Origin of the sequence: Bradyrhizobium cajani (assembly GCF_009759665.1) — a bacterium.
Classification (GTDB): Bacteria; Pseudomonadota; Alphaproteobacteria; order Rhizobiales; family Xanthobacteraceae; genus Bradyrhizobium; species Bradyrhizobium cajani.
In genome coordinates, this window is sequence record NZ_WQNE01000020.1 from 1 (window position 1) to 54401 (window position 54401).

Below are 54401 nucleotides of genomic sequence, written 5' to 3' on the forward strand. Positions count from 1 at the left end.
CTCTGCCGTTCAGGACCGAACGTCACATCCCAAACTCGATCGCAACGATGCGACGATACCTGAGCGTTGCGCTCATCAATCGCCTGCGACGATGTCCGTGCTGTACTGCTCTTATCCAAAGCCGCACCGTGCGAATGATTTTATGACACAGTAAGATTAGGCTAGCCGCTGCGAAGCGCGGCTTCGATGGTCTTGCCGAGCGCGTCGAGCTGGAACGGCTTCTGGATCGCCGGCCGATCGCGGTACTGCTCGGGTAGGCCGGAGGAGCCGTAGCCGGTGGCGAAGATGAACGGGCAGCCCTTCGCCTTGATGACATCGGCGACAGGCGAGATGACCTTGCCGTTGACGTTGACGTCGAGAATGGCGATGTCGAACTCGGTTGCCTGGGCGAGCCGCATGGCCTCGGTGATGTCGCCTGCCTCGGCTGCAACCTTGTAGCCGAGCTCTTCGAGCATGTCCGCGACCATCATCCTGATCATCACCTCGTCCTCGACGAGGAATACAGAGCGGCCGGAAAGCCCCGTCGCGGTCATAGTTGAGTCCTTGCCCATTCCCAAAAACGTTCGCAGATAACATGAATCGACGCAATGCGCGTTTCGGCGAACGGATGCCTGAAAATGGCCGTCGCGGCTCGCCTGTTGCAAGCCAATTTGTAGCCAACTACTCCATCCGAAGGGTATCATGGGTTCCTGAGCAGGAACAAGATTCCGCGATCGAGCTTAGCGACTTGAGCTCGACCCGACGAGACGACACAGGCAGCAATGACCTCCCACCAGCACCCGACCGAAAAGATGATGTTTCAGCTTACGCTGAGGCGGCGGGGCATCAGCGACCAGGCGGTGCTGCGGGCCATGGAAGAGGTGCCGCGCGAGCTGTTTGTCGACGAGGCCGATCGTGAAGGCGCCTATCGGGACAGCGCGCTGCCGATCGCCTGCGGGCAGACCATCAGCCAGCCCTTCGTCGTCGCGTACATGACGGAGCAGCTCCAGCTCCGGAAGCAGCACCGCGTGCTCGAGATCGGCGCCGGCTCCGGCTATCAGGCCGCCGTGCTGTCGCGGCTCGCCGGCCAGGTGCTGACGGTCGAGCGCTATCGCATGCTTGCGGACTCGGCGCGCGCCAGGCTCGAAAAGCTCGGCTGTCACAATGTCGAGGTGATGCTCGGCGACGGTCTCAACTTGCCTCCCAATATCGGCCCGTTCGATCGCATCATCGTCACCGCCGCGATGGAGCAGCTTCCGGAGAACCTGGTCGAACGGCTGGAGATCGGCGGCATCCTGATCGCGCCGGTCGGGCCGCACCAGGGCGTGCAGACCCTGATCCGGCTTACCCGGACCGAAGGTGGGATCGAGCGCAAGGAACTCGTCGAGGTCCGCTTCGTGCCGGCGCTGCCCGGCGTGGCGCGGGAGCTGTAGATTTCCGGATTGGCTGTGCTGCCAACATCTTATTGGGAGGGTTAAGCCGTTATTTACTCGGCGCGTGTTTACTTAAAAGACCAGTTCTGTTGCGTACGAGTGAGTAACCATGTCTGTCGTCGCCGAGTTGCTTTACTCGCGCCGCGTGCCGCAGGTCGCGGTGCTGGCGCTGATCTCCTTCAGCTTTGCGGGGTGCAGCGCCGACATGTCGTCGCGGCTGTCCCAGTCAAACTTCTCCAACCCCTTCGCCTCGGACTCCACCGGTTCGGTCCAGCAGGCACCGCCGCCGCAGCGTGAGCTGCCGCAATATGCGCGGCCGCAGACGCAGCCCGGCTACTATCAGTCCCAGCCCTTGCCTCCGCCGGCGGTGTCCGCACCGCAATCCGTTGCCTCGGGCGGCGGGGTGTCCGGTGGCGGGCGCGGCGTCGGCTCCTACGCACCCCCGGCGCAGCCGCATCTCGAGACCACGGCGACCGTGCCGCCGCGCTCGGTTGCTGCGGCCCAGCCGGCCGGCGGCACCAAGATCATCGTCGGCACCAGCGATACGCTCGACGTGCTCGCCAAGCGCTATCATGTCACGCCGCAGGCGATCCTCGCTGCCAACGGCTACAAAGGGCCGCGCACGCTGTCGCCCGGCCAGCAGTTGATCATCCCGCATCCGGCGACGGCCGCAGCGCCCGCGCCGGCGATGGCTCCCGTGGCGGCGGCGCCGGCAGCGAAGCCGGTTGCGGCTGTCGCTGCGCCGCCGAGCACGCACTTCGTCAACCGCGGCGACACGCTCGCCAGCATCGCGCGCAAGAACCATATCTCGGCGGCCGAGCTCGCCCGCGCCAACGGCCTCGATCCGTCGGCCAAGCTCAAGCTCGGCACCAAGCTGACCGTGCCCGGTGCCAAGACCGCAGCGGTCGCGGCACCGGTTGCTGCGGCTCCAGTCGCGGCCGCTCCGGTTGCCGGGACGCTGCAACCCGTTGCGGCCGCTCCGGCCCCGGCCACCAAGATGGCGGCCGCCGTGCCGGTGCAGAGCGCCCGGCTGGCCCAGGCAACGGCCAATGTCGAAGAAAAGCCCGCCGAGACGCCGGCGAAGGCCGCGGAGGCCACTGGCGCGCTGCCGACCTTCCGGTGGCCAGTGCGCGGCAAGGTGGTCACCAGCTACGGCGCCAAGACCAACGGCAAGTCCAATGACGGCATCAATCTCGCGGTGCCCGAGGGGACGCCGGTCAAGGCGGCGGAAGACGGCGTCGTCGCCTATTCCGGCAACGAGCTGAAAGGTTACGGCAATCTGGTCCTGGTTCGGCACTCCAACGGCTACGTCACCGCATATGCCCATGCGAGTGAGCTGTTGGTGAAGCGCGGCGATACCATCAAGCGCGGTCAGGTCATTGCCAAGTCGGGTCAATCCGGGGAGGTGGCGTCGCCGCAGCTCCACTTCGAGATCCGCAAGGGATCGAGCCCGGTTGACCCGCTTCAATTCCTGAACGGGGCGTGAGGCCGACGCAGCCTCCGCGCTGAAGCTGTCGTCGCCCGGCTTGACCGGGCGACCCGGTATTTCGAGACAATTGTTTTTCCGACGAAAGGCCGCAGCGTACTGGATTCCCCGCCTGCGCGGGGAATGACGGTTGTGAGTGTGGCGGCAGCTTCCGCTAGTTCACCGTCAGCTTCACCCCCAGCCGGCCCGCGAGCTCCTGCACGAACTGCCAGGCGACGCGGCCGGAGCGTGAACCGCGCGTGGTCGACCATTCCAGCGCCTCGCGCTCCAGCGCCTCGTCGTCGACCTTGATGCCGAAATGGCTGCAATAGCCGCGCACCATGGCGAGGTATTCGTCCTGGCTGCAACGGTGGAAGCCGAGCCAGAGACCGAAGCGATCCGACAGCGAGACCTTCTCCTCGACCGCTTCGCCGGGATTGATCGCGGTCGAGCGCTCGTTCTCGATCATCTCGCGCGCCAGCAGATGGCGGCGATTGGAGGTCGCGTAGAGGATGACGTTCTCGGGCCGGCCCTCGATGCCGCCTTCCAGCACCGCCTTGAGCGATTTGTACGAGGCATCGTTGCCGTCGAAGGAGAGGTCGTCGCAGAACACGATGAAGCGGAAGGATGAGGCGCGCAGCTGCTCCATCAGCTCGGGCAGGCTCTCGATGTCCTCGCGGTGGATCTCGATCAGCTTCAGCCTGTCGGCGGCCTTGCGGTCCGCATTGATGCTGGCGTGTGCGGCCTTCACCAGCGAGGACTTGCCCATGCCGCGCGCGCCCCAGAGCAGGGCGTTGTTGGCGGGCAGGCCGCCTGCGAAGCGCTCGGTGTTCTCCATCAGGATGTCGCGCATCCGGTCGACGCCTTTCAGCAGGAACAGCTCGACGCGGCTGACCCGCTGCACCGCCGAGAGGCGGCCGTCCGGATGCCAGACATAGGCATCCGCCCGTTCGAACGACTCGGGTTCGGCTGCCGGCCCGCCCTGGGCGGAGAGGTGCGCCGCAATAGTCTCCAGCGCGCGGACGATGCGCTCCTGGGAAAGGTCTGGGGATGCCTGAGAGACGTCCTTGGGGGCCGCCGTGGGGCGTTTTGCCGCGACGCGGGCGGGCTTGCGGGCAGGGGTACGGGGGCCTTTGCCGGCCGGGCTTTTGCTTGGTTTTTTGGGCATGTCCGAAGTTCCTGAGAACGCAGCCTTATCGGGCCTGACGGCGCGCCGCAAGGTGGCCAAAAGAGCGGTCTGGCAGCGTTGCAATTGGGACGGTGGCCGCTATAGTCCGCGCGAATTTGACCGAACCGGTCGCCTTTGAGGGGCTGACCGGCTTCCCCCGTTTCTCACGAGGATCGTCCGAATGCTGATTACCCCTGCGTATGCCCAGGCTGCGGGCGCTGGCGACACCAACAGCATGTTGATGTCGCTGCTGCCGTTCGCCCTGATCTTCGTGATTATGTACTTCCTGATTCTGCGTCCGCAGCAGAAGAAGGTCCGCGACCACGCCGATCTCGTGAAGAACATCCGCCGCGGCGACACCGTCGTGACCTCGGGCGGCCTCGTCGGCAAGGTCACCAAGGTCGTCGATGACGACCAGATCGAGTTCGAGATTTCCGACGGCGTGCGCGTGCGGCAGATGCGCCAGATGATCTCCGGCGTGCGCGCCAAGGGTGAGCCGGCCAAGGAAAGCAAGGAAGCCGCCAAGGACGACACCGCGGCGAAGTGAGCGCTTCCGCGAGTCTCTCAAGTCTCCTGATCTGACAGGTCCAGTCGATGTTGTATTTCACGCGGTGGAGGGCGCTCGGGATCATCCTGACGGCGCTGATCGTGTGCCTCTGCGCGGTCCCGAACTTCTTCCCCGAGGCGCAGGTCAAGACCTGGCCCGCCTGGGCGCAGCGCCGGCTCGTGCTCGGCCTCGACCTCCAGGGCGGCTCCTATCTGCTGCTCGAGGTCGATGCGAACTATGTGAAGAAGGAACGGCTGGACCAGATCCGCGACGACGTTCGGCGGACGCTGCGCGATGCCAAGATCGGCTTCACCGGCGGCGTCACCGTCCGCAACGACGCGGCCGAGGTTCGCATCACCAAGGAATCCGACGTGCAGCCTGCGCTCGCCAAGCTGCGCGAGCTGTCCCAGCCGCTGGGCGGTCTGATGGGATCCAGCGGTCAGCGCGACCTCGAGGTGGCCGATGCCGGCGGCGGGGTGATCCGCCTGAGCATCCCGCAGGCCGCGATGCTCGATCGCATGCGCAAGACCATCGAGCAGTCGATCCAGATCGTCGAACGCCGCGTCAACGAGCTCGGCACCGTCGAGCCCGTCATCCAGCGCCAGGGCAACGACCGAATCCTGGTGCAGGTCCCCGGACTTCAGGACCCGACCCGGCTGAAGGAATTGCTGGGCAAGACCGCGAAGATGGAATTCCGCATGGTCGACACGTCCGTGCCGCCGGATCAGGCGCAGCAGGGGCGGTTGCCGCCGGAATCCGAGCTGCTGATGAGCGCGTCGCCGCCACCGGTCCCCTATGTGGTCAAGAAGCAGGTGCTGGTCGCCGGCGGTGACCTGACCGACGCCCAGGCGAGCTTCGACCAGCGTACGGGCGAGCCGGTCGTCAGCTTCAAGTTCAATACGTCGGGTGCGCGCAAGTTCTCGCAGGCCACCACCGAGAATGTCGGGCTGCCCTTCGCGATCGTGCTCGACAACAAGGTGATCTCGGCGCCGGTGATCCGCGAGCCCATCACCGGCGGGCAGGGCCAGATCTCCGGCAATTTCACCGTGCAATCGGCCAACGACCTCGCGATCCTGCTGCGGGCCGGCGCGTTGCCGGCGCCGCTCACGGTGGTCGAGGAGCGCACCGTCGGTCCGGGCCTCGGCCAGGATTCGATCGAGAAGGGTGAGCTTGCGGCCTATGTCGGCTCGATCCTGGTCGTCGTGTTCATGCTGCTGACGTATCGCCTGTTCGGCGTGTTCGCCAACATCGCGGTGACGATCAACGTCGCGATGATCTTCGGCCTGCTGTCGCTGCTCAACGCCACGCTGACGCTGCCCGGCATCGCCGGCATCGTGCTCACCGTCGGTATCGCGGTCGACTCCAACGTGCTGATCTACGAGCGCATCCGCGAGGAGCTGCGCGGCGGGCGCAATGCGATTTCGGCGATCGATGCCGGCTTCAAGCGGGCGCTGGCGACCATTCTCGACTCCAACATCACCACCTTCATTGCCGCCGCGGTGCTGTTCTACATCGGCACCGGCCCGGTGCGCGGCTTCGCCGTGACGCTCGGCATCGGCATCATCACCACGGTGTTCACCGCCTTCACCCTGACGCGGCTGATCGTCGCCTGGTGGGTGCGGTGGAAGCGGCCGCAGAGCGTGCCGATCTAGGAGCCTGATCGTGACTCACACCGTTCTCATCGGGCTTGGCATCCTCATTGCCATTCTCACCGTGGTCGCTGCGCTCGGCCTGTTGCCGTCGCTGCGCATCGTCCCGGACAACACCCATTTCGACTTCACGCGCTTCCGCCGCATCAGCTTCCCGATCTCGGCGGCGCTGTCGATCGTCGCGATCACGCTGTTCTTCACCCACGGCCTGAACCTCGGTATCGACTTCAAGGGCGGCACGCTGCTGGAGGTGAAGGCGAAGTCCGGCACCGCCGACATCGCGGCGATGCGCACCACGCTCGACGCTTTGGGTCTCGGCGAAGTCCAGTTGCAGCAGTTCGGCGGCCCCGAGAACGTCCTGATCCGTGTTGCGGAACAGCCCGGTGGCGACGCCGCACAGCAGGCAGCCCTGCAGAAGCTTCGTGGCGCGCTCGGCGATAGCGTCGATATTCAGCGCACCGAGGTGCTCGGTCCGCGCGTTGCCGGTGAGCTCTTGGCCTACGGCATGGTCGGCCTGATGCTCGCGATCGTCTCGATCCTGATCTATCTCTGGTTCCGCTTCGAATGGCAGTTCGCGCTGGGCGCCATGATCGCCAACGTGCACGACATCGTGCTGACCATCGGCTTCATGTCGATCAGCCAGGTCGATTTCGACCTGACCAGCATCGCCGCGCTGCTGACCATTCTGGGCTATTCGCTCAACGACACCGTCGTCATCTACGACCGTATTCGCGAAATGCTGCGGCGCTACAAGAAGATGCCGATGCCGCAGCTGCTCAACGAGTCCATCAACTCGACGCTGTCGCGCTCGATCATCACCCACTTCACGGTGACACTGGCCTTGCTCGCGCTGCTGTTGTTCGGCGGTCACGCCATCCACAGCTTCACCGCGGTGATGATGTTTGGCGTGGTGCTGGTCGGCACCTACACCTCGATCTTCATCGCGGCGCCGATCCTGATCTATCTCGGCGTCGGCGAGCATCGCGAGGATGCGCCCGATACGGCTACGCCGGCGAAGAAAAACAAGGCATGATCCGAACCGCATACCCTCGCACGAGTTTGCGGGGGTAGTAGGCCAATTCGGGCGAAGCGCATGACCGGCGATCCCAACGCACCGCATTTCCCGCGCTCGGCGCCGATCGATGCCTATGGCAAGGGCGGCTTCGCCTTTGCCGGCATGTCACATCGGGGATCGCTCCTGTGCCTGCCCGATGCGATCTGGGCCTGGGACGTGACCGACCCCACCAGGATCGACCGCTATTCGCTGGATCGGGTGTTCACGGCCGCCAACAGCATCGACACGCTTCTGATCGGCACCGGAACCGGGTCGTGGCTGCCGCCGCCGGAGCTGCGCCAGGCGCTGAAGGCGGTGAGGGTGGTGCTGGACACGATGCAGACCGGCCCCGCCGTGCGCACCTATAACATCATGATCGGCGAGCGGCGGCGCGTCGCCGCCGCGCTGATCGCCGTACCATGAGCAGCGCTGCGCCGCCGCCCGACTCGGCTGCCTTCTGCGCCGAGCTCGTGCGCAACCATGACTTTCCGCGCTACGTCGCCACGCTGTTCGTGCCCGCCGCCGAGCGCCGCGCGCTGCTGGCGCTCTATGCCTTCAATGTCGAGATCGTCCGCGTCCGCGACCAGGTGAGCCAGCCCTTGCCCGGCGAGATCCGCTTTCAATGGTGGACGGACATGCTGGCGGGTCATGTCCATGGCAGCGCCGAGGGCAACCCCGTAGCGGCCGAGCTGCTCCGCGCGATCCGCGACTTCGACCTGCCGGTCGAACCGCTGTCGCTGCTCGCCGACGAGCACCAGTTCGATCTCTACAACGATCCGATGCCGACCATGGCGGCGCTGGAAGGCTATCTGGCCGCGACCTCATCGGCGATGTTCATGCTCGCAGCCCGGATCATGGCGCCGCCGTCAGACGCAATCGAGCATCTGGCACGGCATGCGGGGCTGGCCCAGGGCATCGTGCAGGTGATCGCGAACCTCCCGCGCGACTCGGCGCATCGGCAGCTATTCCTCCCCCAGCAGCTCCTGGCCAGCCATGGCTGCCGCATGGAGGATGTGTTCGCCGGCAAGCAGACGCCCAATCTGCACGTGGTGCTGGAACAGCTTGCGGGCGAGGCCCGGCAACATTTGACGACGGCCTCGTCGCTGCTGGCGCAGGTGCCCGCGTCGGTGCGGTTCGCATTTCTGCCGCTGAGCCAGGTGCGGGCAGACCTCACGCGCCTGTCGCGTCCAGGACGCAATCCGTTTGCGCCGCATCCGTCGTCGCGACTGCGCACGCTATGGACGATGTGGCGGGCCTCGCGTTCCCGTGAATTTACCAAATAGAAGTTGGCTTATCGCCTCAGCCTGCCAAATGCTCTATGCTGTCCTATGGCTGACCTGTCCCAAAGCATGTCCTGCGATCTCAGCGGCCTTCCGGTCGCACCCGGCGACATTCATGCTGCCGCCGAGACCATCCGGGGTGCGGTTGTCGAGACGCCCTGCAGCTATAGCCGCACGCTGAGCAATATCTGCGGCTGCGACATCTGGCTGAAATTCGAGAACCTCCAGTTCACCTCCTCGTTCAAGGAGCGCGGCGCGCTCAATCGCCTCACGGCATTGACGCCGGAGGAGCGGGCGCGCGGCGTCATCGCGATGTCGGCGGGCAACCACGCACAGGGCGTCGCCTATCACGCCAGCAGACTCAACATTCCCGCCACCATCGTCATGCCGGTCGGCACGCCGATGGTGAAGGTCGAGAACACGAAACACCATGGCGCGGAAGTGGTGGTCACGGGCGCGACGTTGGAGGAGGCGGCCGCTTTCGCGCGGAGCCACGGTGAGGCTCGCGGCATGATCTTCGTCCACCCTTACGACGATCCATTGGTGATCGCGGGGCAGGGCACCGTCGGGCTGGAGATGCTGAAGGCGGTACCGGAACTCGACACACTGGTTGTCCCGATCGGCGGTGGCGGGCTGATCAGCGGCACCGCAATTGCGGCGAAATCGATCAAGCCTTCGCTGCGGGTATTGGGCGTCGAGGCCTGGCTCTATCCCTCGATGTACAACGCCATCCACGACGGCAACCTGCCGGCGCGCGGCGATACGCTGGCCGAGGGCATCGCGGTGAAATTGCCGGGCAAGCTCACCACCGAGATCGTTCGCCGCCTCGTCGACGACATCGCACTGGTGAACGAAGCCGAGCTCGAGCGCGCGGTTGCCGCCCTGATCTCGATCGAGAAGACGGTCGTCGAGGGTGCAGGTGCCGCCGGCCTCGCCGCGCTGATGTCCGATCCGTCCCGCTTTGCCGGCCAGAAGGTCGGCCTGGTGCTGAGCGGCGGTAACATCGATACCAGGCTGATCGCCTCGGTCCTGACGCGCGAGCTTGCGCGCGAAGGACGGTTGACCCAGCTCTCGCTCGATATCCCTGACAGGCCCGGGCAATTGGCTGCGGTGGCTGCGCTGCTCGCCGAGGCCGGCGCGAACATCATCGAGGTCTCGCACCAGCGGACCTTCTCCGACCTGCCGGCCAAGGCCACGCTGCTCCAGCTGGTGATCGAGACCCGCGACAGTGCCCATCTCGACGAGGTGATGGCAAGGCTCAGTGCGTCCGGATTGAGCGCGCGCTGCACGTAAGGGACGCGTGCCGCTATCGCGGCGCCAAGTCCATCAGGTGCCCGATCAGTCGATCGATCTCGGCTTCCGTGTTGTAGTAGTGCGGGGAGGCGCGCACGACCGGCGGCAGAGCGCGCATCTCGGCGTCGATGCGGGTGCTGGACGGGTCCGAAGCGCCAATCGTGATGCAGGCGGCGGCGGCGCTGCTGACAATGGCGTCCGCTTCATGCCCCGCCACCGTGAAGCTGACGATGGCGCCCGGCGCGCGTCCGAGGTCGCGAATGGTGACGCCGGGAATGGCGGCGAGGCCGCTGCGAAGGCGGCTCGCAAGCAGGCGGCAGCGCTGCTCGATAGGACCCATTCCGATATCGAGTGCATAATCGACGGCGGCTCCCAACCCGAGCCGGGCCGTGTAATTGTTCTCCCAGGTCTCAAAGCGGCGCGCATCGTCGCGAAGCCGATACTCGTTGCGCGAGACCCAGGGCGCGGCGAAATGGTCGATCATCGGCGGCTCGAGCCGTTGCAGCAGCGCCCGGCGGACATAGAGAAAGCCGGTGCCGCGCGGGCCGCGCAGGAATTTGCGTCCCGTGGCAGACAGCATGTCGCAGCCGATCGCTTCGACGTCGACCGCCATCTGGCCAACCGCCTGACAGGCGTCGAGCAGATAGGGAATGCCCTGCGCCCGCGCGATCTTGCCGATCGCCGCCGCGGGATTGACCAGCCCGCCATTGGTCGGAACCCAGGTGATCGCGATGAGTTTCACGCGCTCGTCGATCATGCGTTCGAGCGCGTGGACGTCGAGCTTGCCGCTGGCATCGCTCGGCACGACGTCGATGACCGCGCCTGTACGTTTGGCGACTTGAAGGAACGCGACATAGTTGGCGGCATATTCCGCCTCGGCGGTCAGGATGCGATCGCCCTTGCGAAATTCCAGCGCGTAGAAGGCCATCTGCCAGGCGACGGTTGCGTTCTCCACGAGGGCGATCTCATCCGGCGCGGCATTCAGCAGGCGCGCCACCGAGCCGTAGACGGCTTCCAGCCGGTCGGCCTCCCGGTCAGCCGCGGCATAACCGCCGATCTCGCTCTCCAGATCGATATGCTGCTTCATCGCCGCGACTACAGAGGTCGGCATGAGAGCCGCGCCGGCGTTGTGAAGATACGCGAGCCGGGACGCAGCCGGCGTGTCGGCGCGGATACGGTCGAGATCAATCAAGTGAGAGCCTCTGCCATTGGGTTCCGGAGTTAGACACAATGACGCACGCGAGCAAGACGGGCAAACGGAAGGTGCGGCTGGAGCATGCTGGTCCGGATGCCTATGCTGTTAGAGAGCGTGACGTGCAGTGAATTGAAAGGACCCGCGATGGCGAAGAACACGATTTGCCTCTGGTACGACAAGGACGCCGAGGCGGCTGCCCGCTTCTACGCTGAGACGTTCCCTGACAGCGCGGTCAGCGCCATCCACCGCGCGCCCAGCGACTATCCGTCCGGCAAGGCCGGTGATGTGCTGACCGTGGAATTCACGGTCGCTGGCGTCGCTTGCCTCGGCCTCAACGGCGGTCCCATGTTCAAGCACAACGAGGCCTTCTCGTTCCAGATCGCGACCGACAGTCAGGAGGAGACCGACCGCTACTGGAACGCCATCGTCGGCAATGGCGGGCAGGAGAGCGCCTGCGGCTGGTGCAAGGACCGATGGGGGGTCTCCTGGCAGATCACGCCGCGTGTATTGACTGAGGCGCTGGCGGGCGGTGGCACTGAGGCCAAGCGCGCCTTCGACGCGATGATGGAGATGACGAAGATCGATGTCGCCGCGATCGAGGCGGCGCGCCGCGGCTGAATTGTCCCGCCTCAGATGCAGAGGCTGAGCAGCTTGATGTGGCAGCCGCTGGACTTCGGCTTGCTGGCGGGCGCGGCCTCGCGCTTCACGGCAACCAGCGGCTCCTTGTCCTTCCTTTTCTTGCCCTTCGGCTCGTAGTCGCCGGCGATCACCATCGCCCAATAAGTGCGCTTGCCGCTGGTATTCCTGGCGCTCGCGATGCCGACGCGCGAGGCGTTGTGCAGCAGCAGGTTCTTGCGATGCCCGGACGAGTCGATCCACTGTCCCAGCGTCTTTTCGAAATTGTCGTAACCGTAGGCGATGTTCTCGGCAGCGCGGCCCGCGCCGGCCGGCGCAACGCGCCGATTGAACGGGCCGAGCGCGTCGTGGCTGAGATCATCCTTGGCCGCCATCGCGCGGGCCTGGTCCATGGCGATGCGGTCGAGGGTCGCATCGCGGACGACGCGGACTTCGCCGTGCTTGAGGCGGAAGCTGGAGATCAGCTCGGCCGGAGATTCGGCCATCGCGGGCGCAGTGGCCAGCAGCAGAAGGCCGGCGATGAGGCCGCCAACCGCACGATGCATCATCGTCCCCCGAATGCCCATGACCCCGCCAAGCCTGCCTTAGTTCGACCGCTTCTCTATCGCCAATGTGGAGGCTTCAAGGCACTGAGCAGGCTTGTCAGCCCGTCGGCAGGTCAGCCTCGAAGTTGAAGCGGTCGCGCAGGTTCTTGCGCTGCTCCAGGATGTCCTTGAGGAAGGCGCGGTCCTGGTCGTTCTTCATCATCGGCTCGATCAGGTCGAGCTGGTTCATGGCGACCAGTTGCAGGATCTCGGTGCGCGGCTTGCCGCTGCCATCGCGCGGCAGGGCGTGCACGACCTGGATGTGTTCCGGCGGCTTCGGGCCCTTTGCGGCACTGAGCTCGTTCCGCAACTGGCCCTCAAGCCTGGCCTGATCCGCTTCGACGAAGGCATAGAGCCCGACGCCGGAGCGGCGGTCGGCAAAGGCGACGATGGCAGTGTCGCGCACGGCCGGATTCTTGCGGATCAATTCCGCCAGTACCGGCGCGTCGTTGACGAGCCGGCGCCCGCCGCCCTCGCGGTCGGTGAAGTTGAACAGTCCGCGGGTAATGGCCCGATAGACCTTCTTGCCGGTGGCGAGCCACAGGCTCGCGGCGAACGACTTCTTCGCCAGGATCTTGCGCTCGCGCGGCGTCAGCGCTTCCGGCGCGTAGGAGCGCTTGTGCTTGAGCAGATGCCGGAGGTCTTCATAGGCCAGGATGCGGTACAGCCGGCCGTGCCGCTCAAAGCAGGCGGCGAGCTGAAAGTCGGTCACATAGGCGCGGCCGTCGCGGCCGACCAGCCAGTTCTGCTCCTTGGCGAGATCGTTGTGGCAGATGCCGGCGCGGCGAAGCCGGCGCAGCGCGGCCTTGGCCGACCGGAAATAGGCGAGATCGCCGTGCGGTTTGGCCAGATGCAGCGCGACGCCGTCGACGAAGCCGCGCACCAGCGCGCGGCGTCCGGCCCACAGCAGCTCCGGTCCGACGTTGAGGCCCTTGGCACGCGCCAGCGCGCGCTTCTCGCGGGCGAACAGATGGCGCGCCAGCAGGAACGACCACCACGGCACCTCGTCGAGCCGGCGCAGCACCGCGTCGACCTCGCCGTTGTTGCCGCGGAAGCGGCCGCGCTCGACGGTCGAGAACACGTCGCGCTTGAGCAGCACGCCCTCGGTCCAGCGCGCCGAGAGCTCCGCGGCGTCGTCTTTGGGGAGGCTCATCGAAAACTCACGCTGCCGCGGCAATGCGCAGGTGATCGGCGATCCAGCGATCGAGATCGGCGAGTGCGCGCGCGCTCATCGCCTGCTTCTTGGCCACCGTCTTCTCGTTGCCGCGCAGCCTCGTGCCGTCCGGTTTCTTCGTCGGCACGGCCGCGAGCGGCGGGAACAGGCCGAAATTGATGTTCATCGGCTGGAACGAGCGCGTGCCCGGCTCGATGGTCTCGATATGGCCGCCGGTGATGTGGCCGAGCAGCGATCCCAGTGCCGATGTGCCCGGCGGGCTCGCAAGCGTCTCGCCGCGTGCATTGGCTGCGGCGTAGAGACCGGCGATCAAGCCGACGCTTGCTGATTCCACATAGCCCTCGCAGCCTGTCATCTGGCCGGCAAAGCGCAGGCGCGGCTGCGCGCGCAGGCGCAACTGACCATCGAGCAGCTTTGGCGAGTTGAGGAAGGTGTTGCGGTGCAAGCCGCCGAGGCGGGCGAATTCCGCTTTCTCCAGCCCGGGAATGGTGCGGAAGATGCGCTGCTGCTCGCCATACTTCAACTTCGTCTGGAAGCCGACGATGTTGTAGAGCGTGCCGAGCTTGTTGTCCTGGCGGAGCTGCACGATCGCATAGGGCTTTGTGGTCGGATCATTCGGATTGGTGAGGCCGACCGGCTTCATCGGACCATGGCGCAGCGTTTCGGGGCCGCGCTCCGCCATCACCTCGATCGGCAGACAGCCGTCGAAATAGGGCGTGTTGGTCTCCCACTCCTTGAATTCGGTCTTCTCGCCGGCGATCAGCGCGGCGACGAAGCCGTCATACTGCTCCTTGGTCATCGGGCAGTTGATGTAATCGGCGCCGTTGCCGCCGGGGCCGACCTTGTCGTAGCGCGACTGGAACCAGGCCACCGACATGTCGACGGATTCGCGGTGCACGATCGGCGCAATCGCGTCGAAGAAGGCGAGCGCGTTCTCGTCGGTCAGGCCGCGGATGGCGTCGGCCAGCGGCGCGGAGGTGAGGGGGCCGGTCGCAACGATGACGTTGCTCCAGTCGGCCGGTGGCAGGCCTGCGACCTCGTCGCGGGCGATCTCGATGAGGGGATGCTCGTTGAGCGCCTTGGTGACCGCTGCCGAGAAGCCGTCGCGATCGACCGCGAGCGCGCCACCGGCGGGCACCTGGTTGGCGTCGGCCGCTCGCATGATCAGTGAACCGAGGCGGCGCATCTCCGCATGGAGCAGGCCGACGGCATTGTTGGCCGCATCGTCCGAGCGGAACGAGTTCGAGCAGACGAGCTCGGCCAGGCCGTCGGTGCGATGCGCCTCGGTCATGCGGGTCGGCCGCATCTCATGCAGCACCACGGGCACGCCGGTTTTGGCCACCTGCCAGGCGGCTTCGGAGCCGGCGAGGCCGGCGCCGATCACGTGCACGATGTTGGATTGGGGTCCTGTCATGGGGCGGACAGGTAGCGCTTTTCGGCCGTCAGTGGAATCGCCGAGATCGAGTTTTCTGCCTCCGAAAACGACAACGCCCGCACGAGGCGGGCGCTATCGGTTCGTCCGGTGAAGGGCTGAGCGAAATCAGCCCTGATACTGACCGGCGGCAACGCGCGGGATGTCCGAGCGATCGAGGCCGATATCGGCCAGTTCGCGGTCGCTGAGCTGGGACAGCTCGGCAACATTGCGCTGATAGTCCCGGAAGGCCTGGATCATGCGGATGAGCGAGAGCAGCATTGGTAGTCTCCTGTAGTTCGATTCAGCCCTTGCCCGGGCCTCATCGTTGAAATGAATATAGGTGAGAGTGGTGCAGTGCGAAAGTTCCGATGTTGCGATGCAGCTAAGCGAAGAACGCATGGCGTCGGTAACGGACGATTAACCCGGGCGCGCTCCCGCCCAAGCACGGGGCGGGATATGAAGTTGTGTACTACAAATGCCCGTGAATTCACGGGCTTACTGTGAGGAACGCAGTTTCGTGCCTTGCGACAAATATGGTTCGTTTCCCTCGCTCGCCAGCGGTCCGATAGCTTCTAGACCCAAGTCACGCATGCGTGAGCCGCATGTGTCGACGGCTGTAATAATGAATATTTGTTCAGTCTAAAGCCGGGCAATCCATAGGCGATTCGTCCGTCGCGCGAGAAGCTGGGCCGACCACGGCAAGTCTGAACGGGTCTGAACAGGGGCCCGCAACCGTCTGGGCGGTCGCAATCGCCTCTTGGTGCAGTGCACACACGCCAGGCGTGTGGCATTCATTACACGGGTGTAATGAAAATCAGAAATTTCGCATGCGGCTCTGCGTCTCGCGCAACATCACGCAATTCTCGCGGGGAATTTATTGCGGCAAGTTGCCGCGGCCGGAGGAAAGTCATGTCGCAGAGTCCGGCAATGTTGCCGGTTCTGTCCAAGGACAAGAGAAGGAAGGTAACATCATGACGAAGTTACTCGGGGTTATCGCAATTGCTGCCGTTGGGTTCGCCGTCGCGCCTGCGCAGGCCGCCAAGCACGCCGTCGGCGGCTGCAGCTCGGCCAATCTGGAGAAGACGGAGACCGCGATCGAGAACATGGCCGACGGTGACAGCAAGTTCGTCGCGCAGAAGGAGATCGCGGCTGCGCAGGACTCGCTGCTCAACGGAAAAATGGGTGTGTGCGGCGCGCATCTGAACAAGGCGATGCAGGCCACCATCGGCAAGTAGAGGCTGGAAGAACCAGGGCCGGTCGCCGGGCGATCGGCCCTGTGCGTCTTGTCGAGGACTATCCTAAGGAGCGCGCGCGAGCTGGGTCGCGAAATAGGCCACGGTCTTGGAATAGACCTCGCTCTTGTTCCACTGCTGGAGCACTGCGAAATTCGGACCGCCCGGCTGCCAATCCTTGCCGCGCTGCCAGCCATAGCCGGCGAGATAATTGGCGGTGGAGGCGAGCACGTCGGGCGCGTTGTGCAAGAGATCGCGCTTGCCGTTGCCGTCGAAGTCGACGGCGTATTTCATCCAGGACGACGGCATGAACTGGGTCTGGCCGAGCTCGCCGGCCCAGGCGCCCTTCATGTCGCCGGGCGCAAGATCGCCGCGCTGGACGATGCGCAGCGCATCCATCAGCTCGGCGCGAAACTGCTCGGAGCGCCGGCAGTCATAGGCCAGCGTCGCCAGCGAGCGGATGGTCGCGAACTTGCCGGTGTTGACGCCGAAATCGGTCTCGAGACCCCAGATCGCGACCAGGACCTCGCCGGGGACGCCGTACGCCTGCTCGATGCGCGACAGCACCGAGCCGTATTGTTTCATCATGTTGGAGCCGCGCTGCATGCGCGGCGGCACCATGCGGCCGGAAAACTCCTCGAAGGTCTGGCCGAAGACCTTTTGCGAACGGTCGCGGTTGAGCACGCTCTGATCGAGCGTCACGCCGGCAAGTCCTGCGGCAATGGCCTGCTGCGAGATGCCTTTGGCGGCGGCGTCGGTCTTGAAGTCCGCAAGCCATGCGTCGAAATTGCCGGAGCCGCAGGCAACAGCGGCAACGGCTGGTTCGGCGGAGAGGATTGACGCGGAGAGGGCGAGGGCTGCGAGAGCGAGACGAGAAATCGTCGGGGTCATCAGATGAAATGGATTCCGTGAAGTGATCTGACCGGCGGGCGCAATCTCGGTTGTAACCGCGGCCAAAGCAAGGCGTTTGACAGTGCGCGATCCTGCCCCGGCCGGGGCAGGATCGGATGTCACGATATCGTCAGGCGTCCGTCCTGTTTCGCCAGGGGAAGAGGTTTGCGGGGAAGTCGGCGGCCGGCTTGCGCGGACGATGCGGCGGAGGCGGCACGGGCCGCGCGTCGGGATCGGACACGATCGCCTTGCGATAGAGATGCCAGGTGGCATGGCCGAGCAGGGGGATCACCACGGCGAGGCCGAGGAACGCCGGGATCGTGCCCAGCGCCAGCAGCACCGCCACGATTAGGCCCCAGGCCGCCATCGGCACGGGGTTCTTGGCGACGACGCGCAGCGAGGTGACCATCGCCTCGAAGGCACCGGCATGACGGTCCAGCATCAGCGGGAACGACACGGCACTGATGCAGAGCGCGGCGAGCGCGAACAGGAAGCCGGTACCGCAGCCGACCACGATCAGCCACCAGCCTTGCTGGGTCGTCAGCACGCGCGTCACGAAGTCCGAGATTCCGGTCACGCCCTCATAGCCGAAGGCCGCGACATAGATCGCCTGCGCGGTCGCTACCCAGGTGACGAACAGGGCGAGCAGCAGGGTGCCGAGGCCGAGCATGGCGCCGAACGAGGGCGAGCGCAGCACCTCCATGGCATCCCAGGCGCTGGCCTCCTCATGGCGTTCGCGGCGGCTGCTGAGCTCGTAGAGACCGAGCGCCGCGAAGGGGCCGATCAGGGCGAAGCCCGCGGCCAGCGGAAACAGCAGCGGCAGCACCGAATAGCCCATCACCACGCGGGCGAGCACGAGGCCCAGCACCGGATAGATCACGCAAAGGATGATGGCGTGGCTCGGAACGGCCTTGAAATCCTCCCAGCCGCGCTTCAGCGCATCGTGGAGGTCGGACAGCTGGATGGTTCGGATCACCGGTCCAGCCGCTTCCGCAGGCTGGGCCATCGTGGGGACATTGCCCGGGTAGAGTGTGGCCATGGTCGCTAGCTCCCTTGCCATGCGGCCGCATCCGGCGCCGGCAACGGCGCAAGCGGCCGCTTTTCTTGGATGATCGCGATTCCGACCAGACGCGAATTCCGGATGGCATCGCGAGCTGAACCGGAAGCGTACTCCCAATTCCGAGTCCTGTCGCTCACGCCTGGGTGAGATTCGATGCCGCGATGCAACCTCAACCATGTCATTCGGTCGTCATTTCGCCGCAGATAAGCTGATGCTGTGTTGGTTCGCAGAACATCGCGGGCGCAATGCAGGAACTTGGTCTATAAGTGCCACTCAAGGCCCTTCCAACGGGTCCTTTTCGGGGAGCAGACATGAGCATTTTCGGGAAAATCATGGGCGCGATCTTCGGCAGCCATCCGGCTTCCGCCGCGCCCGCAGGCGGCGCACCGTCGAGCGGCGCGCCCGCAGGGGCCGCACCGGGCGGATCGGCGCCTGCTGCCGCGCCCGCATCGACAGTGGATGTCGCCGCAATCGTCGACAAGGCGGCGGCGGCCCACAAGGGCGAGAAGCTCGAGTGGCGCACCTCGATCGTCGACCTCATGAAGGCGCTCGACATCGACTCCAGCCTTGCCGCGCGCAAGGATCTCGCCAAGGAGCTCGGTTACAGCGGCGACATGAACGACTCGGCCAGCATGAACGTCTGGCTGCACAAGCAGGTGATGTCCAAGCTCGCCGCCAATGGCGGCAAGCTGCCGCCGGAGATCAAGCACTGACCGACCGCGGTGGTGCCGCAAGGGCCCGCGACCTCGCGGGCCCTTTTGCGTTCAGGCGACCAGATCCGCATCCTCCGGATGCTTGTCGAGATAGTCGACGACGAAGCCGCAGCCGGCGATTACCTTTCGGCCGGCGCGGCGGATCAATTCCAGCGCGCCTTTGACCAGTTCGGACGCAATGCCGCGGCCGCGGAGCGCGCGCGGCGTCTCGGTGTGGGTGATGATCACCGCCGAAGGCGTCAGCCGGTAATTGGCGAAGGCGATTTCGCTGCCGACGTCGAGCTCGAAGCGGCTCCTGTCCCTGTTGTCACGTACCGATGCCGCCATGCCAGATCCTTCCGAAGTGCCGATTGTTCGGTGATTTAGGAGCCTGATCCCACCCTTGCCAAGGTGAGTCCAAGGCAGATCGCTGCAGAGGAGATCTGCAGCGTGCGCGCCCGTGGCCGCAGTGCGGTATGGGAAGTCCTTCTCCTCAGCCAATACGAGGCAGCCCAAATAATCCCCGACGTTGCTCTTGCAAGTTCCATAGCGGCTCCCACGTCCTTCAGAGGACATACGCCCGAGTGCGGCCGGCAGGGTCGCTAGACATTCGGAGTGTCATGAAGCCAGCCGCAGACGTATGCCTCTCTTGCAGGAGGGTACGATGTCGGACTTTGGTTTCTTGAAGACTCATCGCACATGGGAAGACTGGTGCGGGATGCTGCTCGGTGCGCTGATCGTGGCTTCGCCGTGGTTTCCCATCCAGGATCAGGCACTCAGCGGAAACCAGACGGTGATCCTGAATACGGTCGCAGTCGGTCTGGTCGTGTTTGGTATCAGCCAGCTCGAATATGTCGCCTTGCAGCGCTGGCAGGAGGTGACGACGATCCTGGTCGGACTGTGGCTCATCGCCTCGCCTTACGTCCTCGGCTATTCCAGTGACGGTTTTCTCCGCATCTACCACACGAGCCTCGGCGCGGTGGTGGTGCTGCTCGGCGTGCTCCAGCTGTGGCAGGACTGGGATCTGAATGACCAGGACATGCTCAAGCACGGACAATAGGCCGTAGGTATCGGCAGGCCCGCCAGCCACGGCAGTGTGGGTCTGTACCCCTATCTCGTCACGAGGTCTGCATAGTCCGGGTGCTTCTCGATCCATGCCTTCACGAACGGGCATTGCGGGATCAGCTTCAATCCGTCAGCGCGGACCTGGTCGAGCGCGCCTTGCACCAGCTTCGAGCCGACACCTTTGCCACCGAGCTCCTTCGGCACGTCCGTATGCTCGAAGGTGATCACGTTGCCGTCGAGCTTGTAATGTTCGCTCGCAACATGACCCTCCACCGCGAGTTCATAGCGGTGATGGGCCTTGTTGTTGATGACGCCGCTCATGTCGCCTCCGGTCAGCTCTTCAGCGAGTCCGTCAACATCTTGCGGATCGACCAGGCTTCGCCGTCGGACGAGCCCTCGATGTCGTCGATCCTCCAGCTGCCAGCCTCGCGCACGAAGTCGTAACGAACGGTCTGGTCGGAGGGTTTCCGATCATTGCGGTGGCCGGTGATGGTCACCGCGACCGTCGCCTTGTCGGCCTCCATCTTCTCAACGTCAACCTTGAACGATTTCACGTCCGGTTCCTGCGAATTGGTGACGGGATCGAAATCGACCGGCCCGACGTCGCCCTTCGGCGTATGTGCATCCGCTTTGGCCCATAGCGCGACCAGCGCCTTGGAGAGGTATTTTGCTTTTGCCGCCTTGTTCTCGATGACGAAGGCGGCACCGCCATCGCCTTTGCCCTTGGCCGCGCGTGTGTAGATGGCGGAGAGGATCGCGACGGGATCGCTGGGGGCAGGCATTACGGCGAATGCCGGGGAGGCGGTGGCAAGCAGAGAGGCGGCGACAAAGGTCCGACGGGTGAGCATGGAATGTCCCTGAGATGATGGCGCGCGACCGCAGGCCGGAGCGGCTGGCATCAGCGCGTATCTCTGTAGACCGATGGAGTGCGGTTCGGTTCAATCGGTCGCTTTGGCGAGCCTGGAATCCTCGGGCTGCGGCTGCGGGCGGAGGCAGCCCTGGCAGATGACGAGGGAGCGGTTGACCTTGGCGTCCTGCTCGGCCTCGATGCCGTCCTGCGCCCGCCACCATTCCTTCGAATAGGGCTGAAGCCCGGCTTGCGATCTGTTGCGCTCGGATCGGGCCACGGTCCGCGCAGGCTCTGAGGCAGACCGCGGCTGATTGGGATCCTCACCGGCGCCGTCCCAGGCATAGCGCGCGGGCTTGAAGGCGGGATCGGAGGCGAGGTGGGCCTGTGGGGCCACGGCACATCCGGCGAGCGCCAGCGACAACAGGAGGAGGGCGGGCGCTTTGACCATGATGCGGCACTCTGTACGCGAGAACTGCGTGAGGTTGCGCCGATCATGTTTAAGATTTCCTGAACGGTTGCGGCTGCGTCGGCGACAAACGCGCATGCGCTATCTGATCCTGCTGCTCGCTCTGTTCGCCACCACCGCACGCGCCGGCGATGCGAAGCCATTCAATCCCTCCGATTATCCGCCCGGTGTGCAGACGGCGCTGCGTTACGCCAATGAGGAATGCGAGAGCCAGGATGGAGGCCCCGTGACCTTCGCCACGGATACGGTGCGCAAGGTCGACCTGACCGGCGACGGCCGCGACGACTACATCGTCGATTTCCGCGACACCAAATGCGGGGAGCGCGAGTCGACCTATTGCGGAACCGGCGGCTGCGTCATGAACATCCTGGTGACGCTGCCGGATGGCAGCGTGCGCCCCGTGTTCGACGGCTATGTCCACGGCTACAAGATCATGGCGCCGCCGACGAAGCGCGGAGCCGCGCGCACCATCCGTTTCGATCTGCATGGCAGCTATTGCGGCGGCTTCGGTGCGCAGGCCTGCTTCAAGCAGAAGGCGATCACGGCGACGCCGTTCGCGTTCAAGCAGCCGTAGGGCAGGTGCGCGGCCGCTGCCCTTGCAGGGGCGTCGGCGATGGCGATAAATGGGCCGCAATGAGCGGGCAGCTGACGTGCCGTCCGCCTTCGAAGAGGAAGCCCGATGCAGCCCCTGCGCATGTCCCGCCGTGTCATGAATCTCGCCTACATGCTGACCCAGAATGCGCGGCGGCATGGATCTCGCGCCGGCTTCGTCTGGGGGGACAAATCCTGGACCTGGCGGGAGATCGATGCGCAGGTTTCGGCGCTGGCGGCGGCGCTTGCCGCGCGCGGCATCGCCAAGGGTGACCGCATCCTCGTCCATTCCAAGAATGGCGACGAGATGTTCGTCTCGATGTTCGCAGCGTTCCGGCTCGGCGCGGTCTGGGTGCCGACCAATTTCCGCCTGATGCCGGACGAGGTCACCTATCTCGCGCAGGCCTCGGGGGCGAAGGGCTTCCTGTGCCATGTCGATTTCCCCGAACACGCCGCGGCGGTGAAGGGCGGCGCGCTGGAATTCACCTGGAGCGTCGATGGCAAGGCCGCGTTCGGCGAGCGCTCGGTGGCCGACGCCATCGCCTCGCAGGCGGGCGCTGCCGTGGAGAATGTCGCAGTCGAGCATGACGATCCCTGCTGGTTCTTCTTCACCTCGGGCACCACCGGCCGCTCCAAGGCCGCCGTGCTCACCCACGGCCAGATGGGATTTGTCATCACCAATCATCTCGCTGACCTCACGCCCGGCACGACGGAGCAGGACGCCTCGCTGGTGGTGGCGCCGCTGTCGCATGGCGCCGGCGTGCACCAGCTGATGCAGACGGCGCGCGGGGCGCGCACCGTGCTGCTGCCGACCGAAAAGTTCGACATCAACGAGGCGTTCCGCCTGATCGAGGCGCATCGCGTCAGCAATCTCTTCACGGTGCCGACCATCCTGAAGATGATGGTCGAGCATCCCGCTGCCGACAAATACGATCACTCGTCGCTCCGCCAGGTGATCTATGCCGGCGCACCGATGTATCGCGAGGACCAGAAGGCCGCGCTGAACAAGCTCGGCAAGGTCATCGTGCAGTATTTTGGCCTCGGCGAGGTCACAGGCAACATCACCGTGCTGCCGGCGGCGCTGCACGATCCCGAGGACGGCCCCCACGCGAAGATCGGCACCTGTGGCTTCGAGCGCACGGGCATGCAGGTCTCGATCCAGGACGACGAGGGCCGCGAGCTCAAGGCCAACCAGAGCGGCGAGATCTGCGTGATCGGCCCCGCGGTGTTCGCCGGCTACTACGACAACCCCGAAGCCAATGCGAAGGCGTTCCGCAACGGCTGGTTCCGCACCGGCGATCTCGGCCACATGGACGAGGAGGGCTTCGTCTACATCACCGGACGCGCCTCCGACATGTACATCTCCGGTGGCTCCAACATCTATCCGCGCGAGATCGAGGAGAAGATCCTGACCCATCCCGCGATCGGCGAGGTCGCCGTGCTCGGCGTGCCCGATGCGACCTGGGGCGAGGTCGGCATCGCCGTCTGCGTCGCGCGCGAAGGCGAGAAGCCCGTGAGCGAAGCGGAGATGGTGGCGTTCCTGTCGCCGAAGGTGCCGCGCTACAAGATGCCGAAGCGGTTCTTCTTCTGGGAGGCGCTGCCGAAATCCGGCTATGGCAAGATTCCGAAGCGCATGGTCCGCGACGAGCTCGAGGCGCGCGGGCTGCTCGATCTCGACAAGACGAAGGCGGGCTGAGCGTAGGCGATGCGGAATATCAAGCAGCCGGGCGTACCGCCTCCCGAACGCATCCAATGGGTGGAGGCGAGGGGACGCGCGTTCTCGTTCACCGTGCAAGCAGGACTGCCGCTGCTGGAAGCTGCGCGCCGCGGCTTTGCGGCGGGAGGATTTGCCGGCGGCGTGCTCAACTTCAGGCACGGCGCGCTCGGGCCGTTCGCCTATGTCATGCCGGCGTTGTCGAAGACCGGCGAGAATGCCGCGTTCTACAGCGACACGTACCGCCCCGGCGGCGTGACGCGGACCAAGCTCGGCACCATGACACTTGGCCTGCGCGACAATGCGCCGTTCTTTCATTGCCACGGGCTGTGGACGGAGGCGGACGGCAAGACCAGCGGCGGCCACATGCTGCCGGACGAGACTGTGGTCGCCGAGCCGTTCGCGGTCCAAGCCTTCGGCATCGATGGTGCGATGTTCACCGCCGAGCCCGATCCCGAGACCAACTTCAAGCTGTTCGGGCCGGTGGCGGCTACGAGCACCGGCGCGCGGGCGACCAGCCGGGCCTTCGCGCTGCGGCTGCGGCCGAACCAGGACTTTGCCGGCTGCCTTGAAGCGTTCTGCCGCGCGCATGGAATTGCCCGCGCGAAGATCCATGGCGGCGTCGGCTCGACCATCGGCGCGCGATTCACCCATGGCGGCGAGACCGAGCCGTTTGCCACCGAGCTGGCGATAACGGCCGGTGCGATCGCGCCTGGTCCTTCCGGTGCGCTGGAAGCCGCGCTCGATGCTGCCCTGATCGACTACACCGGCGGAATGGCTGATGGTCGTCTGATCCGTGGCGACAATCCCGTGCTGATGACCATGGAACTGGTGCTCGAAGTGTTGGACTAGTATCGGAGCGATCGTCAGTGAGAACGCAGTTTGGCAATGGCCAAGAACGTCGATTCACTTATCCCCGATATGCCTGAGCTCGATCCTTGAAAGAGGTTCAGCAAGGGAGATTGTCCCTGGCCGGTGCTCTCGCTGTTCTTGACGTCATACATGGCTGAGAAACGATTCAGCAGCTTTGCGACCTTCGCGGGATCGGACAGATCCTTGATCTTCATGAATCTGTCCACGAACTTGGCCTGCTGATCGATCGGCATCGCCGCCATCTGATCAGGCAAATCGAATGTGGTCCTGAACACCTCCGAAAGCGCCTTGTCGGCGAGGATATCGTAGGCGGACGTGATCTCGCCCGCCTTTCGCTGGAAATAGAGCGCCAGGCGCACGCCGGGATTGGTCTCGCCCTGCTGCTGCTCCAGGCTTTGCTGGACATAGTTCGCCTGCGTTTCCCGGAGTTGATCCCGCTTCTGGGGACCCATCATCGGCAGGCGCGCGACGTTGCCCTTGCTGTCGAAATTGAACGACGCCACGATTTCGGCAAAGCGAGGATCGCTCTGCGTGTTCGCGAAGCTCTTCGGATCGTTCAGGTCGGATGCGAAGATCTTCTTGAGAAAATCGTCGCCGACCTTCCGAGGGTCCAGACCCTTGGCCAGGAGAATCAAATCGACCATCGGCCTGTTTGCAAGAAGATCGGAAACGCTGTCGATGCCTGCGATCGCCTCCTGATAAGCCGTCGCATCCTTGGTGGCTTGTGCCCGAACTGCCGCTTGCTGCTTGGTGCTCGCCGTGCTTGCGCTCTTCACCGCCTGAATGACGTAGTCCTTCGCAATCTGGAGGACTTCAGCAGCGTCCTGCGCCACCAGGGGGGTCGTCAGATTGCCCTTGGCATCGAAATTGAAGGCGCGTGCGAGCTGTACGTATCGATCGTCCTTGAGGGTGTAGACGTAGCTCTTGGGATCGCTGAGGTCACTTTCGAGGACCGCCTCGATGGTGGCCTTCGAGACCTTTGCGGGATCGAGGCCAACGGCGCCCAGCGCAAAATCATACACGCCTGGTGTCGACACGAACGCCTGGACCGAATTGATCTTGAGGAGGTCCGCTCTGAATTGCTTGATCGCGAGAGCTTCGTAGATCGGGCTTGCCGCCGCGTAGACGTCGGCCTTGCTGTCGTCGAACCGCTTTTTCGTGAGCGCAATATTCGCGGCAGTCTGCGCAGGTACGCCGGCCGGAAGCGACCCATCGGGCAAGAACTCGAACGCGCCGGCCAGATCGACAAATCCACCGATCTCCGTAATCTGGTCGTTCAGGCTGGAGATGCTGTTGTTATACGTCTCCAAATGATGCTTCTCGACCAGGATCTGGACTTGCAACTGGGGCACGTTGGCGCCCGGTTGCGAGAGTTGAGCCGTGTAATTGGCGATGTTCGTATTGGCAGCGCTGGCATCTGATTTGGCTTGAGCAAGCTGGGCATTCAGGCCGCTCAACTGCGAAGCGAAGGTGGTGTTGACGTAGCTGTTTAGATCGGATGGATCGCTGCGCAGGACCTGACTTATCGTAGCAGGCGGCCACTTGTTTTGATCGATCCCGTATGCCGAATAGACATAATTGCGAAGGCGGTCGTTGTTCAGGATCTGGTCTGCACTGCTGATGCTGCCGATCTGGGCGCTATAATAACTCGAGTCGCTGGCGAGCGCATCGACCTGGCTCTTCTTGGTCGCCGTATAGAGACCGATCATCTCGTCGGTCTGGTTGTCCGATTGCGCCACTGGCGTTGCAGTGCCGTTGAAGGAGAATGCCGCCGCAAACTCCCGGTAGCGCTTGTCCACCAGCTTGTTGACGAAGCTCTTGGAGTCGTTGATGTCGCTCTCCAGCACCTTTTTCATGAAGGCCTTGGCGTAGGCCATGTCTTCCAGACCATAGGCCTTCATCGCATAATGATACAGGCGATAATCCTTCATGAAATCGTCGACGGTCTTCACCTTGCCGATGTTGGCTCTGTAATAGGCAGCCTCTCGCGCCACGTCCGGCTGCTGTTCGACCCGCGTCAGGGACTGCCTGAGATTGCGCGTAATGTAGTTGTAACTGAAATAGGTTGATACCATCGCGCATTCCTCGCGGCTTTAAGGTCCCGGACGTCCGTCAATCATTGCGGGGTCGCGAGGTGGGGGCCGGCCTCATGCCAGCGAACTGTTTCAGAGCTACGTTTCCTAAGGCGATTCCGGACCACAATCTCAGGTTTCAGTTTGGGTCGAAATGACGCATATCGGGTTTGTTTCTGTATGTTTCCCAGATGCTGCTTTCGCGAGGGTTGTGTTCCTGATATGTTCCCATCAAGCATAGGTCGGAATGGATTGGAAGCCGGTCATGAGCCGAAGAAGCGGTCGAACGATCAACCTGCCGGCGCCGTACCTGAGGCGGGTCTGGCTCGACCCGGCGAAAGTTCACGATCGCGAGGTCTATCCGTTTTGCCTGCCCATATTCCCGGATGATTTCGAGCTCAATTTCGACACCCCCATCACGATCATCGTCGGAGAGAACGGCACCGGGAAGTCGACGATCCTCGAGGGGATTGCTGCGCTCGCCGGCTACGACGATGCCGGCGGCGGGAAGGGCTACATGCCGGTCGATCATTCCGAAGCGCGTGAGAAGATGGGCAGCCAACTTTCCAGGGCGCTGCGCGCGAGCTGGCTGCCGAAGATCACCAATGGCTGGTTCTTTCGTGCCGAGAGCTTCTTCTCGGTGGCGCGATATCTGGACAAGGCCGCGCGCGATGCCGGCCAGGTCGGCCCCGATTTCCTGTCGCATTCCCACGGCGAAGGCTTCCTGCGCTTTTTCGAAGAGCGTTGCCAGCGGCAGGGCATCTTCATCTTCGACGAGCCGGAATCGGCGCTGTCGCCGGCACGTCAGATCGAGTTCTTGAAGCTGCTGCGGCGCATGGAAGACTCCCGCATCTGCCAGGTGATCATGGCGACGCATTCGCCGATGCTGATGGCCTATCCCAACGCGCGGCTGCTGCGGCTGGCCAAATACGGCCTGGAGCCGACAACGGTAGAGCAGACCGATCATTACCGGGTGATGCGGGAGTTTTGCGCTGATCCACGCGGATTCGTCGAGGCGACGCTGGCGGAGTAGTTGAGGCTGGCGACTGATACTCGGTCTCTCCGTCGTCATTGCGAGCGCAGCGAAGCAATCCAGAATCGTTCCGCGGCGGCAGTCTGGATTGCTTCCCTGCGCTCGCAATGACGGTGCGGCGGCCAGCGACGTTCCCACTCGTGTGTCCCGGACAAGCTGCAACGCGCCCGCGTTGTTGCGCAGAGCCTGACCCGGATGACCGACACGGGACAATGCTGCGACGTAGGCCCCGGCTCGGCAGCGCACCGCCGAAGGGGCGCTGCGCTGCGACCGGGGCACGAGAGCGGAATTCATCTTCGCCTTCCAACCTGAATGGCACGCGCGATTTCACCTCCCCGCGGCACATCGTGCCCGAGCTTTGCTGCAGGTGTTGACCTACCCTGGTCTCGTGTGTTTTGCCCGTCGGGTGCCGCAACGGATGGTGTGGATGCGGGGGGCACCACCGCCACAGCCGCGCCACGAACCGGTCGCCCCACGGTCCAAAAATGCGCTACGATGGTCCCAGCGCGCCTCAAGTCGCGCGGAATCAAGAGTGAGGAAACGGTATGAGGATGACGATCGGAACGGCGCTCGCCGGGGTGGCGGCGCTGGCGGTGGCGGGGACGGCCTTGATGACGGCTTTTGCACCGGCCTGGGCCCACGGGCCGACCCGGCAGAAGGTGCGGGAATCCATCGAGATCAGCGCGCAGCCGGCCAAGGTGTGGGCCGCGATCGGCAATTTCCAGGACATGAGCTGGCTCCCGCCGGTCACCAAGACCGAGGGCGCGAAGGGCAACGAGATCGGCGCGACGCGAACGCTGACCCTGACGGGCGGCCCGACGGTCGAGGAGGAGCTGTACAAATACGAGCCCGAGATGCTGAGCTATTCGTACCGGATCACCAAGGTCGACGTGAAGGTGCTGCCGGTGACCAATTATTCCTCGACCTTGACGGTGTCGCCCGCGCCTGATGGCAAGGCGAAACTGGAATGGGCCGGCGCGTTCTATCGTGGCTATCCCAACAACGATCCGCCGCCGGAGCTGAGCGACGAAGCCGCGATGAAGGCGGTGAGCGGGCTGTACAAGGCCGGGCTCGAGGCGCTCAAGAAGAAGATCGAGAGCGGAAGCTGATCGTGCGAGCGCTGGTTCTGGCGGCCTTTGCCGCCAGCCTTTGCAGTGCCAGCCTTGGCGGTGCCGGTCTCCCGCGCGCATCCGCCGAAGAGGCGTTCGTCACCAACCAGCTCAGCGACGATCTGATGGTCGTGGACCTCGCTGGTGCGCGCGGCGTTGCGACCATCCCGATCGGCGGCAAGCCGGCGGGCGTGGCCGTCAGCGCGGACGGGCGCTTTGCCTATGTGACGAGCCCCGACGCCAAGGCGGTGACGGTGGTGGACGCGGCAACACGCCAGGTTGCGGGGCGGATCGAGGTCGGCGGCGGGCCGCTCGGCATAGCCGTCGCACCCGATGGCCGCACCGTCTATGTCGCCGACTGGTATGCCGCCGCAGTGCGGGTGATAGATGCGGCGAGCCGCAGCGTCACAGCCAGCATCGCGGTCGGCGCCTCGCCCTCGGGCCTCGCGGTGACGCCGGACGGCAAGCTGCTGCTCTCGGCGGACCGCGACGACGACAGCGTCTCGGTGGTGGACACTGCGACGCGCCAGCGCAAAGCAATGATCAAGGTCGGCACGCGTCCGTTCGGCGTCACCATCGATGCCGAGGGCAGGCGCGCCTACACCGCCAATGTCGGCTCCGACGACGTCTCCGTGATCGACATCGCCGAGGGACGCGAGATCGGCCGTGTGCCGGTCGGGATGCGGCCCTATGCCGTGGCGCTGACGCAGGGGCGCGGCTTCGTCACGGATCAATATGGCGGCACGGTCAGCGTGTTCGATCTGTCGACGCTGAAGCCGGTGAAGCGCATCAATGTCGGCGACTATCCCGAGGGCATCAATGCAACCGCCGACGGCAAGCGCATCGTCGTCGCCTGCTGGGAAAGCAACACGCTCGATATCATCGATGCCACCGAGCTGAAGGTGATCGGCGAGATCAAGACCGGCGACGGCCCCCGCGCGTTCGGAGTATTCTTGCGCAGGACAGAGTAGGGGCGGTAGCCCGCATGAGCGACCCGTCCGCCGTAGCTCGGAGAGCGAAGGCGGAAGCGACATGCGGGACAGAGCCGTCCTCATTCGCCGACATTCCCGGATGTCGCTTCGCTCATCCGGGCTACGGCACCGGGACACAGCGTCGACGAAATCTCATCCATCCGCTCAAACACGTGGTCCGGCCCCAGCGCCCGCAGCGCCGCCGGCGCCGCATAGCCCCAGCACACCGCACCGCAGGCAATGCCGACGGCCCGTGCCGCCTCGATGTCACGGGCCTCGTCGCCGATCGCAATCACTTGCGCAGGCTCCACACCGGCACGGCGGATGACCCGGCGGAATTTCGCGGGCTTGCCGAACAGCGACGCGGCGCAGTCGAAATGCGCGAACAGCGCGGCGGCCGGTCCAAGCTTCTCGCGCGCATTGGTCTCGCTGTCGGAGGTCACCAGCGCGAGCTGCACGCCGTTCTCAGTCAGCGTCCGCAGCATCGCCTCGACGCCCGCAAACAGCGCAATCTCGGCCGCCGCCTCCGCCTTCAACCGCCGCGCATGCCGCGCGATCGCCGGCAGCTTCCACAAGGGCACCTCGAGCCGGGAGAGGATCTCGCGGCTCGACGCATGCCGCAGCTCCTCGATGTCCTCATTCGCGACGCGCCGAAAATTGAAGCGATCCGCGACATCGTTGATGGTGCGCAGGAACCACGGAAAGCTGTCGGCGAGGGTGCCGTCGAGATCGAAGATGGCGAGGGAGTAGGGCATGTGAAGGGAAGGCCTAGTCGATTTTCGAAGCCGGATGTACAAGAGAAAAACAGGAGCGCACAAGATGCCGGTCGATCAGATTCAACTGAGCAAATTCTTGAGTTTCGTGTTGAGGCACAAACCCGACGAAATCGGCTTGACACTCGGTCCTGAGGGCTGGGTCAACATCTTCAAGGTCGATGCCGGTGGCATGCACGCGAAGGGGCTCAAGTTCTATCGTGCGGACAACGGAGTATGGTTGACTGACCATGTCCCGCCGGAGTTTCTGACCTGAACGGAGTGGGGTGGCTAGGATTTCCACACGGTCGCTTCGGTCCATCCGAGATCGTCGAATTCGGCGGCCCTGAGCGGTGCCTCTCCCTCCGCGAAGAAATTCGTCGAGCTGAGGCGGTGCGACGCTCGTATCGGACAGCATGGCATGTGCCTGTCCGCGATGATGAATCTGATGTTGGAAGAGATGCATGAGCAACCGGTCGCGTCGTTCGGTTTGCACGGCCGTGTCGCGGTTGACCCGCACAACGCCGTCGAGAATCTCGGGTGTCAATGCATCGCAGACAGCAATCAAGCGCTTGTCGACCGCGGCTTGCGCCGGCTTAAGCGCGGCAAGGGAAGGGTGCGGCACCTCGTTCTTCCAGGCCGCCGGGCCCAACCATCCGCCCTCCAGCGCATCGACATAGAAGAGGTCAATGACATGGATGTGGTTCAGCGTGCGCTGCAGGCTCGGAAAGAACCCGGTTCGCTCGGCTTCGAAATCAGCCTGAGGCAGAGCAGCGCAAGCAGTGAGCAGGCGATGGTTTGCCCAGGCATTGTTGTGGGCGAACGCACGATAGGTTTGCACAAGTCCGGCAGAAGGCTCATTCTCCCTCAGACCTGTGCGTCGGCGCGTGCAACCTACTCCGCCGCCTCGCTCGTCCTCCCGCGCTTCGGCTTCCGCGCCTTCTTCAGCACCGGCTCCAGAAACTTGCCCGTATAGCTCCGCGGCGCCTTCGCGATGTCTTCCGGCGGGCCCCAGGCGACGATCTCGCCGCCGCCGTCGCCGCCTTCGGGGCCGAGGTCGATGACCCAGTCGGCGGTCTTGATGACTTCGAGATTGTGCTCGATGACGACGACCGTGTTGCCCTGCGCGACCAGCTCGTGCAGCACTTCAAGCAGCTTCTTGACGTCATGGAAGTGCAGGCCGGTGGTCGGCTCGTCCAGGATGTAGAGCGTGCGGCCGGTGGCGCGCTTGGACAGCTCTTTTGCCAGCTTGACGCGCTGGGCTTCGCCGCCGGAGAGCGTCGTGGCCTGCTGGCCGACATGGATGTAGTCGAGGCCGACCCGGTGCAGGGTCTGGAAGGTCTCGCGCACGCGTGGCACCGCCTTGAAGAACTCGGCGGCCTCCTCGACGGTCATGTCGAGCACGTCGGCGATGCTCTTGCCCTTGAACAGGACCTCCAGCGTCTCGCGGTTGTAGCGCTTGCCCTTGCAGACGTCGCAGGTGACGTAGACGTCGGGCAGGAAGTGCATCTCGATCTTGATGACGCCGTCGCCCTGGCACGCCTCGCAGCGGCCGCCCTTGACGTTGAAGGAGAAGCGGCCGGGTTCGTAGCCGCGCGCCTTGGCCTCGGGCAGGCCGGCGAACCATTCGCGGATCGGCGTGAAGGCGCCGGTGTAGGTCGCGGGGTTGGAGCGCGGGGTGCGGCCGATCGGCGACTGGTCGATGTCGATGATCTTGTCGATGTGCTCGAGGCCCTCGATGCGGTCGTGCGGGGCGGCGCCCTCGCTGGCATTGTTCAGCTTGCGGGCGATGGCACGGTACAGCGTGTCGATCAGCAGCGTCGACTTGCCGCCGCCGGAGACGCCGGTGACGCAGGTGAACAGGCCGAGCGGAATCTCCGCCGTGACGTTCTTGAGGTTATTGCCGCGCGCGTTGACCACCTTGATGGTGCGGCGATGGTTCGGCGGGCGCCGCTCCGGCACCTCGACCTCGAGCTCGCCGGTCAGGTACTTGCCGGTCAGCGATTTCGGGTTGCGCATGATCTCGGCGGGCGTGCCTTCGGCGACGATGTTGCCGCCATGCATGCCGGCGCCGGGGCCGATGTCGAGCACGTAGTCGGCGAGGCGGATGGCATCCTCGTCATGCTCGACCACCACCACGGTGTTGCCGAGGTCGCGCAGTCTCTTCAGCGTGTCGAGCAGGCGGGCGTTGTCGCGCTGGTGCAGGCCGATCGAGGGCTCGTCCAGCACGTAGAGCACGCCCGTCAGCCCCGAGCCGATCTGTGAGGCCAGGCGGATGCGCTGGCTCTCGCCGCCGGACAGCGTGCCCGAGGAGCGGGACAGCGTGAGATAGTTGAGGCCGACATCGAGCAGGAAGGTAAGGCGCTCGCGGATCTCCTTGAGGATGCGGCCGGCGATCTCGTTCTGCTGCGCGTTCAGCGCCTCCGGCACGGTCTCGAACCACGCGCCGGCGCCCTTGACCGACAGCTCCGAGATCTCGCCGATATGCTTGCCGCCGACCTTGACGCAGAGCGCCTCGGGCTTGAGCCGAAACCCGCGGCACGCCTCGCAGGGCACGTCGTGGAAATACTTTGCCAGCTCCTCGCGCGCCCACTCGCTCTCGGTCTCGCGGTAGCGGCGGTTGATGTTGGTGATGACGCCCTCGAACGGCTTCTTGGTGTCGTAGGAGCGCACCCCGTCCTCGTAGGAGAACTTGATCTCGTCCTCGCCGGAGCCGTAGAGGATCGCGTCTCTCGTCTTCTTCGGCAGATCCTTCCACTTGGTGTCGAGCGTGAACTTGTAGTGCTTGCCGAGCGCGGTCAGCGTCTGCACGTAGTAGGGCGACGAGGACTTGGCCCAGGGCGCGATCGCGCCCTTGCGCAGCGTCAGGTCCTTCTCGGGGATGACGAGGTCCTCGTCGACATGCTGCTCGACGCCGAGACCACCGCAGGCGGGGCAGGCGCCATAGGGATTGTTGAAGGAGAATAGGCGCGGCTCGATCTCGGGGATGGTGAAGCCGGAGACCGGGCAGGCGAACTTCTCCGAGAACAGGATGCGCTCGGGCCCGCTCTTGTCGTGGATCTTCGCGGTCTTCTTTTTCTCCTCAGTGGGCGCCGCCGCCGGCGCGTCGGCGAACTCGACGACGGCGAGGCCCTCGGCGAGCTTCAGCGCGGTCTCAAAGCTCTCGGCGAGGCGCTGGCCGATATCGGCGCGCACCACGATGCGGTCGACGACGACGTCGATGTCATGGGGGAATTTCTTGTCGAGCGTCGGCGCCTCCGCAAGCTCATGGAAGGTGCCGTCGATCTTGACGCGCTGAAAGCCCTTCTTGAGCCATTCGGCGAGCTCTTTGCGGTACTCGCCCTTGCGGCCGCGCACGACGGGGGCGAGCAGATAGAGGCGCGTGCCCTCGGGCAGCGCCAGCACGCGGTCGACCATCTGCGAGACGGTCTGGCTCTCGATTGGCAGGCCGGTGGCCGGCGAATAGGGCACGCCGACGCGCGCCCAGAGCAGGCGCATGTAATCGTAGATCTCTGTCACCGTGCCGACGGTAGAGCGCGGGTTCTTCGAGGTCGTCTTCTGCTCGATCGAGATCGCCGGCGACAGGCCGTCGATCTGGTCGACGTCCGGCTTCTGCATCATCTCGAGGAATTGCCGGGCATAGGCCGACAGCGATTCGACGTAGCGGCGCTGGCCCTCGGCATAGATGGTGTCGAAGGCGAGCGAGGATTTGCCGGAGCCGGAGAGGCCGGTGAACACCACGAGCTTGTCGCGGGGAATCTCGACGTCGATGTTCTTGAGGTTGTGCTCGCGCGCGCCACGGATCGTAATTGCGCGCAGGCTGGAGCCCGCGTTCTGTTGTTGGCGCTTCGCCTTGATCACTTCGTCCATCCCGCTAATCCCCTGGGAATCCCAAAGACGCACGATCGCGCCAATGGAAGAGGCGCGCTTCGCCCGGAACCGGGATCGGCGCCGATGGGTATGCGTGCGAACGTAGGAAGAACGGCGACGGATTTCCAGTGCGCATTGCGAATCGTCAACGGATTGTTGGTGCGCTGGCGGCATTTGGCAGTAGCGGTCGGCGTCCGGAACAAGCGAAGGGCCGGCACGAGGCCGGCCCTTCGTTCGCAGTTGGAAGCGGATCTTGGGGAATCCGCGCTTGAGCAGGACCTTGGAGGAGTCCCTTGGGAATCGGAGATCAGTATTTGACGACGACCGGGCCGCCCCAGCGGTAGTTGACGCGGATCAGCCCCATGTCGATGTCCTGGCCGATCCGGTCGGTGCGCGCGAGCAGCCCGCCGGACAGGGTGGCGAAATCGGCGCTGTGATGGCCGAGGAACACGTGGTTGTACTCGCCGCCGACCGACCAGTTTTCGGCAAAACCGTACTCGACGCCGATGCCGATGGTGTAGCCCCAGCGGGTCTGGTTGACGCTGTTGAAGGCCAGCGCCGGCACCCCCGGAAAGAAGGTGTCGTATTTGTCGTGTGCCACGGCCGCACCGGCCTTGCCGTAGAACAGCAGGCTGTTGACGGCGTAGCCCATCTGGCCGGTGAACAGGCCGAAGCTGTCGATCTTGGTCTGATTGGTGAGGGGGGCCAGCGCCACGCTGACATTGCTGCCCTTGAAGTCGGCCCAGTTGCCCTGGCCCTCGATGCCGAACACCCAGCGCGATTTCTGCCAGCGATAGCCGATCTGTCCGCCGACCGTGCCGCCGCCGGCATTGTGACAGCCTTCGCCGACCGCGGGATCGACCACCGCTCCCAACGCGTTGGTCACGCCCCAGCAGGCATGCGCCCAGCCGCCACCGCCGTTGATGCCGACATAGACGCCGCTCCAGTCGTAGACGGGGACGGGGACGGGCGCCACCGGCACCTTGGAATAGAGCGGCAGATCGGCGGCAGCAGCGGGCGCGGCTGCGCCAATTGCCAACAAGCTGACCGCGGCCAGCGCCCATGTCTTCATGTCACGTCCCCAACTCACCGAGCCAATTCGCGGGACGCAATCCACATCCCACGACTCCATGACGCATCGGTGCTTCCTGGCGCGAAAACAAAAAGGCCGGGCGCGAGGCCGGCCTTTCGTAACGCGATGGCGTTGGAGGCGAAGCTCAGTACTTCGCTTAGTACCTCGCGACGACAGGGCCGCCGAAGGTGTAGTTGAGGCGAACCGTCGCCATGTCCACGTCCTGCTTGATGCTGTCGCTGCGGGTGGTCACGCCGAGGAAGGTGAAGGTCTCGTTGTGCCTGCCCATGAACAGGTGGTTGTATTCGACGCCGACCGACCAGTTCGGGGCGAAGCCGAATTCGATGCCGGTGCCGACGGAGCCACCCCAACGCGTTTCGTTCGCGTTGTCGAGCGTGACGCCCGCAAAAGTGCCGCTGTACTTGTTGTGAGTGACGGCAGCGCCGCCCTTCACGTACCAGAGCACGTTGTTCCAGGCATAGCCGACCTGGCCGGTGAAGAGGCCAATGGCGTCGATCTTGGTGTTGTTCACCAGCGGGAAGAGCGCGGCCGGGGAGCTTGTGTTCGAACCCTTCAGATCAGCCCAGTCGCCCTGAGCTTCGAGGCCGAACACCCAGTTGGCGGACTGCCAGCGATAACCGATCTGACCACCGACGATTGCGCCGGTCGCATTGTGACAACCCTCGGCCACTGCCGGGGCGACAGCGACGAGGCCGACACCGGTAAGATCCCAGCAATTGTGGCTCGAACCACCGCCGGCGTTGGCGCCGAGGTAGAAACCGCTCCAGTTGTAGACCGAAGCCACGGCCACCGGCGCCTTGGTGTATGGACGGGCCGCAAGATCGGCCGCCGAGGCCGGTGTCAACGCGCTGAGTGCGAACAGACTGGCCGAAGCCAGCAAGATCTTTTTCATCTGATTCCCCAGTTCCGTCTCTCTTTGTTGCCTTCCGCGAGGAAGAGCAGCGGACCCTACGACCCAACTGATGCTATTACTCTACACCATTGAAGCCAAAGGTTGTGTCACCAGGGCGCCACATCTCGCCGAAAACGCTAATGGCGGGCTGGCGTATATTGCTACGCGAGAAAACAACAAAAAGGCCGGCGCAAGGCCGGCCTTTCGTAACGCTATGGCGTCGGAGACGAAGCTCAGTACTTTGCTCAGTACTTGGCCACCACCGGGCCGCCGAAGTGATAGTTGACGCCGACCTGCACGGTGTGGAAGTTGAGCGTGCCGGTGGGCAGGGCGCCGGAGAAGTACGTCTCGCCGCCGAGGCTGCGATAGAGATACTCGCCCTTGACCGACCACTGCGGCGCGAAGAACGCTTCGACGCCCGCACCGACGGTCCAGCCCGAGTGGAACTTGCTGTCCGACACGGACACGCCGAGCGCGGAGAGGGTGATCTTGTTGTCGATCCAGGCGTAGCCGCCGGTGCCGTAGAACAGGACGTTGTTGACGGCCCAGCCGATGCGGCCACGCACGGTGCCCATCGCGTCGGTCTTCGAGCTCGCGGTCGCGGTTGCAACACCGAATCCGGGGACAACGGTGGCGCCGGTCGCCGAGGCGCTGACATCAGCCCAGGAGCCATCGGCCTCGATGCCGAACACGACGTTGCCGGTCTGCCAGTTGTAGCCGGCGGTGCCACCGACGAAGCCACCCTTCATCTTCGGGTCGCCGGAACCGTTTTCCCAGGCGCCGCCACCGACGATACCGAGATAGAAGCCGGTCCAGTTGTAGACCGAAGCCACAGCCACGGGCGCCTTGGTATAGGGGCGCGCTGCAAGATCGGCGGCCGAGGCCGGAGCGGCGAGAGCGAACAAACAGGCCGAAGCCAACAAAACCTTTTTCATTTCGACTTTAATCCCAGTCCCAGTTTCTGTTGTTGCCTTCCGTGCGTTGGAAGGGCAGCGGACGCTGTGGTCCAACTGGCCGCGTGCTTACACCAACAAAGCCGGAAGTTGTGTCTCTCAAAAGTCACAATAATTGCAAAAACGTCACCATTACTGACAGATCGTTGAACGGCTCGCGTCCCAGCAAAAAGGCCGGCGCGAGGCCGGCCTTTGATCTATCAGCGATATCAGAGAGATATCAGTATTTCGCGATCACCGGGCCACCCCAGCGATAGTTCACCCGGACGAGGCCGATGTCGACGTCCTGGCTGATGCGCTCGGAGCGCGTGACAGCGCCGATCGGAGCGTTGATGAAGTTGCCGGACCCCGTGAAGGTGAGGTTGCGATTGCCGAGGAAGATGTGATCGTACTCGATGCCGAGCGACCAGTTCGGCGCAAATCCGAATTCGACGCCTGCACCTACGGTGCCGCCCCAACGGGTCTCGCTAGCCCGGTCGAATTCGAGGCCAGTCACGACGTCGTAGCCACGGTAGCGATCGGCGACAACCGCGCCGCCGCCCTTCACGTAGAACAGCACGTTGTTCCAGGCATAGCCGACCTGGCCGGTGAACAAGCCGAAGGCTTCGATCTTGGAGCGATTGCGGAGGAGGGTGTTGAACGTGCCGATGTTGTCGCCCGAGAAATCGGCCCAGTTGCCCTGGCCTTCAAGGCCGAACACCCAGTTGGCCGACTGCCAGCGATAGCCGAACTGACCACCGACCGTGCCGCCAACCGCGTTGTGGCACCCATCGGCGACGTTAACGCCGAGGGTCGGCGAGATGAAGTCCCAGCACTTGTGGCTCGAACCGCCGCCGCCGTTGATGCCGACGTAGAAGCCGCTCCAGTCGTAGATCGCGGCGATCATCGGCGCCGGAGCCTTGGTGTAGGGACGCGCAGCAAGATCCGCCGCATTTGCGGGAGCCGACAGGCTCAACGCAACCACACCGATTGCACCAATCAAAATCTTATTCATTGCAGTCTCCCCAGTTTCGTCCGCTTCTTGAAAATCCCCGAAGTGGTTACTCAGGCGCGACGTCCATATGAATCAATTCCAAGCAGACCGTAGCCCAATGGAATGGCGGAGTCCGTCTCCCAAATGCAACACTCGCGGGCTAACTCAATGGCTTGCAACTTGATGAATGTTAAGCGCTTTTCCCGATGCTGGAACCAGAGGAGGTTTCCGCCAGTTCCATCATTGCCAGCGTCACGCGATCGACATGGCGTTGTCACACTCGCCCTTGAGTTGTGCCGGAACAAATCTGGAACAAGCCTTCAGTCGATGCTATATGTGGGGATAACCTGAGGGGTGACGGGCTGATCGGCGTCCGCAAGCGTATAGGGTCGCCTCGACAGGTCGCAGGGGATCGCGCGGAGCGGGCTCGGCCTTTATGAATTTCAGTGGCATTTGGAGTGGAGAGCGGCGATGGCGGGAAGCGTCAACAAGGTCATTCTGGTCGGAAATCTCGGCAAGGATCCGGAAATCCGCCGGACCCAGGACGGGCGGCCGATCGCGAATTTGAGCGTCGCCACCTCGGAGACGTGGCGCGACAAGGCGACCGGCGAGCGCAAGGAGAAGACCGAATGGCACCGCGTCGTGATCTTCAATGAAGGCCTCGCCAAGGTCGCCGAGCAGTATCTGAAGAAGGGCGCCAAGGTTTACGTCGAGGGCGCGCTCCAGACCCGCAAATGGACCGACCAGAGCGGCGTCGAGAAGTACTCCACCGAAGTCGTGCTCCAGGGCTTCAACTCGACCCTCACGATGCTCGACGGTCGCGGCGGCGGTGGCGGCAGCTTCGGCGAGGAGCCGGGTGGCGATTTCGGCTCCTCCGGTCCTGTCAGCAGCGCGCCGCGCCGTCCCGTTGCCGCCGGCGGCGGTGGCCGCAACAGCGACATGGACGACGACATCCCGTTCTGAGATCGCGGATCGCACGACCCGGAACGCGCTGACCAATTGGGCGGCGCCTGGTGTGCGGTGTCAGCAGTTCCCACTAATCGACGGCGCGGGCTCGGATTTTCCGGGCCCGCTTCATGTTCGGCTTGAACTCAAATCGGCCTGCGATCGGTGCGACGGCACCCGGCAGTTTTTGGCAGCCGGCGAATGAGCTGTCGGGGAGGTTGGCGGTCAAGTCCTGCGGGCGTTACAGGCGGTTCCGCGACGCCATTTCCAGGGCTCTCCGAGGTGCCGTGACCGAGGCCCTAAGTCTCTGGAAAAACAGTCGGAAAAAGCGCTTTACTGGCCCCTTGCGAGGGTGGTTATCGGGGCCCCGATGCGCTATATGATTCCCAGACAAAACCTCACCGGATTTCCCCTTGGCTGACGACGACAACAAGCCCGGCGACCAGCCGGCGCAACCCTCGGACATTCGCCCCGTCTCCATCCTCGACGAGATGAAGAAGTCCTACCTCGATTACGCCATGAGCGTGATCGTGTCGCGCGCGCTGCCCGATGCGCGCGACGGCCTGAAGCCGGTGCATCGCCGCATCCTGTTCTCGATGAACGAGGAAGGCTACACGCCCGACAAGAAGCACAAGAAGTCGGCCGGTATCGTCGGCGACGTCATGGGCCAATACCACCCGCATGGCGACCAGGCGATCTACGACGCGCTGGTGCGCATGGCGCAGCCCTTCTCGATGCGCGAACTGCTGGTGGACGGTCAGGGTAATTTCGGCTCGGTCGACGGCGACCCGCCGGCGGCGATGCGCTACACCGAGTCGCGCCTGACCAAGATCGCGCTGAAGCTGCTCGACGACATCGACAACGAAACCGTCGACTTCCAGGACAACTACGACGGTTCGACCAAGGAGCCGGTGGTTCTGCCGGCGCGGTTTCCGAACCTGCTCGTCAACGGCGCCGGCGGCATTGCCGTCGGCATGGCCACCAACATCCCGCCGCACAATCTCGGCGAGGTCATCGACGCCTGTCTGGCGTTGATCGACAATCCGTCGCTGACCATCGACGAGCTCAACAACATCATCCCGGGCCCGGATTTCCCGACCGGCGGCATCATCCTGGGCCGCCAGGGCATCCGTAGCGCCTACCATCTCGGCCGTGGCTCCATCGTGATGCGCGGCAAGGTTGCGTTCGAGACGATCCGCAAGGAGCGCGAGGCGATCGTCATCACCGAGATTCCGTATCAGGTGAACAAGGCGACGATGGTCGAACGCATCGCCGAGCTCTACAAGGAAAAGAAGATCGAGGGCATCTCCGACCTGCGCGACGAGTCCGACCGCGAGGGCTATCGCGTCGTCGTCGAGCTCAAGCGCGACGCCGTGCCCGACGTGGTGCTGAACCAGCTCTACAAGTTCACGCCGCTCCAGACCAGTTTCGGCGTCAACGCCGTCGCGCTCGATTCCGGCCGCCCGCAGACGATGAACCTGAAGGATATGCTGACGATCTTCGTCGGCTTCCGCGAGCAGGTCGTCACCCGCCGGACCAAGTACAAGCTGCGCAAGGCGCGCGAGCGCGCGCATGAGCAGGTCGGCCTTGCCATTGCGGTCGCCAACATCGACGAGATCATCAAGGTGATCCGCACCTCGCCGACGCCGGCGGCTGCGCGCGACACCCTGATGACGCGGAACTGGCCTGCGCGCGACGTCGAGGACATCATCACGCTGATCGACGATCCGCGCCACCGCATCAACGAGGACGGCACGATCCGCCTGTCGCTGGATCAGGCCAAGGCTATCCTGGAACTGCGCCTGGCGCGCCTTACCGCGCTCGGCCGCGACGAGATCGGCGAGGAGCTCGCAAAACTCGCCGGCGAGATCGGCGACTATCTCGAGATCCTGCGTTCGCGCGCCCGGATCCTCGACATCATCAAGACCGAGCTCGCCGAGGTGAAGGCCGAGTTCGCCACCCCGCGCCGCACCGTGATCATGGAGCAGGAAGGCGAGGTCGAGGACGAGGACCTGATCCAGCGCGAGGACATGGTCGTTACCGTCTCCCACGCAGGTTATGTCAAGCGCGTGCCGCTGTCGGCCTATCGGGCGCAGCGCCGCGGCGGCAAGGGCCGCGCCGGCATGCAGACCCGAGACGAGGATTTCGTCTCGCGCCTGTTCGTGGCCTCCACTCACACGCCGGTACTGTTCTTCTCCTCACGCGGCCAGGTCTACAAGGAGAAGGTCTGGCGGCTGCCGATGGCCGCGCCGAATGCGCGCGGCAAGGCGCTGATCAACATCCTGCCGCTGGAGCAGGGTGAGCGCATCACCACCATCATGCCGCTGCCCGAGGATGAATCGACCTGGGGCAATCTCGACGTGATGTTCGCCACGACAGGCGGCAACGTCCGGCGCAACAAGCTGTCCGATTTCGTCGACGTCCGCCGCTCCGGCATCATCGCCATGAAGCTCGACGACGGCGAAGCGATCGTCGACGTCCAGATCTGCACCGAGCGCGACGACGTGCTGCTGACTGCCGCCGGCGGCCAGTGCATTCGCTTCCCGGTCCCTGACGTGCGCGTGTTCACCGGGCGCACCTCGATGGGCGTGCGCGGCATCGCGCTCGGCGAGGGCGACAAGGTGATCTCGCTGGCGATCCTGCGCCATGTCGAGACCACCTCGGACGAGCGCTCGGCCTATTTGAAGATGCGCCGTGCGGTCGCCGGCGAAGCCGCGACGGAGGAGGCTCAGGCTGATGCCGAGGCCGAGGAGACCTCCGGCAGCTTCCAGCTCGCCCAGGAGCGCTATGTCGAGATGTCGGCGGCCGAGCAGGTCGTGCTGACCGTCTCCGTCAACGGCTATGGCAAGCGGACCTCGTCCTACGAGTACCGCACCACGGGCCGCGGCGGCAAAGGCATCGTCGCCATGAGCGTCAATAACCGCAACGGCAACCTCGTGGCGTCCTTCCCCGTGGAGGAGGCCGATCAAATCATGCTGGTCACCGACAAGGGCCAGCTGATCCGCTGCCCCGTCGAAGGCATCCGCATCGCCGGAAGATCGACCCAGGGCGTGATCGTGTTCGACACCGCCGAGGACGAGCACGTTGTCTCGGTCGAACACATCACGGAAGAGGCCGAGAGCGGCAACGGGGCGAATGGGGAGTGACGTGTAGCCCGGATGGAGCGAAGCGAAATCCGGGACGTCGCCTGTTGCAGGAAGGACCCGGATTGCGCTTCGCTCCATCCGGGCTACGCATTCGCGTTAAATCTCCAGCTCAGTCCCGAACTCCACCACCTGCTTGGTCGGCACGCCGAAGAACGCGGCGGAGCGTTCGGCGTTGCGCTGGAGGAAGGCGAACACGCCTTCGCGCCAGACCCACATGCCCGGAACATCCTCGCGCGGGATGATGGTCTCGCGGCCGACAAAATAGGTGATGTCGGAGAGGTCGATGCCGTGCAGCTTGCCCTGGCGGCAGACGAGCTTCAGTCCCTCATAGATCGTCGGGTTCTGCATGAATCCGTAATGCAGGATCACGCGGGTGATTCCGGGAATGATGTCGAGCACCTCGGCGCGGTCGTCGTCGGGGATGTGCGGGGATTCCTCGATCAGCACGGTGACCAGCAGCACGCGTTCGTGCAGCACGCGGTTGTGCTTGACGAACTGGGTCAGCGCCAGCGGCACGCCGCGCGGCGCGGAGGCCAGGAACACGGCGGTCCCGGGGAGCCTCGCGCTGCATTTGTTCACCGCGGTCTCGATCAGGTCCTCCTCGGGCTGGCGCAGCTTCGCGCGCGCGGCCTCCACCAGCTTCACGCCGGCGCGCCAGGTCAGCATCAGGAAGGCGACGAGGCCGGCGAGCAGCAACGGAAACCAGCCGCCCTCGAACAGCTTGACCGAATTGGCCGAGAAGAAGATCACGTCGATCACGAAGAAGGCGCCGTTGACGGCGACCACGAGCCACGGTGAGTAGCCCCACTGGATCGCCACCAGCGCGGCGAGCAGCGTGGTGATCGCCATCAAGAGCGACACCGCGATGCCGTAGGCGCCGGCGAGCGCATCGGAGGTGCCGAAACTCAGCACGGCCCCCAGTGTTGCGGCGGCGAGCAGCCAGTTCACCAGAGGCACGTAGATCTGGCCGATCGCCTGGCTGGTGGTGTGGCGGATCTGCATGCGGGGCAGGAAGCCGAGCTGGATCGACTGCTGGGTCAGCGAGAACACGCCGGCGATGATCGCCTGCGAGGCGATCACGGTCGCGACCGCGGAAAAGGCGACCAGCGGATAGTGGAGGGCGTCGGGGCAGAGCTGGAAGAACGGGTTCTCGATCATCGTGGGGTCGGTGATCAGGAGCGCAGCCTGGCCGAAATAGTTCAGCACCAGCGCCGGCAGGCAGATGGCGAACCAGGCGAGGCGGATCGGCAAGCGGCCGAAATGCCCCATGTCGGCATACATGGCTTCGCCGCCGGTCACCGCGAGGAAGGCGGCGCCGAGGATTCCGAACGAGATGTGAAAGTCCTGGTGGATGAGGAAATTGAAGGCGTAGAACGGGCTGAGCGCTGCGAGCACCGCCGGCGCCTTGACGATGCCGTGGATGCCGAGCGCGGCCAGCACGACGAACCAGGCCAGCATCACCGGGCCGAAGATGCGGCCGATGAAGCCGGTACCCTGCTTCTGCATCATGAACAGTCCGATCAGGATTGCGACGGTGATGGGCACGACCGCCGGCGCCAGCGATGGCGCGTCGACCTTGAGGCCTTCGATGGCGCTGAGCACGGAGATCGCCGGCGTGATCGCGCCGTCGCCATAGAGCAGCGCCGCGCCGACGAGGCCGACGACGAGCAGATGCGCGCGCCAGGAGCCGGGCTTGGCGTTGCGGGCATGGAGCAAGGCCAGCAGCGCGACGATGCCGCCTTCGCCGCGATTGTCCGCGCGCAGGATCAAAAGCGCATATTTCAGCGAGATGATCAGCAGCAGCGCCCAGAGGATCAGAGAGGCAACCCCCAGGACAGCGTCGTGAGTCAGTGTGCCACCGTGGGCGGCCGCCTTGGCGGCTTCTTTCAGGGCGTAAAGTGGGCTGGTGCCGATATCGCCATAGACCACCCCAAGGGCGCCCATGGTCATGGCAAGCGGCAGGGGATCAGGGTGATGGCCGGAAACGACTGCGGGCGTACTGGACAACGGCGACCCCCCGATGGAATCGCGCCCGGCGGGCCATTCCGACGGGCGCGAGTATCACGCAGTCTGCGACGAGACGTCGCAAATAGCCATCGCGTTTTGTTTTAGGGGGTCTCTTGGAATCTCTGTTGGAGCTTACCTGACGTGAAGCTGACAGATCCGGCTACGGGGTGCGATCGGCGGTCACGAGGCGTGCCTCACGGACATTGGTCTTGGTGCCGGCACGCCGCAGGCACGAGGCCTCGAAGTTCGGCCAGGCCTGCTGCGAGCAATCCTTGCCGATGGTGCGGATGTCGAGCCGGTCGGCCTTGGCGAGCGGCTGCGGCACGCTGGCTTCGACCGTCGGGGCAAAGCCGGGCAGGAGGGTAAGGGCTGCGGCAACACACGCAGCGATCGCGATCGCTGAAAGAGCCTTGATCATTGACGGTCCCCTCTGATGCGGCCGCCAGCGCCTCCTGTGCGGCCCGTCATTCGTTGGCTGGATTAGTAACCATGGCCAGTTTCCGGACGTCTTCGCGGACGCGGGAAATGGTTTCGTTCGTGCTCGCCTTGTTTCGTGGCCACCCTCAGGACGAAACAATCCGGTCCTCGCCGACACGCCGGCAGGACATTTCGGGGAAACGGGCAGGGAACCAGCCCGGCTTGCCGGGCCGGGCCGGGCGCGGTAGGACGGGGCCATGCCGCGTATTGCCTTCTACCCAGGTTCCTTCGACCCCATCACCAACGGCCATCTGGACGTGGTCCGGCACAGCGTCTCGCTGTGCGACAGGCTGGTTGTCGCGATCGGGGTCCACCCCGGCAAGAAGCCTCTGTTCTCGACCGAGGAGCGGCTGAAGATGCTCGATGACGTCTGCGGGCCGGTGGCAGCCCAGGCCGGCTGCGTTCTCGAGGCCACCACGTTTGACGATCTCTCGGTGACCGCGGCGCGCAAGCACGGCGCGACCATCATGATTCGGGGCCTGCGCGACGGCAGCGACCTCGATTACGAGATGCAGCTCGCCGGCATGAACGAGGCCATGGCGCCGGAGGTGCATACGGTCTTCCTGCCGGCCTCTCCGATGGTCCGCCCGATCACCGCCACTTTGGTGCGCCAGATCGCCGGCATGGGCGGAGACGTCTCGGCCTTCGTACCGCCGCAGGTCGCGGCACAGCTCAAGGCAAAATTCGCCTGATAACGGCGCTTCCTCTCATCTGATCCGGAGTTGTCATGATCCGAATTCTCGCAGTTCTTGCCGCGCTTCTGTTCGCGGTGCCGGCGGTGGCGCAGCAATTGCCGGCGAATCTCGACAAGGCCAACGCCATCGTCATCGACACCACCAAGGGCCGCATCGTCATCAAGCTCAGGACCGATCTCGCGCCTCAGCACGCCGAGCGCATCAAGCAGCTCGCCCGCGAAGGCTATTACAACAACGTGCCGTTTCATCGCGTCATGGATGGCTTCATGGCGCAGACCGGTGACGGCCAGAATTTCAACGGCACCGGCGGATCGAAATATCCGAACCTGAAGCAGGAATTCTCCAAGGTGCATTTTGCGCGCGGCATCGTCGGCATGGCCCGGCGCGGCGACAGCGTCGACAGCGCCAACTCCCAGTTCTTCATCATGTTCGCCGACGGCGGCAGCCTCGATAACCAGTACACGGTGATCGGCGAGGTCGTGCAGGGCATGGACGTCGTCGACAAGCTGAAGAAGGCTCCGCCCGGCTCGGCCAGCGGCACCGTCACCGATCCCGACAAGATGGTGAAGGTGCAGGTCGCCTCCGACGTCAAATAGGAGCGGCCCCATGGCGCGCTGCGGTGGCAAGCTTCTGCTGGTTGCCGCGGTGCTGCTGCTCGGCGTCCCCAGTGCGGCCGCCGAGGATCGGCAGGTCAACACCATCCAGGACGTCTTCCGGCATCTGCGCACCTGCTGGAGACCGCCGTCGCCGGCCAAGGCGCGCCCACTCGACATCACCGTCGTCGTGAGCTTTAACCGGGCCGGAAACATTCTGGGCCATCCGAGGATTACCTATGAGTCCGCGGATGCCACCGACAATGACCGGCTGCAATACCGGATCGCGGTGATGGAGGCGTTGCAACGCTGCTCGCCGGTGCCATTTACCGATGCAATGGCCGGCGCCGCCGCGGGGCGTCCATTCGCGATCCAGTTCCGTAGCCGTAAGACTTCACCTCCAACACAAGAGAGACGAGCATGAGCGTCACCGAAAACACCCTGATCCTCGAGACCACCCAGGGCCCCGTCACCATCGAGATGCGGCCAGACCTGGCGCCCGGCCATGTCGCGCGCATCAAGGAGCTGGTCCGCGAGGGCTTCTACGACGGCATCGTCTTCCATCGCGTGATCGAGGGCTTCATGGCGCAGACCGGCTGCCCGCACGGCACCGGCACCGGCGGCTCCGGCAAGAAGCTGAAGGCCGAGTTCAACAAGGAGCCGCATGTGCGCGGCACCGCCTCGATGGCGCGCGCCGCCAATCCCGATTCCGGCGACAGCCAGTTCTTCATCTGCTTCGATGACGCCCGCTTCCTCGACAACCAGTACACGGTGTGGGGCAAGGTCACCGAGGGCATGGAGAACGTCGACAAGATCAAGCGCGGCGAGCCCGTGCAGAACCCCGACAAGATCGTCAAGGCGCGGATGGCGGCGGACAAGGAGTGACCGCGGAGCGGTCATTCCGGGGCGCGCGTTAGCGCGAACCCGGAATCTCGCCCCACAATCTCCGGATTCCGGATCGCCGCGCTTGAGGCGCGGCGTCCGAATGACGGCGGTGGTAAGCCTCGAATGCGCACCGACCTGTTCGATTTCGATCTGCCGCCCGAGCGCATCGCATTGCGCCCGGCGCAGCCGCGCGATTCCGCGAAGATGCTGGTCGTGGAGAACGGTGCACTGCGCGACCAGACCATCGCCGACCTGCCGCAATGGCTGAGGCCGGGCGACCAGCTCGTCGTCAACGACACCAAGGTGATCGCCGCGCAGCTCAAAGGCCGCCGCATCGGCCGCGAGACCGAGCCGAAGATCGAGGCGACGCTGATCAAGCGGCTCGACGGCTCGCGCTGGCAGGCGCTGGTGAAGCCCGCGAAGAAGCTGGTCGCGGGCGACCGCATCCGCTTCGGTAACGAGGGCAAGGTTTGCCTGCTCGGCCATCTCGACGCCGAGGTCGAGGCCAAGGGCGGGGAAGGCGAGGTGACACTGTCGTTCTCGTTCCATGGCCCTGCGCTCGACCAGGCCATCGCCGATCTCGGCAGCCCGCCGCTGCCGCCCTACATCGCCTCGAAGCGTACACCGGACGATCAGGATTTTGCCGACTACCAGACCATGTTTGCGGCTAACGAAGGCGCGGTCGCAGCGCCGACGGCGGGGCTGCATTTCACGCCAGCACTGGAACAGGGGCTGCTCGCGCGCGGCGTCGGCATCAATCGCGTCACGCTGCATGTCGGGGCGGGAACATTCCTGCCGGTGAAGGTGGATGACACCGAAGGCCACAGGATGCACGCCGAGTGGGGCACGATCTCGGCGGAGACGGCGGAGCGGCTCAACACCGCGCGGAAGAATGGCGGCCGCATCATCGCCGTCGGCACCACGTCATTGCGGCTGCTCGAAAGTGCTGCCGCCGAGGACGGCACGATCCAGCCGTTCGCGGCGGAGACGGCGATCTTCATCACCCCCGGCTATCGCTTCCGCGCCGTCGATATCCTGCTGACCAATTTCCACCTGCCGAAGTCGACATTGTTCATGCTGGTCTCGGCCTTCTCGGGGCTGGAGACGATGAAGCAGGCCTATGCGCACGCGATTGCGAGCGGCTACCGGTTCTATTCGTACGGGGATGCGTGCTTGTTGTTCCGGGCAGGGCCGTAGGCGACTAGCGCAACTGCATTTCCGTCACCCTGAGGTGCTCGCCTCTTCGGCGAGCCTCGAAGGGCGGCGGCCCGGCTGCATCTCGGCCGTGCATCCTTTGAGGCTCGCCCAGCGGTGCTTTGCACCGCCGGGCTCGCGCCTCAGGATGACGGGTCGAGATTGCGTTACGCCATCACCCGCTGCGGCAAGAGCTCTGCGATCTGCACCGCGTTGAGCGCCGCGCCCTTGAGCAGCTGATCCGCCGCCACGAACATCGAGATCGAGTGGCCGGAGGGGTCGCTGAGATCCTTGCGGATGCGGCCGACCAGGACGTCGTCCTGGCCCGAGGCGTCGATCGGCATCGGGAAGTAGTTCTTGGCGCGGTCGTCGACGATCTTCACGCCGGGCGCCTGCGCCATGATGGCGCGGACCTGGTCTTCGCTGATCGGCTTCTCGCATTCGAAGGTGATCGCCTCGCAATGGGCGCGCAGCACCGGCACGCGCACGCAAGTGACGCCGACCGCGATCGTCTCGTCCTCGAAGATCTTGCGGGTCTCCTTGATGACCTTGGTCTCTTCGTCGTTGTAGCCGGTCTCGGGATCGATCGCGGTGTTGTGGTTGAACAGATTGAACGCGTAGGGATGCGGCATCACCTTGGGCGTATAGACCTGCCCGTTGAGATTGGCGCGGGTGGACTCGACCAGCTCCTCCATCGCCGCGGCGCCGGCGCCGCTTGCGGCCTGGTAGGTCGAGATGATGACGCGCTTGATGCGGTTCTTCTGGTGGATCGGCCAGAGCGGCACCAGCGCGGTGATCGCGGCGCAGTTGGGGTTGGCGATGATGCCCTTGTGGTCGCGGATGCGGTTGGCGTTGATCTCGGGGATCACCAGCGGCACGTTCGGGTCCATGCGGAAGGCGGAGGAGTTGTCGACCACCACAGCGCCGGCCTTGACCGCGATCGGTGCGTACTTCTTCGAGATGCTGCCGCCGGCCGAGAACAGCGCGATGTCGACGCCCTCGAACGCGCGCTCGGTCAATTCCTCGATGACGACGTTTTGGCCTCGGAACGACACCGTCTTGCCGGCCGAACGGGCGCTCGCCAGCGCCTTGAGCTTGCCGACGCGAAAGCCGCGCTTGTCCATGGTGGCGATGAATTCGGCGCCCACCGCACCGGTGACGCCGACAATCGCGACGACGGGATCGTTACTCACTTTGTCCTCCATTGCGTTGAAATCCAGACAACAAAAAAGCCCCGGACCATCGAGGGCGGGGCTTCGGTAGAGCTGATGCGTTTTCGTCGACGACTACGCGCGCACGCCTCCCCGGGCCCCGAAGGCCGTGGTGGTTTTGGTCGTGCGTTTCGTGGTCGTGAACATGGCGGCGACTTATGCGGGAGAGTCTCGTGCCCGTCAATGGCTTTTCGCCCCGGTCGATGCCAGGGGCGAACCGGCCGCTATTTGGCCCGGGCGCCCGGCGGCTCCAGGATGACCTCCTTGAGGTCGTCGCCGCTGATCACGACGATCGCGAAATTCAGCCGGCCGCGCTCGCGCACCAGGCCGCCGCTGATCGCCTTGCCCGACGCCGCACGCTCGGCAACGCGTACGGCATCCGCGAGGCGATGCCTGATCGCGCCGAGCGCTGCGAGGTTGCTGCGATCCTCGAGGTCGAGCTCGGCAAGGGGCAGGGCAGCTTCGCCGCCGACGATCTCGCCGGTCGTGGCATTGATGGTGTGGCGCCAGATCCGGTCGTTGTGCAGCGTCTTCACCCGGTAGACCGGCACGCGGGCAGCGCCGTCGAAACTCACATCCGCCGTCGTGGCGCCGGCGTGGCGGGCCTCGGCAATCGCCATGGCCTGACTGATCGAGATCGACGAGCTGCGAAAGCGCTCGATCTCGCGGCTGACGGCTTGGCGATCCGCCTCGGCATCGCCATCTGTGTCGCTGTGAAGGGCAGTCGGCGTGCCCGTGGTCACGATCGCCTGCGCCGGTGCTGCAAGGAGGAGCGCGGGCAAGGCGATCGCAAGCACTCGCGAGGTCCATCGTTTGGCTGTCGTCATGCTCGAAACCCTCGGCCAGCGAGTGTGCCGGATGATCGTAAAGAATTCGCGGCCGGCCTTGGGCATCGGCCGGCCGCGGAGCGTCGTGGCGGGCTGTACCCGCCGCGGCGATCTTAGCGATACGGGCCTCTCTTGGGGCTGGTGAAAAAAGCGGTCCGTATCGCTTATAACTAAACCATACCGTATCGTTTTATTTTGGTCAATGGCGCCGGCGCGGTTCCCGCTTGGGGAAAGGTCAACCTCACGAAATTGTCAGTGCGACGGGCGCCGCCGCTGCGGGCCCTTTGCGGCGCTCTGGACGCGGTCCGCGGGTCCCAGCGCGCCGGCCAGGAACAGCTTGATCGCCGCACGCATCCGCTTTTCCGCCGACTTCAGCTCAAGCGCCGTTCCGAACGTCGCCATGCGGTGGGTGTGACCCACGACGACGTCGAGAAACACCTCGGCTGCGATGGTGGTGTCGTCGACGTCGAGCGCGCCTTGCGCCACCAGATGGTCGAAGAAGCGCGCCGTGGTGGCGACGGCCTTGAGCCAGCCTTCCTCCTTGCCGAGCTTGGCGACGTCAGGGAAGTTGATGGCCTGTGACGTCATCATGCGGCTGAAGGCGACGGCATCCGGTCCGCAGGTGAAGGTCAGCATCTCGCGCCCGATCTCGACCAGCCGCTGCTCCACCGAAATGTCCGAGGCGCTGCTGAGCTGTGTCTCTGCCGCCGCCGACAGCGGTGCAAGCCAGCGCTCGATCTCGCGCCTCAGCACGGCGGCAAACAGGCCGCGCTTGTCGCCGTAACGGGAATAGACGGTGGGCTTGCTGACGCGGGCCGCTTCCGCGACCGCATCGAGCGAGGTCGCGTCGAAGCCGCGATCCAGGAACAGGCGGGTGGCGACCTCGATCAGCCGCTGATCGCGCTCGATGGCGGCGGTTTTCGTCGGCCGGCCGCCGCGGGATTTCGGCACCTCGCGCCGCGGCGCTGCCGGTCTCGTCTTGGTCGCAGTCAATCCCATGCCCAATGATTCCTGCGCGGTCGTGATGGTCGTCATTCGCTCTATATCGCGCAGGAGCGGGGGCGTCATCGCGAATCTGGCCAAATTGGCCGTATCGTCAACGGTTTCGGTTTGGCCGCGTTCCGTCACGAGGGATCACGGAAGCGTCGAGGTCCAGGCCTGGCCGGCCGCCGCCTTCTCATATCCATACTGATACAGCGCCCGCATATAGGCGGTGTCGAACCCTTCCGAAGGAGGGGCCGGATAGTCGCGCGCGATGTAGGAGAGATGGAAGCCGAGGCGGTTGCGCTTGGCGAAATCGTAGGTCGAGAAGATGATCGAACGCGTCTGTGACTGGGTGATCGACGACAGGCTGCGCGAGGCGACGTCGATGGTGCCGTTGGAGACGAGCTCGAAATTGCGTTCGATCTTCTTGTTGACGAGGATGTAGATGTCCATCTTCGCGTTGCCGGGCAGGCGGCCCTGGAACAGCAGGGCTTCGGGCAGCGTCAGCACCGGCGCCGTCACGCCGCCATCGACATGCATCTCCTGGAAATGCCGGCCCTGGGCTTCGGCGTCGATCATGATCGGTGGAAACACCAGCGGAATGCTGGCGGAGGCCGCCATCACGTCGCGAAACAGCTTCAGTGCCTCGGGCGTGCCGACCGCAGCGATCTTGCCCATGTCCCAGATCGCGGTCCGCTGCGTGTCGAGATCGGTCGTCACCACCAACAGCTTCCGGCCCCTGGCATTTTCACGCGCAACTTGCGCCATGATCTCGGGCCCGACATAGCGGGCGACGAGCTCGCGCAGCCGCGTGTTGCCGAACAGGCCGGATCCGAACAACACCCGCATGATGCTGGGATCGTTCAGGAGGCTCTCCGCGATGCCGCTGGTGTAGACCTCCTTCAGCGTGTCGTCATATTGCGGGCCGAGGAATGCAAAGGGTGCGATCAGGCCGCCGGTGCTCACGCCCGAGACGACCGAGAAGGTGGGGCGGGTTCTGGCCGCGGTCCAGCCGTTGAGAACGCCGACGCCATAGGCCCCGTCGGCGCCGCCGCCCGACAGCGCCAGATAGGACTTCGTCGCGGTGCTGCTGTCCTTCTCGAAACTGAATTTCGTGACGGGCTCGTCGGCGTAACGCCGGAGGCCGTCGATGTCGAGCACGCGCGATGTGCTGGCTTCCGCGGCCGTATAGGGCGTGCGGGGCAGGGAGGTGCAGGCAGCCAGCGCCAGGCCGCACGTCAGGACCAGGACGCCGCTCAGGCGAGCGCCTGTCCGCCTGATCCAGCCGTGCGCGTGGCCGGACATTTCGGTTGTACTTGAAGGGAAGGGCATCGTCGGTGGCTGGCGATCACGCTTGTACCGCCGCCGGCAAATCCGCCGCGGCATTCTCGTCCAACCCCCACGGTAAAACTACACTGTATCGTTTTGTTTAACAAGGGTGGCGGGCGCCCGTATCCGCGTCGATTATGTCCTGGTCTGAGCCACAAGCCGGCCTGAGCATGGTCGGAGCGGGTTGATCGGCCTCCTCCGACACGCAATAAGCACCGCCATGAATCCCGACAATGATCTTCCCAATCACTTTGAATTGCTCGCGACCGACGGCGCCGCGCGCACCGGCCGCCTGACCACGCCGCACGGGGTGGTGCGGACGCCGGCCTTCATGCCGGTCGGCACCGCCGGCGCCATGAAGGGCATGCATTGGCGCGAGGTGCGCGAGGCCGGCGCCAACATCGTGCTCGGCAACACCTATCATCTGATGCTGCGCCCCGGCGCCGAGCGGATCGCGGCGCTCGGCGGCTTGCAGCGCTTCACCGGCTGGAACGGGCCGATGCTGACGGATTCCGGCGGTTTCCAGGTGATGTCGCTGTCGGACCTGCGCAAGGTCAGCGAGAACGCCGTCACCTTCCGCTCGCATATCGACGGCGCCAAGGTCGAATTGTCGCCGGAGCGCTCGATCGAGGTGCAGCGCTTGCTCGGCTCCGACATCGCCATGCAGATGGACGAATGCGTGCGGCTGCCGGCCGAGCGCGACGACATCGACCGCGCGATGCGCCTGTCGCTGCGCTGGGCCGAGCGAAGCAAGCGCGCCTTCGAGAGTGCGCCTGCCGGCTACATGCTGTTCGGCATCGTGCAGGGCGGCGATATCCCGCAGCTTCGCCATGCGAGCGCGCAAGGGCTGGTCGAGATCGGCTTCCACGGCTATGCGATCGGCGGCCTTGCCGTCGGCGAGCCGCAGGCGGTGATGCTGGCGATGATCGATGAGACCGCGCCGGCACTGCCGTCCGACCGGCCGCGCTATCTGATGGGCGTCGGCACGCCCGACGACATCCTCGAGGCGGTGAAGCGCGGCGTCGACATGTTCGATTGCGTGATGCCGACGCGCAATGGCCGTCACGGCGTCGCCTTCACCCGTTTCGGCCAGGTCAATTTGCGCAATGCGCGCCACGCCGACGATCCGCGTCCCCTCGACGAAGAGAGCTCATGGCCGTCGACGCGCAGCTACGCGCGCGCCTATCTGCACCATCTCGTCAAAGCGGGCGAGACGCTGGGGGCGATGCTGCTGTCCGAGATCAATATCGCTTACTACCAGTTCCTGATGCAGGGTATCAGGGACGCGATTGCACAGGGAACGTTCGACCAGTTCTATCAGCGCACGCGTGAGGACTGGGCGAGGGGCGACATCGCCCCGCGCTAGCTCAGAGCACGATCCGGACAAGCGTTAAGCGGTTGTCCGACGAGATCATGCGCAAGAAATGGAGATCACCGGCACAAGGTCAGTTGCACGTGAACCGTTGCTTGACGGCGTGCTTGGTCACGAAGCCGTAGCCGCAATTGTCGCAGGTCCAGAGATAGCTGATCATGCGGTCGGAAACGTACGCGGAAGCTTCGGCGGCGACCATGGAGTCGGCGCAGACGGGACAGGTAGGCAACTCGCTGCAACGCGGATCGCGGTTCGCTACGACGGTCGACAACACTTCAGCGACTGCTGACATCGTGGTGACCTCCCTGCTTTCAGACGTAAGTCTAACATAAGCAGAATCAGTTGACGAGGTCGCAACACAAATGCGTTGGTTTTCTGATAATTACAGCTCACGCGATTTTGCGATGCAGCGTATTTAACATGTGTCGCATTGCCGCTTGCGTGTCGTCGCAAGCTGTCTGTAACTGCGCAAGAGCAACACATAAGCGCAAATCGTCGCCGCCCCACAGGGAGATCATGATGGACGCGTCCTCCAAGACGGGTGCAGCGCACCAACCCGGCCGCGGCCGGGTCTATGACTCGATCGTCGAGGCTTTTGGCGACACGCCGATCGTGCGGTTGCAGCGGCTGCCGGGCATGCACGGTGTGAACGCGACGATTTTGGCAAAACTTGAGTATTTCAATCCGGCCGCGAGCGTGAAGGATCGCATCGG

At 64.6% G+C, this 54401-nt stretch carries 55 protein-coding genes and 1 pseudogene (1 of these 56 running past the window's edge); 28 read left to right on the top strand and 28 right to left on the bottom strand.

What is annotated here, in order from left to right:
* Positions 1-161: 161 nt before the first annotated feature.
* A complete protein-coding gene (locus GPL20_RS22605) occupies positions 162-533 on the bottom strand; it encodes a response regulator (protein ID WP_157331727.1) in 372 nt (123 codons plus the stop codon).
* A 228-nt stretch (positions 534-761) separates the two neighbouring features.
* Here GPL20_RS22605 and GPL20_RS22610 point away from each other — a divergent pair, with 228 nt between their 5' ends.
* Together GPL20_RS22610 and GPL20_RS22615 are read left to right on the top strand one after the other, a co-directional pair.
* Positions 762-1412, top strand: coding sequence for a protein-L-isoaspartate(D-aspartate) O-methyltransferase (locus tag GPL20_RS22610; RefSeq protein ID WP_157331729.1), 651 nt, complete (start codon positions 762-764; stop codon positions 1410-1412).
* A gap of 109 nt (positions 1413-1521) precedes the next feature.
* On the top strand, positions 1522-2898 hold the full coding sequence (locus GPL20_RS22615) for a LysM peptidoglycan-binding domain-containing M23 family metallopeptidase (RefSeq protein WP_157331731.1): 1377 nt from the start codon (positions 1522-1524) through the stop codon (positions 2896-2898).
* A 154-nt stretch (positions 2899-3052) separates the two neighbouring features.
* Here GPL20_RS22615 and GPL20_RS22620 read toward each other — a convergent pair whose 3' ends face one another.
* Positions 3053-4045 (bottom strand): ATP-binding protein, encoded by a 993-nt coding sequence (locus GPL20_RS22620; RefSeq protein WP_157331733.1) that lies wholly within the window; start codon positions 4043-4045, stop codon positions 3053-3055.
* A gap of 181 nt (positions 4046-4226) precedes the next feature.
* Between GPL20_RS22620 and yajC the strand changes: the two genes are divergently transcribed.
* The 6 genes from yajC to GPL20_RS22650 are packed head-to-tail and all read left to right on the top strand — an operon-like array spanning position 4227 to position 9868.
* Positions 4227-4592, top strand: a complete 366-nt coding sequence (yajC, locus tag GPL20_RS22625; protein ID WP_157331735.1) for a preprotein translocase subunit YajC — start codon at positions 4227-4229, stop codon at positions 4590-4592.
* A 47-nt stretch (positions 4593-4639) separates the two neighbouring features.
* Positions 4640-6244 (top strand): protein translocase subunit SecD, encoded by a 1605-nt coding sequence (secD, locus tag GPL20_RS22630; protein WP_157331737.1) that lies wholly within the window; start codon positions 4640-4642, stop codon positions 6242-6244.
* A 10-nt stretch (positions 6245-6254) separates the two neighbouring features.
* Positions 6255-7274 (top strand): protein translocase subunit SecF, encoded by a 1020-nt coding sequence (secF, locus tag GPL20_RS22635; RefSeq protein WP_212432551.1) that lies wholly within the window; start codon positions 6255-6257, stop codon positions 7272-7274.
* A 60-nt stretch (positions 7275-7334) separates the two neighbouring features.
* Positions 7335-7718 (top strand): Mth938-like domain-containing protein, encoded by a 384-nt coding sequence (locus tag GPL20_RS22640; protein ID WP_157331739.1) that lies wholly within the window; start codon positions 7335-7337, stop codon positions 7716-7718.
* The gene (locus tag GPL20_RS22645; protein WP_157331741.1) at positions 7715-8578 is read left to right on the top strand and encodes a phytoene/squalene synthase family protein; all 864 of its coding nucleotides are present in this window, start codon (positions 7715-7717) and stop codon (positions 8576-8578) included. Before GPL20_RS22640 ends, GPL20_RS22645 begins: the two co-directional genes overlap by 4 nt.
* A gap of 45 nt (positions 8579-8623) precedes the next feature.
* Positions 8624-9868 carry a threonine ammonia-lyase gene (locus GPL20_RS22650; RefSeq protein WP_157331743.1) on the top strand — a complete coding sequence of 415 codons (1245 nt, stop codon included), beginning with the start codon at positions 8624-8626 and terminating at the stop codon, positions 9866-9868.
* A 13-nt stretch (positions 9869-9881) separates the two neighbouring features.
* Here GPL20_RS22650 and GPL20_RS22655 read toward each other — a convergent pair whose 3' ends face one another.
* Positions 9882-11060: an aminotransferase class V-fold PLP-dependent enzyme gene (locus GPL20_RS22655; RefSeq protein WP_157331745.1), complete on the bottom strand. Its 1179-nt coding sequence runs from the start codon at positions 11058-11060 to the stop codon at positions 9882-9884.
* Positions 11061-11207: 147 nt separating this feature from the next.
* Here GPL20_RS22655 and GPL20_RS22660 point away from each other — a divergent pair, with 147 nt between their 5' ends.
* Positions 11208-11681 (top strand): VOC family protein, encoded by a 474-nt coding sequence (locus tag GPL20_RS22660; protein ID WP_157331746.1) that lies wholly within the window; start codon positions 11208-11210, stop codon positions 11679-11681.
* Between the two features lie 11 nt (positions 11682-11692).
* On the opposite strand, the gene GPL20_RS22665 is transcribed toward GPL20_RS22660, so the two are convergent.
* The 4 genes from GPL20_RS22665 to GPL20_RS22680 all read right to left on the bottom strand — a co-directional run bounded on the left by GPL20_RS22665 (position 11693) and on the right by GPL20_RS22680 (position 15150).
* Entirely contained in the window at positions 11693-12244 is a 552-nt protein-coding gene (locus tag GPL20_RS22665) for a CAP domain-containing protein (RefSeq protein ID WP_167533155.1), read from the bottom strand.
* Between the two features lie 97 nt (positions 12245-12341).
* Positions 12342-13436 carry a serine/threonine protein kinase gene (locus tag GPL20_RS22670; protein WP_157331751.1) on the bottom strand — a complete coding sequence of 365 codons (1095 nt, stop codon included), beginning with the start codon at positions 13434-13436 and terminating at the stop codon, positions 12342-12344.
* A 7-nt stretch (positions 13437-13443) separates the two neighbouring features.
* Complete coding sequence (gene trmFO, locus GPL20_RS22675; RefSeq protein ID WP_157331753.1) at positions 13444-14871, bottom strand: methylenetetrahydrofolate--tRNA-(uracil(54)-C(5))-methyltransferase (FADH(2)-oxidizing) TrmFO; 1428 nt, start codon at positions 14869-14871, stop codon at positions 13444-13446.
* A gap of 126 nt (positions 14872-14997) precedes the next feature.
* Positions 14998-15150, bottom strand: coding sequence for a DUF1127 domain-containing protein (locus GPL20_RS22680; protein ID WP_007590701.1), 153 nt, complete (start codon positions 15148-15150; stop codon positions 14998-15000).
* A 692-nt stretch (positions 15151-15842) separates the two neighbouring features.
* Here GPL20_RS22680 and GPL20_RS22685 point away from each other — a divergent pair.
* Entirely contained in the window at positions 15843-16106 is a 264-nt protein-coding gene (locus GPL20_RS22685; protein ID WP_157331755.1) for a hypothetical protein, read from the top strand.
* 63 nt (positions 16107-16169) lie between these two features.
* Here the strand turns inward: GPL20_RS22685 and GPL20_RS22690 are convergent, their stop codons facing one another.
* Together GPL20_RS22690 and GPL20_RS22695 are read right to left on the bottom strand one after the other, a co-directional pair.
* A complete protein-coding gene (locus GPL20_RS22690) occupies positions 16170-16994 on the bottom strand; it encodes a lytic murein transglycosylase (RefSeq protein ID WP_157331757.1) in 825 nt (274 codons plus the stop codon).
* A gap of 130 nt (positions 16995-17124) precedes the next feature.
* Complete coding sequence (locus tag GPL20_RS22695; RefSeq protein ID WP_167533156.1) at positions 17125-18033, bottom strand: DUF2189 domain-containing protein; 909 nt, start codon at positions 18031-18033, stop codon at positions 17125-17127.
* 332 nt (positions 18034-18365) lie between these two features.
* Here GPL20_RS22695 and GPL20_RS22700 point away from each other — a divergent pair, with 332 nt between their 5' ends.
* A complete protein-coding gene (locus GPL20_RS22700; protein WP_157331761.1) occupies positions 18366-18767 on the top strand; it encodes a DUF3597 domain-containing protein in 402 nt (133 codons plus the stop codon).
* Positions 18768-18818: 51 nt separating this feature from the next.
* Here GPL20_RS22700 and GPL20_RS22705 read toward each other — a convergent pair whose 3' ends face one another.
* A complete protein-coding gene (locus tag GPL20_RS22705) occupies positions 18819-19094 on the bottom strand; it encodes a GNAT family N-acetyltransferase (RefSeq protein ID WP_157331763.1) in 276 nt (91 codons plus the stop codon).
* A 316-nt stretch (positions 19095-19410) separates the two neighbouring features.
* Between GPL20_RS22705 and GPL20_RS22710 the strand changes: the two genes are divergently transcribed.
* Positions 19411-19806: an SPW repeat domain-containing protein gene (locus GPL20_RS22710; RefSeq protein WP_157331765.1), complete on the top strand. Its 396-nt coding sequence runs from the start codon at positions 19411-19413 to the stop codon at positions 19804-19806.
* A gap of 50 nt (positions 19807-19856) precedes the next feature.
* Here GPL20_RS22710 and GPL20_RS22715 read toward each other — a convergent pair whose 3' ends face one another.
* The 3 genes from GPL20_RS22715 to GPL20_RS22725 form a co-directional block, all read right to left on the bottom strand.
* Positions 19857-20132, bottom strand: a complete 276-nt coding sequence (locus GPL20_RS22715) for a GNAT family N-acetyltransferase (protein WP_157331767.1) — start codon at positions 20130-20132, stop codon at positions 19857-19859.
* Positions 20133-20143: 11 nt separating this feature from the next.
* On the bottom strand, positions 20144-20659 hold the full coding sequence (locus GPL20_RS22720; RefSeq protein ID WP_157331769.1) for a DUF3828 domain-containing protein: 516 nt from the start codon (positions 20657-20659) through the stop codon (positions 20144-20146).
* 90 nt (positions 20660-20749) lie between these two features.
* Entirely contained in the window at positions 20750-21109 is a 360-nt protein-coding gene (locus GPL20_RS22725) for a hypothetical protein (RefSeq protein WP_157331771.1), read from the bottom strand.
* Positions 21110-21203: 94 nt separating this feature from the next.
* Here GPL20_RS22725 and GPL20_RS22730 point away from each other — a divergent pair, with 94 nt between their 5' ends.
* The 3 genes from GPL20_RS22730 (at position 21204) to GPL20_RS22740 (ending at position 24284) form a co-directional block, all read left to right on the top strand.
* On the top strand, positions 21204-21701 hold the full coding sequence (locus GPL20_RS22730) for a hypothetical protein (protein ID WP_167533157.1): 498 nt from the start codon (positions 21204-21206) through the stop codon (positions 21699-21701).
* A gap of 105 nt (positions 21702-21806) precedes the next feature.
* Complete coding sequence (locus GPL20_RS22735; RefSeq protein WP_157331775.1) at positions 21807-23414, top strand: acyl-CoA synthetase; 1608 nt, start codon at positions 21807-21809, stop codon at positions 23412-23414.
* Positions 23415-23423: 9 nt separating this feature from the next.
* Positions 23424-24284 carry a PCC domain-containing protein gene (locus GPL20_RS22740; protein ID WP_157331777.1) on the top strand — a complete coding sequence of 287 codons (861 nt, stop codon included), beginning with the start codon at positions 23424-23426 and terminating at the stop codon, positions 24282-24284.
* Between the two features lie 14 nt (positions 24285-24298).
* Here GPL20_RS22740 and GPL20_RS22745 read toward each other — a convergent pair whose 3' ends face one another.
* On the bottom strand, positions 24299-26380 hold the full coding sequence (locus GPL20_RS22745) for a DUF1217 domain-containing protein (RefSeq protein WP_157331779.1): 2082 nt from the start codon (positions 26378-26380) through the stop codon (positions 24299-24301).
* A gap of 262 nt (positions 26381-26642) precedes the next feature.
* On the opposite strand from GPL20_RS22745, the gene GPL20_RS22750 reads away from it, so the two are divergent.
* From GPL20_RS22750 to GPL20_RS22760, 3 genes are all read left to right on the top strand, one after another.
* Positions 26643-27410, top strand: coding sequence for an AAA family ATPase (locus tag GPL20_RS22750; protein WP_157331781.1), 768 nt, complete (start codon positions 26643-26645; stop codon positions 27408-27410).
* 545 nt (positions 27411-27955) lie between these two features.
* The gene (locus tag GPL20_RS22755) at positions 27956-28519 is read left to right on the top strand and encodes an SRPBCC family protein (protein ID WP_157331782.1); all 564 of its coding nucleotides are present in this window, start codon (positions 27956-27958) and stop codon (positions 28517-28519) included.
* 2 nt (positions 28520-28521) lie between these two features.
* The gene (locus tag GPL20_RS22760; RefSeq protein ID WP_254125579.1) at positions 28522-29490 is read left to right on the top strand and encodes a YVTN family beta-propeller repeat protein; all 969 of its coding nucleotides are present in this window, start codon (positions 28522-28524) and stop codon (positions 29488-29490) included.
* A gap of 80 nt (positions 29491-29570) precedes the next feature.
* Here the strand turns inward: GPL20_RS22760 and GPL20_RS22765 are convergent, their stop codons facing one another.
* Complete coding sequence (locus tag GPL20_RS22765) at positions 29571-30245, bottom strand: HAD family hydrolase (protein WP_157331784.1); 675 nt, start codon at positions 30243-30245, stop codon at positions 29571-29573.
* A gap of 64 nt (positions 30246-30309) precedes the next feature.
* Between GPL20_RS22765 and GPL20_RS22770 the strand changes: the two genes are divergently transcribed.
* Positions 30310-30519 carry an RNA 2'-phosphotransferase gene (locus GPL20_RS22770; RefSeq protein ID WP_246250833.1) on the top strand — a complete coding sequence of 70 codons (210 nt, stop codon included), beginning with the start codon at positions 30310-30312 and terminating at the stop codon, positions 30517-30519.
* Positions 30520-30533: 14 nt separating this feature from the next.
* Here the strand turns inward: GPL20_RS22770 and GPL20_RS22775 are convergent.
* The 6 genes and pseudogenes from GPL20_RS22775 to GPL20_RS22800 all read right to left on the bottom strand — a co-directional run bounded on the left by GPL20_RS22775 (position 30534) and on the right by GPL20_RS22800 (position 38044).
* A pseudogene (locus tag GPL20_RS22775) lies at positions 30534-31083 on the bottom strand (DinB family protein).
* Between the two features lie 53 nt (positions 31084-31136).
* Positions 31137-34112 carry an excinuclease ABC subunit UvrA gene (gene uvrA / locus GPL20_RS22780; protein WP_157331788.1) on the bottom strand — a complete coding sequence of 992 codons (2976 nt, stop codon included), beginning with the start codon at positions 34110-34112 and terminating at the stop codon, positions 31137-31139.
* Positions 34113-34419: 307 nt separating this feature from the next.
* On the bottom strand, positions 34420-35184 hold the full coding sequence (locus GPL20_RS22785; protein WP_157331790.1) for an outer membrane protein: 765 nt from the start codon (positions 35182-35184) through the stop codon (positions 34420-34422).
* A gap of 157 nt (positions 35185-35341) precedes the next feature.
* The gene (locus GPL20_RS22790; RefSeq protein WP_157331792.1) at positions 35342-36097 is read right to left on the bottom strand and encodes an outer membrane protein; all 756 of its coding nucleotides are present in this window, start codon (positions 36095-36097) and stop codon (positions 35342-35344) included.
* A 245-nt stretch (positions 36098-36342) separates the two neighbouring features.
* Positions 36343-37032, bottom strand: coding sequence for an outer membrane protein (locus GPL20_RS22795; RefSeq protein WP_157331794.1), 690 nt, complete (start codon positions 37030-37032; stop codon positions 36343-36345).
* Between the two features lie 238 nt (positions 37033-37270).
* Entirely contained in the window at positions 37271-38044 is a 774-nt protein-coding gene (locus GPL20_RS22800; protein WP_157331796.1) for an outer membrane protein, read from the bottom strand.
* A 450-nt stretch (positions 38045-38494) separates the two neighbouring features.
* Here GPL20_RS22800 and GPL20_RS22805 point away from each other — a divergent pair, with 450 nt between their 5' ends.
* Together GPL20_RS22805 and gyrA are read left to right on the top strand one after the other, a co-directional pair.
* The gene (locus tag GPL20_RS22805; RefSeq protein WP_157331798.1) at positions 38495-38986 is read left to right on the top strand and encodes a single-stranded DNA-binding protein; all 492 of its coding nucleotides are present in this window, start codon (positions 38495-38497) and stop codon (positions 38984-38986) included.
* Positions 38987-39381: 395 nt separating this feature from the next.
* Complete coding sequence (gyrA, locus tag GPL20_RS22810; protein ID WP_157331800.1) at positions 39382-42114, top strand: DNA gyrase subunit A; 2733 nt, start codon at positions 39382-39384, stop codon at positions 42112-42114.
* 96 nt (positions 42115-42210) lie between these two features.
* Here the strand turns inward: gyrA and GPL20_RS22815 are convergent, their stop codons facing one another.
* The gene (locus tag GPL20_RS22815) at positions 42211-44064 is read right to left on the bottom strand and encodes a potassium transporter Kup (RefSeq protein ID WP_157331989.1); all 1854 of its coding nucleotides are present in this window, start codon (positions 44062-44064) and stop codon (positions 42211-42213) included.
* Between the two features lie 217 nt (positions 44065-44281).
* Positions 44282-44539, bottom strand: a complete 258-nt coding sequence (locus GPL20_RS22820; protein ID WP_157331802.1) for a hypothetical protein — start codon at positions 44537-44539, stop codon at positions 44282-44284.
* A 256-nt stretch (positions 44540-44795) separates the two neighbouring features.
* On the opposite strand from GPL20_RS22820, the gene coaD reads away from it, so the two are divergent.
* From coaD to queA, 5 genes are all read left to right on the top strand, one after another.
* A complete protein-coding gene (gene coaD / locus GPL20_RS22825) occupies positions 44796-45290 on the top strand; it encodes a pantetheine-phosphate adenylyltransferase (protein WP_157331804.1) in 495 nt (164 codons plus the stop codon).
* A 35-nt stretch (positions 45291-45325) separates the two neighbouring features.
* A complete protein-coding gene (locus tag GPL20_RS22830; RefSeq protein ID WP_157331806.1) occupies positions 45326-45889 on the top strand; it encodes a peptidylprolyl isomerase in 564 nt (187 codons plus the stop codon).
* A gap of 10 nt (positions 45890-45899) precedes the next feature.
* Positions 45900-46310 carry a hypothetical protein gene (locus tag GPL20_RS22835; protein ID WP_157331808.1) on the top strand — a complete coding sequence of 137 codons (411 nt, stop codon included), beginning with the start codon at positions 45900-45902 and terminating at the stop codon, positions 46308-46310.
* Complete coding sequence (locus GPL20_RS22840) at positions 46307-46771, top strand: peptidylprolyl isomerase (RefSeq protein ID WP_018642141.1); 465 nt, start codon at positions 46307-46309, stop codon at positions 46769-46771. Before GPL20_RS22835 ends, GPL20_RS22840 begins: the two co-directional genes overlap by 4 nt.
* 123 nt (positions 46772-46894) lie before the next feature.
* A complete protein-coding gene (gene queA, locus GPL20_RS22845) occupies positions 46895-47968 on the top strand; it encodes a tRNA preQ1(34) S-adenosylmethionine ribosyltransferase-isomerase QueA (protein WP_157331810.1) in 1074 nt (357 codons plus the stop codon).
* A 164-nt stretch (positions 47969-48132) separates the two neighbouring features.
* Here queA and GPL20_RS22850 read toward each other — a convergent pair whose 3' ends face one another.
* From GPL20_RS22850 to GPL20_RS22865, 4 genes are all read right to left on the bottom strand, one after another.
* Positions 48133-49170 (bottom strand): aspartate-semialdehyde dehydrogenase, encoded by a 1038-nt coding sequence (locus GPL20_RS22850; RefSeq protein WP_157331812.1) that lies wholly within the window; start codon positions 49168-49170, stop codon positions 48133-48135.
* Between the two features lie 230 nt (positions 49171-49400).
* Positions 49401-50003, bottom strand: coding sequence for a PepSY domain-containing protein (locus GPL20_RS22855; RefSeq protein WP_167533158.1), 603 nt, complete (start codon positions 50001-50003; stop codon positions 49401-49403).
* Positions 50004-50255: 252 nt separating this feature from the next.
* Positions 50256-51002, bottom strand: a complete 747-nt coding sequence (locus GPL20_RS22860; RefSeq protein ID WP_157331991.1) for a TetR/AcrR family transcriptional regulator — start codon at positions 51000-51002, stop codon at positions 50256-50258.
* Positions 51003-51137: 135 nt separating this feature from the next.
* On the bottom strand, positions 51138-52292 hold the full coding sequence (locus GPL20_RS22865) for a patatin-like phospholipase family protein (RefSeq protein ID WP_167533159.1): 1155 nt from the start codon (positions 52290-52292) through the stop codon (positions 51138-51140).
* Between the two features lie 244 nt (positions 52293-52536).
* On the opposite strand from GPL20_RS22865, the gene tgt reads away from it, so the two are divergent.
* Positions 52537-53682, top strand: coding sequence for a tRNA guanosine(34) transglycosylase Tgt (tgt, locus tag GPL20_RS22870; RefSeq protein WP_157331818.1), 1146 nt, complete (start codon positions 52537-52539; stop codon positions 53680-53682).
* A gap of 79 nt (positions 53683-53761) precedes the next feature.
* Here the strand turns inward: tgt and GPL20_RS22875 are convergent, their stop codons facing one another.
* On the bottom strand, positions 53762-53980 hold the full coding sequence (locus tag GPL20_RS22875) for a hypothetical protein (protein ID WP_157331820.1): 219 nt from the start codon (positions 53978-53980) through the stop codon (positions 53762-53764).
* 227 nt (positions 53981-54207) lie between these two features.
* Between GPL20_RS22875 and cysK the strand changes: the two genes are divergently transcribed.
* Positions 54208-54401, top strand: the 5' portion of a protein-coding gene (cysK, locus tag GPL20_RS22880; protein WP_157331993.1) for a cysteine synthase A. It continues 784 nt past the right edge of the window; 194 of the gene's 978 nt are visible here — the first part of the coding sequence; it begins with the start codon at positions 54208-54210; its stop codon lies off the right edge, out of view.

What these genes read in the sequence shown, in the direction of transcription:
- GPL20_RS22860 (WP_157331991.1), bottom strand. Translation starts at nt 51,002, where the DNA reads ATGGGATTGACTGCGACCAAGACGAGACCGGCAGCGCCGCGGCGCGAG.
- GPL20_RS22680 (WP_007590701.1), bottom strand. Translation starts at nt 15,150, where the DNA reads ATGCTGCTCTCGCTCATCCGCATGATCCAGGCCTTCCGGGACTATCAG.
- GPL20_RS22730 (WP_167533157.1), top strand. Translation starts at nt 21,204, where the DNA reads ATGCGCTATCTGATCCTGCTGCTCGCTCTGTTCGCCACCACCGCACGC.
- GPL20_RS22785 (WP_157331790.1), bottom strand. Translation starts at nt 35,184, where the DNA reads ATGAAGACATGGGCGCTGGCCGCGGTCAGCTTGTTGGCAATTGGCGCA.
- GPL20_RS22800 (WP_157331796.1), bottom strand. Translation starts at nt 38,044, where the DNA reads ATGAATAAGATTTTGATTGGTGCAATCGGTGTGGTTGCGTTGAGCCTG.
- GPL20_RS22735 (WP_157331775.1), top strand. Translation starts at nt 21,807, where the DNA reads ATGCAGCCCCTGCGCATGTCCCGCCGTGTCATGAATCTCGCCTACATG.
- GPL20_RS22685 (WP_157331755.1), top strand. Translation starts at nt 15,843, where the DNA reads ATGACGAAGTTACTCGGGGTTATCGCAATTGCTGCCGTTGGGTTCGCC.
- GPL20_RS22710 (WP_157331765.1), top strand. Translation starts at nt 19,411, where the DNA reads ATGTCGGACTTTGGTTTCTTGAAGACTCATCGCACATGGGAAGACTGG.
- GPL20_RS22705 (WP_157331763.1), bottom strand. Translation starts at nt 19,094, where the DNA reads ATGGCGGCATCGGTACGTGACAACAGGGACAGGAGCCGCTTCGAGCTC.
- GPL20_RS22610 (WP_157331729.1), top strand. Translation starts at nt 762, where the DNA reads ATGACCTCCCACCAGCACCCGACCGAAAAGATGATGTTTCAGCTTACG.
- coaD (WP_157331804.1), top strand. Translation starts at nt 44,796, where the DNA reads ATGCCGCGTATTGCCTTCTACCCAGGTTCCTTCGACCCCATCACCAAC.
- GPL20_RS22850 (WP_157331812.1), bottom strand. Translation starts at nt 49,170, where the DNA reads ATGGAGGACAAAGTGAGTAACGATCCCGTCGTCGCGATTGTCGGCGTC.
- GPL20_RS22770 (WP_246250833.1), top strand. Translation starts at nt 30,310, where the DNA reads ATGCCGGTCGATCAGATTCAACTGAGCAAATTCTTGAGTTTCGTGTTG.
- GPL20_RS22755 (WP_157331782.1), top strand. Translation starts at nt 27,956, where the DNA reads ATGAGGATGACGATCGGAACGGCGCTCGCCGGGGTGGCGGCGCTGGCG.
- GPL20_RS22740 (WP_157331777.1), top strand. Translation starts at nt 23,424, where the DNA reads ATGCGGAATATCAAGCAGCCGGGCGTACCGCCTCCCGAACGCATCCAA.
- GPL20_RS22840 (WP_018642141.1), top strand. Translation starts at nt 46,307, where the DNA reads ATGAGCGTCACCGAAAACACCCTGATCCTCGAGACCACCCAGGGCCCC.
- GPL20_RS22690 (WP_157331757.1), bottom strand. Translation starts at nt 16,994, where the DNA reads ATGACCCCGACGATTTCTCGTCTCGCTCTCGCAGCCCTCGCCCTCTCC.
- GPL20_RS22805 (WP_157331798.1), top strand. Translation starts at nt 38,495, where the DNA reads ATGGCGGGAAGCGTCAACAAGGTCATTCTGGTCGGAAATCTCGGCAAG.
- GPL20_RS22795 (WP_157331794.1), bottom strand. Translation starts at nt 37,032, where the DNA reads ATGAAAAAGGTTTTGTTGGCTTCGGCCTGTTTGTTCGCTCTCGCCGCT.
- GPL20_RS22790 (WP_157331792.1), bottom strand. Translation starts at nt 36,097, where the DNA reads ATGAAAAAGATCTTGCTGGCTTCGGCCAGTCTGTTCGCACTCAGCGCG.
- GPL20_RS22670 (WP_157331751.1), bottom strand. Translation starts at nt 13,436, where the DNA reads ATGAGCCTCCCCAAAGACGACGCCGCGGAGCTCTCGGCGCGCTGGACC.
- GPL20_RS22640 (WP_157331739.1), top strand. Translation starts at nt 7,335, where the DNA reads ATGACCGGCGATCCCAACGCACCGCATTTCCCGCGCTCGGCGCCGATC.
- GPL20_RS22725 (WP_157331771.1), bottom strand. Translation starts at nt 21,109, where the DNA reads ATGGTCAAAGCGCCCGCCCTCCTCCTGTTGTCGCTGGCGCTCGCCGGA.
- GPL20_RS22830 (WP_157331806.1), top strand. Translation starts at nt 45,326, where the DNA reads ATGATCCGAATTCTCGCAGTTCTTGCCGCGCTTCTGTTCGCGGTGCCG.
- secD (WP_157331737.1), top strand. Translation starts at nt 4,640, where the DNA reads ATGTTGTATTTCACGCGGTGGAGGGCGCTCGGGATCATCCTGACGGCG.
- GPL20_RS22615 (WP_157331731.1), top strand. Translation starts at nt 1,522, where the DNA reads ATGTCTGTCGTCGCCGAGTTGCTTTACTCGCGCCGCGTGCCGCAGGTC.
- GPL20_RS22865 (WP_167533159.1), bottom strand. Translation starts at nt 52,292, where the DNA reads ATGTCCGGCCACGCGCACGGCTGGATCAGGCGGACAGGCGCTCGCCTG.
- GPL20_RS22645 (WP_157331741.1), top strand. Translation starts at nt 7,715, where the DNA reads ATGAGCAGCGCTGCGCCGCCGCCCGACTCGGCTGCCTTCTGCGCCGAG.
- GPL20_RS22715 (WP_157331767.1), bottom strand. Translation starts at nt 20,132, where the DNA reads ATGAGCGGCGTCATCAACAACAAGGCCCATCACCGCTATGAACTCGCG.
- GPL20_RS22835 (WP_157331808.1), top strand. Translation starts at nt 45,900, where the DNA reads ATGGCGCGCTGCGGTGGCAAGCTTCTGCTGGTTGCCGCGGTGCTGCTG.
- GPL20_RS22695 (WP_167533156.1), bottom strand. Translation starts at nt 18,033, where the DNA reads ATGGCCACACTCTACCCGGGCAATGTCCCCACGATGGCCCAGCCTGCG.
- GPL20_RS22765 (WP_157331784.1), bottom strand. Translation starts at nt 30,245, where the DNA reads ATGCCCTACTCCCTCGCCATCTTCGATCTCGACGGCACCCTCGCCGAC.
- GPL20_RS22820 (WP_157331802.1), bottom strand. Translation starts at nt 44,539, where the DNA reads ATGATCAAGGCTCTTTCAGCGATCGCGATCGCTGCGTGTGTTGCCGCA.
- GPL20_RS22700 (WP_157331761.1), top strand. Translation starts at nt 18,366, where the DNA reads ATGAGCATTTTCGGGAAAATCATGGGCGCGATCTTCGGCAGCCATCCG.
- GPL20_RS22620 (WP_157331733.1), bottom strand. Translation starts at nt 4,045, where the DNA reads ATGCCCAAAAAACCAAGCAAAAGCCCGGCCGGCAAAGGCCCCCGTACC.
- GPL20_RS22665 (WP_167533155.1), bottom strand. Translation starts at nt 12,244, where the DNA reads ATGCATCGTGCGGTTGGCGGCCTCATCGCCGGCCTTCTGCTGCTGGCC.
- GPL20_RS22745 (WP_157331779.1), bottom strand. Translation starts at nt 26,380, where the DNA reads ATGGTATCAACCTATTTCAGTTACAACTACATTACGCGCAATCTCAGG.
- GPL20_RS22605 (WP_157331727.1), bottom strand. Translation starts at nt 533, where the DNA reads ATGACCGCGACGGGGCTTTCCGGCCGCTCTGTATTCCTCGTCGAGGAC.
- yajC (WP_157331735.1), top strand. Translation starts at nt 4,227, where the DNA reads ATGCTGATTACCCCTGCGTATGCCCAGGCTGCGGGCGCTGGCGACACC.
- GPL20_RS22650 (WP_157331743.1), top strand. Translation starts at nt 8,624, where the DNA reads ATGGCTGACCTGTCCCAAAGCATGTCCTGCGATCTCAGCGGCCTTCCG.
- GPL20_RS22855 (WP_167533158.1), bottom strand. Translation starts at nt 50,003, where the DNA reads ATGACGACAGCCAAACGATGGACCTCGCGAGTGCTTGCGATCGCCTTG.
- GPL20_RS22750 (WP_157331781.1), top strand. Translation starts at nt 26,643, where the DNA reads ATGAGCCGAAGAAGCGGTCGAACGATCAACCTGCCGGCGCCGTACCTG.
- trmFO (WP_157331753.1), bottom strand. Translation starts at nt 14,871, where the DNA reads ATGACAGGACCCCAATCCAACATCGTGCACGTGATCGGCGCCGGCCTC.
- GPL20_RS22660 (WP_157331746.1), top strand. Translation starts at nt 11,208, where the DNA reads ATGGCGAAGAACACGATTTGCCTCTGGTACGACAAGGACGCCGAGGCG.
- uvrA (WP_157331788.1), bottom strand. Translation starts at nt 34,112, where the DNA reads ATGGACGAAGTGATCAAGGCGAAGCGCCAACAACAGAACGCGGGCTCC.
- GPL20_RS22720 (WP_157331769.1), bottom strand. Translation starts at nt 20,659, where the DNA reads ATGCTCACCCGTCGGACCTTTGTCGCCGCCTCTCTGCTTGCCACCGCC.
- queA (WP_157331810.1), top strand. Translation starts at nt 46,895, where the DNA reads ATGCGCACCGACCTGTTCGATTTCGATCTGCCGCCCGAGCGCATCGCA.
- tgt (WP_157331818.1), top strand. Translation starts at nt 52,537, where the DNA reads ATGAATCCCGACAATGATCTTCCCAATCACTTTGAATTGCTCGCGACC.
- GPL20_RS22875 (WP_157331820.1), bottom strand. Translation starts at nt 53,980, where the DNA reads ATGTCAGCAGTCGCTGAAGTGTTGTCGACCGTCGTAGCGAACCGCGAT.
- GPL20_RS22815 (WP_157331989.1), bottom strand. Translation starts at nt 44,064, where the DNA reads ATGACCATGGGCGCCCTTGGGGTGGTCTATGGCGATATCGGCACCAGC.